54 protein-coding genes and 1 other RNA gene (2 of these 55 running past the window's edge) are annotated in these 57,671 nt (G+C 52.6%); 26 read left to right on the forward strand and 29 right to left on the reverse strand.

The features are described from left to right. Positions 1-540 carry the 5' portion of a siderophore-interacting protein gene (locus B1H58_RS10730; protein ID WP_085070150.1) on the reverse strand. Its footprint begins 249 nt before the window's first position, so 540 of the gene's 789 nt are visible here — the first part of the coding sequence; it begins with the start codon at positions 538-540; its stop codon lies off the left edge, out of view. 210 nt (positions 541-750) lie between these two features. Between B1H58_RS10730 and B1H58_RS10735 the strand changes: the two genes are divergently transcribed. Both B1H58_RS10735 and B1H58_RS10740 read left to right on the forward strand, forming a co-directional pair. Beyond that, complete coding sequence (locus B1H58_RS10735; protein ID WP_085070152.1) at positions 751-1,191, forward strand: DUF2231 domain-containing protein; 441 nt, start codon at positions 751-753, stop codon at positions 1,189-1,191. Beyond that, positions 1,188-2,498, forward strand: coding sequence for a PQQ-dependent sugar dehydrogenase (locus tag B1H58_RS10740; protein WP_085070154.1), 1,311 nt, complete (start codon positions 1,188-1,190; stop codon positions 2,496-2,498). The genes B1H58_RS10735 and B1H58_RS10740 overlap by 4 nt, the downstream gene beginning before the upstream one ends. Positions 2,499-2,538: 40 nt before the next feature. Here the strand turns inward: B1H58_RS10740 and B1H58_RS10745 are convergent, their stop codons facing one another. Further along, positions 2,539-3,606, reverse strand: a complete 1,068-nt coding sequence (locus tag B1H58_RS10745) for an alkene reductase (protein ID WP_085070157.1) — start codon at positions 3,604-3,606, stop codon at positions 2,539-2,541. Positions 3,607-4,213: 607 nt separating this feature from the next. On the opposite strand from B1H58_RS10745, the gene B1H58_RS10750 reads away from it, so the two are divergent. Next, positions 4,214-6,358: an ornithine decarboxylase gene (locus B1H58_RS10750; protein ID WP_085070159.1), complete on the forward strand. Its 2,145-nt coding sequence runs from the start codon at positions 4,214-4,216 to the stop codon at positions 6,356-6,358. Positions 6,359-6,604: 246 nt separating this feature from the next. Next, a complete protein-coding gene (locus B1H58_RS10755) occupies positions 6,605-7,342 on the forward strand; it encodes a LuxR family transcriptional regulator (protein WP_085070161.1) in 738 nt (245 codons plus the stop codon). Here the strand turns inward: B1H58_RS10755 and B1H58_RS10760 are convergent. Next, entirely contained in the window at positions 7,323-7,973 is a 651-nt protein-coding gene (locus B1H58_RS10760; protein ID WP_085070163.1) for an acyl-homoserine-lactone synthase, read from the reverse strand. The two genes, B1H58_RS10755 and B1H58_RS10760, sit on opposite strands and share 20 nt — an antisense overlap. 358 nt (positions 7,974-8,331) lie before the next feature. After that, positions 8,332-8,952, reverse strand: coding sequence for a TetR/AcrR family transcriptional regulator (locus B1H58_RS10765; RefSeq protein ID WP_085070165.1), 621 nt, complete (start codon positions 8,950-8,952; stop codon positions 8,332-8,334). A 316-nt stretch (positions 8,953-9,268) separates the two neighbouring features. Here B1H58_RS10765 and B1H58_RS10770 point away from each other — a divergent pair, with 316 nt between their 5' ends. Next, on the forward strand, positions 9,269-10,489 hold the full coding sequence (locus B1H58_RS10770; RefSeq protein WP_085070167.1) for a Tm-1-like ATP-binding domain-containing protein: 1,221 nt from the start codon (positions 9,269-9,271) through the stop codon (positions 10,487-10,489). Between the two features lie 2 nt (positions 10,490-10,491). Next, positions 10,492-11,322, forward strand: a complete 831-nt coding sequence (locus B1H58_RS10775) for a phosphoenolpyruvate hydrolase family protein (protein ID WP_085070169.1) — start codon at positions 10,492-10,494, stop codon at positions 11,320-11,322. A 98-nt stretch (positions 11,323-11,420) separates the two neighbouring features. On the opposite strand, the gene B1H58_RS10780 is transcribed toward B1H58_RS10775, so the two are convergent. From B1H58_RS10780 to mutY, 5 genes are all read right to left on the reverse strand, one after another. Then, positions 11,421-13,094 (reverse strand): ShlB/FhaC/HecB family hemolysin secretion/activation protein, encoded by a 1,674-nt coding sequence (locus B1H58_RS10780; protein ID WP_085070171.1) that lies wholly within the window; start codon positions 13,092-13,094, stop codon positions 11,421-11,423. Positions 13,095-13,183: 89 nt separating this feature from the next. Beyond that, positions 13,184-14,770, reverse strand: a complete 1,587-nt coding sequence (locus B1H58_RS10785; RefSeq protein WP_085070173.1) for a filamentous hemagglutinin N-terminal domain-containing protein — start codon at positions 14,768-14,770, stop codon at positions 13,184-13,186. Between the two features lie 372 nt (positions 14,771-15,142). Continuing rightward, positions 15,143-16,222 (reverse strand): membrane-bound lytic murein transglycosylase MltC, encoded by a 1,080-nt coding sequence (gene mltC / locus B1H58_RS10790; protein WP_085070175.1) that lies wholly within the window; start codon positions 16,220-16,222, stop codon positions 15,143-15,145. Between the two features lie 49 nt (positions 16,223-16,271). Beyond that, a complete protein-coding gene (locus tag B1H58_RS10795) occupies positions 16,272-16,544 on the reverse strand; it encodes an oxidative damage protection protein (protein ID WP_085070177.1) in 273 nt (90 codons plus the stop codon). Beyond that, complete coding sequence (mutY, locus tag B1H58_RS10800) at positions 16,544-17,632, reverse strand: A/G-specific adenine glycosylase (RefSeq protein WP_085070179.1); 1,089 nt, start codon at positions 17,630-17,632, stop codon at positions 16,544-16,546. The genes B1H58_RS10795 and mutY overlap by 1 nt, the downstream gene beginning before the upstream one ends. A gap of 154 nt (positions 17,633-17,786) precedes the next feature. Here mutY and trmB point away from each other — a divergent pair, with 154 nt between their 5' ends. The 3 genes from trmB (at position 17,787) to B1H58_RS10815 (ending at position 19,695) form a co-directional block, all read left to right on the forward strand. Beyond that, positions 17,787-18,506 carry a tRNA (guanosine(46)-N7)-methyltransferase TrmB gene (trmB, locus tag B1H58_RS10805; protein ID WP_085070181.1) on the forward strand — a complete coding sequence of 240 codons (720 nt, stop codon included), beginning with the start codon at positions 17,787-17,789 and terminating at the stop codon, positions 18,504-18,506. Beyond that, positions 18,506-18,832 (forward strand): YggL family protein, encoded by a 327-nt coding sequence (locus B1H58_RS10810; RefSeq protein WP_085070183.1) that lies wholly within the window; start codon positions 18,506-18,508, stop codon positions 18,830-18,832. Before trmB ends, B1H58_RS10810 begins: the two co-directional genes overlap by 1 nt. A gap of 149 nt (positions 18,833-18,981) precedes the next feature. Beyond that, the gene (locus B1H58_RS10815) at positions 18,982-19,695 is read left to right on the forward strand and encodes a YggN family protein (protein WP_085070185.1); all 714 of its coding nucleotides are present in this window, start codon (positions 18,982-18,984) and stop codon (positions 19,693-19,695) included. A gap of 71 nt (positions 19,696-19,766) precedes the next feature. Here B1H58_RS10815 and B1H58_RS10820 read toward each other — a convergent pair whose 3' ends face one another. The 6 genes from B1H58_RS10820 to B1H58_RS10845 all read right to left on the reverse strand — a co-directional run bounded on the left by B1H58_RS10820 (position 19,767) and on the right by B1H58_RS10845 (position 24,326). Continuing rightward, positions 19,767-20,471 carry a hypothetical protein gene (locus tag B1H58_RS10820; protein ID WP_085070187.1) on the reverse strand — a complete coding sequence of 235 codons (705 nt, stop codon included), beginning with the start codon at positions 20,469-20,471 and terminating at the stop codon, positions 19,767-19,769. Between the two features lie 108 nt (positions 20,472-20,579). Next, complete coding sequence (locus B1H58_RS21020) at positions 20,580-20,873, reverse strand: DUF5675 family protein (protein ID WP_237172358.1); 294 nt, start codon at positions 20,871-20,873, stop codon at positions 20,580-20,582. A gap of 423 nt (positions 20,874-21,296) precedes the next feature. Continuing rightward, entirely contained in the window at positions 21,297-22,433 is a 1,137-nt protein-coding gene (gene hemW, locus B1H58_RS10830) for a radical SAM family heme chaperone HemW (RefSeq protein ID WP_085070189.1), read from the reverse strand. Further along, positions 22,426-23,019, reverse strand: a complete 594-nt coding sequence (locus B1H58_RS10835) for an XTP/dITP diphosphatase (RefSeq protein ID WP_085070191.1) — start codon at positions 23,017-23,019, stop codon at positions 22,426-22,428. The genes hemW and B1H58_RS10835 overlap by 8 nt, the downstream gene beginning before the upstream one ends. Before the next feature lie 35 nt (positions 23,020-23,054). Then, entirely contained in the window at positions 23,055-23,606 is a 552-nt protein-coding gene (locus B1H58_RS10840; RefSeq protein WP_085070192.1) for a YggT family protein, read from the reverse strand. Positions 23,607-23,618: 12 nt separating this feature from the next. Continuing rightward, on the reverse strand, positions 23,619-24,326 hold the full coding sequence (locus tag B1H58_RS10845) for a YggS family pyridoxal phosphate-dependent enzyme (protein ID WP_085070194.1): 708 nt from the start codon (positions 24,324-24,326) through the stop codon (positions 23,619-23,621). 15 nt (positions 24,327-24,341) lie between these two features. Between B1H58_RS10845 and B1H58_RS10850 the strand changes: the two genes are divergently transcribed. Continuing rightward, positions 24,342-25,370 carry a type IV pilus twitching motility protein PilT gene (locus tag B1H58_RS10850; protein ID WP_085070196.1) on the forward strand — a complete coding sequence of 343 codons (1,029 nt, stop codon included), beginning with the start codon at positions 24,342-24,344 and terminating at the stop codon, positions 25,368-25,370. On the opposite strand, the gene ruvX is transcribed toward B1H58_RS10850, so the two are convergent. From ruvX to metK, 8 genes are all read right to left on the reverse strand, one after another. Then, a complete protein-coding gene (gene ruvX, locus B1H58_RS10855) occupies positions 25,333-25,755 on the reverse strand; it encodes a Holliday junction resolvase RuvX (RefSeq protein WP_208615315.1) in 423 nt (140 codons plus the stop codon). The two genes, B1H58_RS10850 and ruvX, sit on opposite strands and share 38 nt — an antisense overlap. Beyond that, the gene (locus B1H58_RS10860) at positions 25,755-26,318 is read right to left on the reverse strand and encodes a YqgE/AlgH family protein (RefSeq protein ID WP_085070206.1); all 564 of its coding nucleotides are present in this window, start codon (positions 26,316-26,318) and stop codon (positions 25,755-25,757) included. Before B1H58_RS10860 ends, ruvX begins: the two co-directional genes overlap by 1 nt. Positions 26,319-26,398: 80 nt before the next feature. Next, positions 26,399-27,343 carry a glutathione synthase gene (gene gshB, locus B1H58_RS10865; protein ID WP_085070207.1) on the reverse strand — a complete coding sequence of 315 codons (945 nt, stop codon included), beginning with the start codon at positions 27,341-27,343 and terminating at the stop codon, positions 26,399-26,401. Positions 27,344-27,437: 94 nt separating this feature from the next. Next, on the reverse strand, positions 27,438-28,169 hold the full coding sequence (rsmE, locus tag B1H58_RS10870; protein WP_085070208.1) for a 16S rRNA (uracil(1498)-N(3))-methyltransferase: 732 nt from the start codon (positions 28,167-28,169) through the stop codon (positions 27,438-27,440). A 105-nt stretch (positions 28,170-28,274) separates the two neighbouring features. After that, positions 28,275-28,988 carry a deoxyribonuclease I gene (endA, locus tag B1H58_RS10875; RefSeq protein WP_085070209.1) on the reverse strand — a complete coding sequence of 238 codons (714 nt, stop codon included), beginning with the start codon at positions 28,986-28,988 and terminating at the stop codon, positions 28,275-28,277. A 106-nt stretch (positions 28,989-29,094) separates the two neighbouring features. Further along, positions 29,095-29,613, reverse strand: a complete 519-nt coding sequence (locus B1H58_RS10880) for a SprT family zinc-dependent metalloprotease (RefSeq protein ID WP_085070210.1) — start codon at positions 29,611-29,613, stop codon at positions 29,095-29,097. A gap of 121 nt (positions 29,614-29,734) precedes the next feature. Further along, on the reverse strand, positions 29,735-31,132 hold the full coding sequence (locus B1H58_RS10885) for a sugar porter family MFS transporter (protein WP_085070211.1): 1,398 nt from the start codon (positions 31,130-31,132) through the stop codon (positions 29,735-29,737). Between the two features lie 427 nt (positions 31,133-31,559). Continuing rightward, on the reverse strand, positions 31,560-32,711 hold the full coding sequence (metK, locus tag B1H58_RS10890) for a methionine adenosyltransferase (RefSeq protein WP_085070212.1): 1,152 nt from the start codon (positions 32,709-32,711) through the stop codon (positions 31,560-31,562). Positions 32,712-33,499: 788 nt separating this feature from the next. Between metK and speA the strand changes: the two genes are divergently transcribed. Continuing rightward, positions 33,500-35,476, forward strand: coding sequence for a biosynthetic arginine decarboxylase (gene speA / locus B1H58_RS10895; RefSeq protein ID WP_085070213.1), 1,977 nt, complete (start codon positions 33,500-33,502; stop codon positions 35,474-35,476). 174 nt (positions 35,477-35,650) lie between these two features. Then, complete coding sequence (gene speB, locus B1H58_RS10900; RefSeq protein WP_085070214.1) at positions 35,651-36,586, forward strand: agmatinase; 936 nt, start codon at positions 35,651-35,653, stop codon at positions 36,584-36,586. A 131-nt stretch (positions 36,587-36,717) separates the two neighbouring features. On the opposite strand, the gene loiP is transcribed toward speB, so the two are convergent. Further along, positions 36,718-37,476 carry a metalloprotease LoiP gene (gene loiP / locus B1H58_RS10905; RefSeq protein ID WP_085070216.1) on the reverse strand — a complete coding sequence of 253 codons (759 nt, stop codon included), beginning with the start codon at positions 37,474-37,476 and terminating at the stop codon, positions 36,718-36,720. 290 nt (positions 37,477-37,766) lie between these two features. Here loiP and tkt point away from each other — a divergent pair, with 290 nt between their 5' ends. Further along, on the forward strand, positions 37,767-39,758 hold the full coding sequence (gene tkt / locus B1H58_RS10910; RefSeq protein ID WP_085070217.1) for a transketolase: 1,992 nt from the start codon (positions 37,767-37,769) through the stop codon (positions 39,756-39,758). Positions 39,759-39,962: 204 nt separating this feature from the next. Here tkt and B1H58_RS10915 read toward each other — a convergent pair whose 3' ends face one another. Next, positions 39,963-40,529 carry a bactofilin family protein gene (locus tag B1H58_RS10915; protein ID WP_167373286.1) on the reverse strand — a complete coding sequence of 189 codons (567 nt, stop codon included), beginning with the start codon at positions 40,527-40,529 and terminating at the stop codon, positions 39,963-39,965. 642 nt (positions 40,530-41,171) lie between these two features. Here B1H58_RS10915 and epd point away from each other — a divergent pair. From epd to B1H58_RS10945, 6 genes are all read left to right on the forward strand, one after another. After that, positions 41,172-42,191 (forward strand): erythrose-4-phosphate dehydrogenase, encoded by a 1,020-nt coding sequence (epd, locus tag B1H58_RS10920; protein WP_085070221.1) that lies wholly within the window; start codon positions 41,172-41,174, stop codon positions 42,189-42,191. Between the two features lie 50 nt (positions 42,192-42,241). After that, positions 42,242-43,405 (forward strand): phosphoglycerate kinase, encoded by a 1,164-nt coding sequence (pgk, locus tag B1H58_RS10925; protein WP_085070223.1) that lies wholly within the window; start codon positions 42,242-42,244, stop codon positions 43,403-43,405. Positions 43,406-43,503: 98 nt separating this feature from the next. Continuing rightward, positions 43,504-44,583, forward strand: coding sequence for a class II fructose-bisphosphate aldolase (gene fbaA, locus B1H58_RS10930; protein WP_085070225.1), 1,080 nt, complete (start codon positions 43,504-43,506; stop codon positions 44,581-44,583). A 183-nt stretch (positions 44,584-44,766) separates the two neighbouring features. Then, positions 44,767-45,660 (forward strand): small-conductance mechanosensitive channel MscS, encoded by an 894-nt coding sequence (gene mscS, locus B1H58_RS10935; RefSeq protein WP_085070227.1) that lies wholly within the window; start codon positions 44,767-44,769, stop codon positions 45,658-45,660. A gap of 168 nt (positions 45,661-45,828) precedes the next feature. After that, positions 45,829-46,452: an arginine exporter ArgO gene (gene argO, locus B1H58_RS10940; RefSeq protein WP_085070229.1), complete on the forward strand. Its 624-nt coding sequence runs from the start codon at positions 45,829-45,831 to the stop codon at positions 46,450-46,452. 175 nt (positions 46,453-46,627) lie between these two features. After that, positions 46,628-47,350: an oxidative stress defense protein gene (locus B1H58_RS10945; RefSeq protein WP_085070231.1), complete on the forward strand. Its 723-nt coding sequence runs from the start codon at positions 46,628-46,630 to the stop codon at positions 47,348-47,350. Between the two features lie 235 nt (positions 47,351-47,585). Here the strand turns inward: B1H58_RS10945 and B1H58_RS10950 are convergent, their stop codons facing one another. Beyond that, a complete protein-coding gene (locus B1H58_RS10950) occupies positions 47,586-48,500 on the reverse strand; it encodes a LysR family transcriptional regulator ArgP (RefSeq protein ID WP_085070233.1) in 915 nt (304 codons plus the stop codon). Between the two features lie 189 nt (positions 48,501-48,689). Between B1H58_RS10950 and rpiA the strand changes: the two genes are divergently transcribed. Next, positions 48,690-49,349: a ribose-5-phosphate isomerase RpiA gene (gene rpiA / locus B1H58_RS10955; protein WP_085070235.1), complete on the forward strand. Its 660-nt coding sequence runs from the start codon at positions 48,690-48,692 to the stop codon at positions 49,347-49,349. Positions 49,350-49,631: 282 nt separating this feature from the next. Further along, a complete protein-coding gene (gene serA, locus B1H58_RS10960; protein ID WP_085070237.1) occupies positions 49,632-50,870 on the forward strand; it encodes a phosphoglycerate dehydrogenase in 1,239 nt (412 codons plus the stop codon). A 49-nt stretch (positions 50,871-50,919) separates the two neighbouring features. Here the strand turns inward: serA and B1H58_RS10965 are convergent, their stop codons facing one another. The 3 genes from B1H58_RS10965 to zapA form a co-directional block, all read right to left on the reverse strand. Continuing rightward, positions 50,920-51,510, reverse strand: a complete 591-nt coding sequence (locus B1H58_RS10965; RefSeq protein WP_085070239.1) for a 5-formyltetrahydrofolate cyclo-ligase — start codon at positions 51,508-51,510, stop codon at positions 50,920-50,922. Between the two features lie 97 nt (positions 51,511-51,607). Beyond that, a non-coding RNA gene (ssrS, locus tag B1H58_RS10970) (6S RNA) lies at positions 51,608-51,791 on the reverse strand. A 40-nt stretch (positions 51,792-51,831) separates the two neighbouring features. Continuing rightward, entirely contained in the window at positions 51,832-52,161 is a 330-nt protein-coding gene (gene zapA, locus B1H58_RS10975; protein WP_085070241.1) for a cell division protein ZapA, read from the reverse strand. Between the two features lie 168 nt (positions 52,162-52,329). On the opposite strand from zapA, the gene B1H58_RS10980 reads away from it, so the two are divergent. The 5 genes from B1H58_RS10980 to gcvT form a co-directional block, all read left to right on the forward strand. After that, positions 52,330-52,911: a YecA/YgfB family protein gene (locus tag B1H58_RS10980; RefSeq protein WP_085070243.1), complete on the forward strand. Its 582-nt coding sequence runs from the start codon at positions 52,330-52,332 to the stop codon at positions 52,909-52,911. A gap of 47 nt (positions 52,912-52,958) precedes the next feature. Next, complete coding sequence (gene pepP / locus B1H58_RS10985; protein WP_085070245.1) at positions 52,959-54,281, forward strand: Xaa-Pro aminopeptidase; 1,323 nt, start codon at positions 52,959-52,961, stop codon at positions 54,279-54,281. Continuing rightward, positions 54,278-55,456 (forward strand): 2-octaprenyl-6-methoxyphenyl hydroxylase, encoded by a 1,179-nt coding sequence (gene ubiH / locus B1H58_RS10990; protein ID WP_085070247.1) that lies wholly within the window; start codon positions 54,278-54,280, stop codon positions 55,454-55,456. The genes pepP and ubiH overlap by 4 nt, the downstream gene beginning before the upstream one ends. Positions 55,457-55,469: 13 nt before the next feature. Then, complete coding sequence (gene ubiI, locus B1H58_RS10995; RefSeq protein WP_085070249.1) at positions 55,470-56,669, forward strand: FAD-dependent 2-octaprenylphenol hydroxylase; 1,200 nt, start codon at positions 55,470-55,472, stop codon at positions 56,667-56,669. A gap of 512 nt (positions 56,670-57,181) precedes the next feature. After that, on the forward strand, positions 57,182-57,671 hold the 5' portion of the coding sequence (gene gcvT / locus B1H58_RS11000) for a glycine cleavage system aminomethyltransferase GcvT (RefSeq protein ID WP_085070251.1). Its footprint extends 605 nt past the window's final position; only the first 490 of its 1,095 coding nucleotides appear in the window; the start codon lies at positions 57,182-57,184; its stop codon lies beyond the right edge, outside the window.

Here is a 57,671-nt window from a genome sequence, read left to right on the forward strand (position 1 = left end):
AATCATGACGTGGATCTCCGCATCTGGCTGTGCTGCCTGAATCTCCGTCAGGCGTCGATTTAACGCGGGCAGGCTGGATTCATCACACAGATAGAGCTGAAACACATAGTCCAGCGGCATACAGAAAGAACCACGCGGGCCGCCAATCACCAGCGGATCGCCGGGCTGCGCTTTTTCCGCCCAGCCGCTGGCGAGACCGCCAGGATGGATAAAGAAATCGATGGTCAGCGTATTGGCTGCTGCATCCCAGGTCAGCGGCGTATAGTCGCGCGACTGCGGACGTTTGCCTTCCGGCCATACCACGCCCTGATCGCTGATTTCCGGCAGCAGCAGCTCGCCGTTTTCTGCATCAGGGAAAAAGAGTTTGATGTGATCATCGAAGCTGTGGGAATTAAAGCCCTGCAGGTCGTCGCCGGTGAAGCAAATACGGTAGAAACTGCCAATCTGTGTTTTGTGCAGTACACGCAGCTGCCGCAGTTTTAGCTCATTTTTTCTGCGTGTGGGAAGGGGCCATTCCTGGGTAAAGATCTCTGCGCTCATCGCGGTCGCCTTATAGTGAAGTAAGAGCAGAAACATATCTAAGATATATCTTTATCACAAGCGCCTTTTGTGCGCCTTTTGGTAAAGATTGACTATTTTTTTGCCTGATTGTTAACCGAAACGGGTAATTTTTACTACGCTTTTGCAGTACTGCGTTACGGCTGTAAATGTTTTGCTGCCGTTTTTTCTTGTTACTTCAGGAGCCTGCCAATGAACCCCTATGCGACCAGACGTCACTCTGCGTTTGCAGTGGCGCTGTATGAATTTCTTAATCCTGTTCCGCTGGGCTTTTTCGCCGCCGCCTGGATTTTTGACATTATCTATTTCAATAGTTACAACCCAATGTGGACCAAAAGCGCCAGCTGGCTAATTGTGTTTGGGCTGATTATCGCCATTATTCCCCGGCTGATTAATCTGGTGCAGGTATGGGTAGGCGCTTCATGGCCGCAAACCTCGCCGGTAAAAATTCATTTTTGGGCCAATCTTCTGGCGATCGTGCTGGCGATTTTTAATGCCTTTGTTCACAGCCGCGATGCTTACGCCGTGGTGCCGGCAGGCGTGATCCTCTCTACGCTGGTGGTGGCGCTGCTCTGCCTCGCCAATATCCAACTGGCCCTGCGCCTGCGTAGTGCAGAAGGAGCGACCCGATGAAAAAATTACTCTTGCTCGCCGTCTCTTCCGCGCTGCTGTTAAGCGGCTGTGATGAACAGGCTACCATCGATCCCAGCCAGCAAATGGGTCCCGATCCGGTATTGCCGAAGGCGCAGGATTTTCTGATACCGCCAATGCAGGTGCCAAAAGGGGTTGCCTGGAAGCAGGGCGAAGCGCCTGAGGTCGCCAGCGGTCTGCAAATTACCAAAGTGGCGGATGGTCTGATGCACCCACGCCAGGTTTACGTACTGCCTAATAATGATGTGCTGGTGGTTGAAGCCAACAGTCCCGGCTCGAAGCCAGTAAGTATGCCGAAACAGCTGGTAATGGGAGTGGTGCAGCAATCGTCCGGAAAAGGCGGGAAGGGCGGCAACCGCATCACGCTGCTGCGCAATTCCAGCGGCGACGGCGTGACCTGGGAAAAACATGTTTTTCTTGAGGGGCTGCATTCGCCGTTTGGCGTACAGCTGGTGGGCGATACGCTCTATGTGGCTAATGCCGACAATATTATGCGCTATCGCTATGAAGAGGGTGCGACACGCATTACCGATCCCGGCACCGAGGTGACCGATCTGCCTGGTGGGCCGCTTAATCATCACTGGACCAAGTCGCTGTTAGCCAGTCCGGATGGCAGCAAGCTGTATGTGGGCGTCGGCTCCAACAGTAATGTTGGCGAGAATGGGATCGGCGCAGAGTATCGTCGGGCGGCGGTGCTGGAAGTGGATACCGCTACCGGCGGCAGCCGTATCTATGCCAGCGGCCTGCGTAACCCCACCGGGCTACAGTGGGAACCACAAACCGGCAAACTGTGGGCGATCGTTAACGAGCGTGACGAGATCGGTGCCGATCTGGTGCCTGACTATCTGACTTCAGTACAGGAAGGCGGCTTTTATGGCTGGCCTTACAGCTATTTTGGTCAGCATATCGATCACCGCATTATGCCGCAGCGCCCCGATCTGGTGAAAAAAGCGATTAAGCCGGACTATGCCTTAAGCTCGCACGTGGCGCCGCTGGGTCTGATGTTTTATACCGGCACTACTCTGCCGGAAAAATATCATGGCGGCGCCTTTATCAGCGAGCACGGCAGCTGGGATCGGACACCGCTGAACGGCTATCGCGTATCGTTTGTCGCTTTCCAGAATGGCCGTCCGGTTGGCAAGCCGGAGCCGGTGGTCACCGGTTTTCTGACGGACGATCATAAGGAAGTACGCGGCCTGCCGGTGGGCCTGGCAATGGATAAGCAGGGCGGCGTGCTGATTGCGGATGATGCCGGGAATACTGTCTGGCGGGTTAGCGCGGCACGGTAATGAGCGGTTCCCGGAGCGCCGCTGGCACTCCGGGAAAAGATTAATCCGCGAGGAAAGGATAATCGGTGTAGCCGCGCTCGTATGGCGGCTCCATCCGATAGAGGTTGTCACTATCCAGCGCGTTTAACGGTGCCTGATGCGCAAAGCGCGCCACCAAATCCGGATTCGCGATAAACAGTTTGCCAAAGCTCACGGCATCAGCGCCCCCTTCAGCAATCAGCTTTTCCGCCTCTTCACGCGTAATTCCCTCGTTCGCAATAAATGCGCCGCTAAACTTCTCGCGCACCAGCGGTCCAATAGGCTCCGCCTGCGTTAACGCTTCACGGGCAAAAATAAAGGCCAGCTTGCGGGCATCAAGCTGTTCTGCGACATAGCTAAACAGCGCGCGCGGACTGGAATCTGACATGGAATAGGCATTAGACATCAGGTTTAAATGCACGCCAACGCGATCGGCGGGCCAGACCTGCAGAACCGCATCGACCACTTCCAGCAGGAAACGGGTGCGGTTTTCAATCGGGCCGCCATACTGGTCAGTACGCTGGTTGGAGCCATCATGCAGGAACTGATCGATCAGGTAGCCGTTGGCAGCGTGAATATCGATACCGTCAAAGCCCGCCCGTTTGGCGTTTTCTGCAGCCCGGCGAAAATCTTCCACAATACCGGCGATCTCACTGGTTTCCAGCGCGCGCGGCGTAACGTAAGGACGCTGCGGACGAACCAGCGTAACGTGGCCCTCAGGTGCAATGGCCGAAGGCGCTACCGGCAATTCGCCGTTAAGGTGAATCGGATCGGAAACCCGGCCTACATGCCATAGCTGGATGATAATCTTGCCGCCAGCCTGATGCACCGCATCGGTGATTTGACGCCAGCCAGCAACCTGCTCCTCGCTCCAGATGCCCGGCGTATGAGGGTAGCCCACGCCCTGCGGTGAAATTGACGTGGCTTCAGTCACGATTAGTCCTGCGCTGGCGCGCTGCACGTAGTGTTTTAGCATGATTTCATTCGGCGTACGTGCTTCAACCGCACGCATCCGCGTCAACGGTGCCATCACGATACGATTTTTTAATTCCAGCGCGCCGATTTTTACCGGCTGGTACAAGCTTGCCATAGTTACCTCATCCATTCAGTGAGCGTCAGATTTCAGTGAAATCATCATGCGGAGTGGGAGACAGAGCGTCAATGGATAGCGGTGCAGCGGGGGAGGGGGCAGCATATTCTGTTAAAATCAGATGCGAGTTAATATGAATAAAAAATCACTATTATTGTGATAAAAAACACTACCTTATAAATTAGTATTTTAAATTCAGGTTATTAACTAATTTTGATGTGATTGTCTATTCAGATTTCAGGGTTGTTTCCTCCAATAAAAAATGACATCATGACGCCACTTTTTTATCGTCCATCGTTATTGCGGGAGTAGCGCTATGTTCGGATCGTTGCAGGCCCAGCGCCGCTGCGCCCGTGGTTATCGATCGCGGCGTGGACGCGCTTCCTTTTCCCCTTCGGCAAACTCTCTGTTCACCATGCGGTGAGGTTAATCTACGCTCCCTGTTGGACATGAGTAAAAACAGACGCGCTCTGATTTTACTGATGTCTATCGGTTGCAGCTGGAACCCTTTTAGCTTTGCATCCTCTCGACATCTTTCGCCGGGAAGCTGATTCCCATTGCTGTGCCTTGCGCACCCGCTCATCCTTGACGCCTGAGGATTTGTGTTATGACACCATTAAAAATAGCTGCCAGCGCCGCGCTGGTACCATCACTTCCTGTTGGACGAGAGATCGTTGCGCTCGATAAGACAGACTTTACTGATGTAGCGGCGGTCGTCGTTTCTGTTGCGGACGCGCGCAGCGGCATGTTGGGGTTATTACGCCATACCGGCTTTACGTTTCCGGTATTTGTGGCAGCGATGCAGGCCAGCGAAACGGCGGATCTGCCACAGGTAACAGGCGTGCTGGACGGCAGCGCTGAGTCACTGACACAGCTGAAGCAGGCTGCGGATAACTATGAAGCGACGCTGCTGCCGCCGTTCTTCGATACCCTGACAAAATATGTCGCCATGAATAATAGTACTTTCGCCTGTCCGGGCCATCAGGGCGGTGCCTTTTTCCGTAAACATCCGGCGGGGCGTCAGTTTTATGAGTTTTATGGCGAAAATCTGTTTCGCTCGGATATGTGCAATGCGGATGTCAGACTGGGCGATCTGTTGATTCACGAAGGTTCGGCGAAAGATGCCCAAAAATTTGCCGCCAAAGTTTTTAACGCGGATAAGACCTACTTTGTGCTGAACGGCACCTCCAGCGCCAACAAAGTGGTTACCAATGCGCTGCTAACGCGTGGCGATCTGGTGTTGTTCGATCGTAATAACCATAAGTCTAATCATCATGGCGCGCTGATTCAGGCGGGCGCGACGCCGGTTTATCTGGAAGCGGCACGTAATCCTTTTGGTTTTATTGGCGGTATCGACGCGCGCTGTTTTGATGAGGCATATTTGCGTGAACAGCTGCGCCACGTTGCACCGCAGCGCGCCGAAGAGGCAAGGCCGTTTCGCCTGGCGATCATTCAGCTGGGTACCTATGACGGTACGGTGTACAACGCCCGTCAGGTGATCGATCGCATCGGCCACCTCTGTGATTACATTCTGTTTGATTCCGCCTGGGTGGGCTATGAGCAGTTTATTCCGGTGATGGAAGCCTGTTCGCCGCTGTTGCTTGAGCTTAATGAAAACGATCCGGGAATATTTGTTACCCAGTCGGTTCATAAGCAGCAGGCGGGGTTTTCACAAACGTCGCAGATTCATAAAAAGGATAACCATATTCGCGGACAGCGGCGCTTTTGCAGTCATAAGCGGCTGAATAATGCGTTTATGCTGCACGCCTCAACCAGCCCTTTTTATCCCTTATTCGCCGCGCTGGATGTGAACGCCAAAATGCATCAGGGCGCAGCAGGACGGCGGCTGTGGCATGAGTGCGTTACGCTGGGGATTGAAACGCGCAAGGCGATTCTGTCCCATTGCAGCCTGATCCGTCCCTTTATCCCGGAAAGTGTCGATGGCCAACCGTGGCAGGCAGCACCTGGTGAGCAAATCGCCCTTGATGCCCGTTATTTCAGCTTCGCGCCGGACGAAAAATGGCATGGATTTGCCGGCTATGCGCCGGGTCAGTATCTGATCGATCCCTGCAAGCTGTTGCTGACCACGCCCGGTATCGATGCTGCCAGCGGTGAATACAGCAGCTTTGGCATTCCGGCTACGATTCTGGCTAACTACCTGCGTGAAAACGGCATCGTGCCGGAGAAATCCGATCTGAATTCCATCCTTTTTCTGCTGACGCCTGCGGAAAGCGCGGAAAAAATGGCTCAGCTGGTGGCAATGCTGGTGCGTTTTGAACAGCACATCCGCGAAGATTCGCTGATGAGTGAGGTTTTGCCGGTGCTGTACAGTAAACATGCTGACCGCTATCGCGGCTATCGTCTGCGTCGCTTATGCCAGGAAATGCACGATTTGTATGTGAGCTATGGTGTAAAAGATTTACAGAAAGCGATGTTTCGTCAGGCCAGCTTGCCGCAGGTCAAAATGAATGCGCAGGATGCTAATCAGGCCTTTATTCGTGGGAATGTTGAACTGGTGCCTGTCGCACAGGCGGAAGGTTTAATTGCTGCAGAAGGCGCATTGCCTTATCCACCTGGCGTACTGTGCGTAGTGCCTGGCGAAGTGTGGGGCGGGGCGGCGTTGCGTTACTTTTTAGCGCTGGAAGCGGGCATAAACCTGCTGCCTGGTTTTTCACCGGAACTGCAAGGCGTGTATACCGAAACGGACAGTGAGGGAGTAAAAAGGTTATATGGATATATCATTACAGAATGAGGGTTTATCTTGACGCTGGATAGTTAACTATATGATAATTTTTAGATAAATTTTCCCTGGTGTTGGCCAAATGGCAACCTGATCTCATATGGTCAGGTTTTTTTTTGCGTGTAATTTATTATTCTTTGTCTTTTACTTTCATACACTTTACGATGTATGTACCATGGTTGTAAGTTACACTTTAGTATAGGGGTCCTGCATTAGCGGGCAAATTAAGGAAGATACAACGTTATTTTGAGGTTATGGATGTCACTATTTTTTTCAGAAAATCAGGCGATCATCGACACCGTACAGCACTATTTCGATAGCGAATTAAACCAGCTTGGCGATTTAAAATATGCTTATATGGTTTTAAATAAAAAGAATCCAGCTGACATGGTGATTATTTCCAACTACCCGAAAGAATGGGTGGAAATTTATAAAGAAAATAATTATCAGCAAATTGATCCTGTGGTTATTGCATCCTTTACGCGTATTTCGCCTTTTTCATGGGACGAGAATATCACTATCAATAGCGAGCTAAACTTTTCCAAGATTTTCAATCTATCTAAAAATTATAAAATCGTTAACGGTCATACATTTGTTTTACATGATTATTACAATAATCTTGCCTTACTTTCTATTTTAATGAATGAAAATCATGTTCATGAAACCGAAGAGATTGTTGCGCAGCATCAGGAACAGTTACAGATGTTATTGATCAAAGCGCATGACAAGGTCATCTCGCTCTATAAAGAGATGGATGATAACGCTGCCAGTAAAAAACAGGTGAGTAAAGATATCTTCTCACCGCGTGAAAATGAAATTCTTTACTGGGCCAGCGTTGGGAAAACTTACCAGGAAATAGCGCTTATCCTGGATATCAAAGTAAGCACCGTAAAATTCCACATTGGCAATGTTGTCAAAAAGCTGGGCGTGATGAACGCAAAACATGCCATCAGGATGGGTATTGAACTACAGCTAATTAAACCTGCCGCAGGTTAGGCTGAAAAGCCAGCGGCCATTTAGCTAACTCTTTGTCATCAAAAAGTTTATCCTGATTAGACTTCTCAATAAGTATATCGCGGTTTTTATCGTCAATCGGTAAAAACACGATATAAATTTTTTCTTTTTTCTCGGATAGCGTTTGCTCAACTACTGAAATTTCCCAGCCGGAACGTTTCAATATACGCAGCATTGCATGACTGACCAGGGTATATATGCCTTCATAACCATAGTGACGCGCATAATTTACCATCGCCAAAAAAAGCATGCTACTGACGGGATATTGATAAAGATCGGAAGAGCGGGCGCGCTCTTTATCAACAAAGAAACGGCTGGATTCTATATAGTTTCCTGCAGGCAACTCAACATTATTAAACCAGGGTGCAAAGGTATGACTGATCATATTAGGGTAGCGGGTTTCGATAAATCTTACGCTGCATAATACGTTATCGTTATGAATACCGAACACATATGTTGTATGTTCGTTATCATACTCATCAAACTCCATACCATTGACGCAGTTAACTGCCCAGTCCAGGCGATCTTTGAAGGTTTCCTTCCTCAGGATAAATAGCTCGCTCGACCTTTGCTCTGATAACTTTGGGTAGTTAATGTCAAGAAAATTTATCATGCTGACTCCATTTCGATGATGTTGTTTTGCATCTGAATTACAAAACCTAATCCGGAGCGTAAACTATTCCGGTAGAATCCTGCCCTGATTTTCGCTTTTTCCGGCGCGCTTGTACAGCGTACAAAGAATGTGTTGTGCAGAGAGGATAGAAGAAAGGCGTACCTCGCTTAAACATAAGGCAAGGATTTTGTCTGTACCAGACAAAATTTTAGAGCGTAAGCTAATAGCGCTTTAGCCAGCAATGCGAAGAGCTACGCCATATTGACTGGCTAAGAAATAAACCATAGCGATTTACCTGGCAGGCAAATGGCCTAAACCGACGCGCTTTGATAAGGTCGACAGGGAAAGCCGCAACGGTCTATTTATCTGCGCCCGACTCCAGCCGCGCATCTTCCCGGGCCTGACGTACAATAGCCTTAGCGATCCAACGCGCCACGCCCTGCAGAGAGTCATCATCACAGCCCCAGATATCTTTCATTACCAGAAAGATCTCAGAACCATATACCAGCGATAACGCATACATCACTTTCTGCAACAGCTCCGGGGAGAGTTCAGTTTTTAGGGGCTCAACCACATGCTGCAGCGTTTGCTTACGATTACCGCGTACCAGCTTTTCTTTTACCAGCGGCAAATCCGTTGAGCGAGACTGCGCCCACTGCGTCAGGGATAAGTGCAGCGCTGCACGGAGCGTACCTTCATGTTGCAACATGCGCGGAAAAGCGAAAGCCAGTAGCTCATCAATACGATCGCTGACATCGGTTTTTGTCGGCTGGAAATTTTTCATCGGGCTCAGCGTTTCAGTGACTATGGCTGAAACCAGCGCGCTTTGTGTAGGGAAGTAACGGTATGCTGTGGCGCGTGATAGCTGGGCTGCCTGAGCCACTTCGGTAATAGAAGGAAAGCTACCGCTATCAAACATTTTCATTGCCGTTTCAATTAATAGCCTGCGCGTACGGGCGCGCGTGGACGTCATCGGCATATCTGCCTGGGTGTCCCTTTCAACCACTTTAACCTCTTGTTTTCTCTGTTTGGACTCAGAGTCCGCGGATTCGCCAAGCTCTGTTGGCACTATAACAGAACTCATAATATTAACATCCAACATTCGTTCTGTTTAATCATCAGTTTTTTCTCATTATTGTTGAGACGTGCATTTCATTCGCTTGATTTAACATTCAGGACGATGATACTGTTGTCTCGAACGGACGGTCTTCCATCCGCTTATAAATAGCATTTTGGTTTTTATTTCAGTTTTATCAAGCTTTTAATGGCTTTTGTGACAGGAATGGTTAACAGAAATGAAAGAAGAAACCGGTTACATCTACATTGCTGCTACAGCGGATACTAAAGGAAGGGAACTGTTTTACGTTCGTGATTTGATTAGAAAAACTGGCCTGCAGGCGCTGACGGTTGACGTGTCAACTCAAGTACTTAACGCCAGTTCCGCTGCAGATGTGAAGCCAGAAGAGGTGGCGGCTTTTCATCCTCAGGGTACGAAGGCCGTTTTTTGCGGCGACCGTGGCCGCGCGATCGAGGCGATGGCGCTCGCTTTTCAGAACTACCTTAAAACCCGTAAAGACGTTGCCGGTCTTCTCGGTTTGGGCGGCTCAGGCGGCACCGCGCTGATTACGCCAGCGATGCAGGATTTAACGGTCGGCGTGCCGAAAGTGATGGTCTCGACCATGGCCTCCGGCGATATCGCGGGCTATATCGGTGCCAGCGACATCAGCATGCTGTATTCCGTAACCGACGTAGCGGGCCTTAACCGGATTTCACGTCAGGTTCTTGGCAACGCCGCACATCAAATCGCAGGCGCCGTGCTGTTCCAGCCGGAAGCCTGTGCAGATGATAAACCGGCGCTTGGCTTAACCATGTTTGGCGTAACAACGCCCTGTATCCAGGCAGTAAGCCAGCAGCTGGAAGAAGAGTTCGATTGTCTGGTTTTTCATGCCACCGGCAGCGGCGGCATGGCGATGGAAAAACTGGCGGATAGCGGCATGCTGGCTGGCGTGCTGGATCTGACCACTACTGAAGTTTGCGACCTGTTAGCCGGTGGCGTACTGGCCTGCGCTGAAACGCGCTTTGATGCTATTGCCCGCTCACAGGTGCCTTATGTTGTTTCCTGCGGCGCGCTGGATATGGTCAATTTCGGTCATTCGTCGAGCGTGCCGGAAAAATATGCGGACCGGCTGTTTTATCATCATAACGCCCAGGTCACGCTAATGCGCACCACACCAGGGGAAAACCGCGCGATGGCGAAGTGGATTGCCGCCAAGCTTAATCGCTGCGAAGGGGAAGTACGGTTTTTAATTCCGGAAGGGGGATTTTCCGCTCTTGACGCGCCGGGCATGCCGTTCTGGTCACCTGAAGCAAACGAGGCGTTTATCTCTACGCTGGAAGCAGAACTGATACCAACCGAAAAAAGAAAAATAATACGATTACCTTATAACATTAATGATGCAATGTTTGCTGACGCTGCAGTAGAAGCGTTTCGTACCATCAACACCAGGGAGTTCTAATCATGCCTGCGTTAAACCGACAGGAATTGCTGGAAAATTTTCGTGCAATGATTGCCCGAGGCGAACCGATCATTGGCGGCGGAGCGGGCACCGGCCTCTCCGCCAAATGTGAAGAAGCGGGCGGCATCGACCTGATCGTTATTTACAACTCAGGGCGTTATCGTATGGCGGGCAGAGGCTCTTTAGCAGGGCTGTTGGCCTACGGCAACGCGAATGAAATCGTGGTCGATATGGCAAAAGAGGTGTTGCCGGTGGTGAAAAAAACACCGGTACTGGCGGGCGTAAACGGCACCGACCCTTTCTGCCATTTTGATAAGTTTCTGGACGATTTGAAGGCGCTGGGTTTTTCCGGCGTACAAAACTTCCCAACGGTAGGCCTGATCGACGGTAATTTCCGCGCCAATCTGGAAGAGACCGGTATGGGCTACGGGCTGGAAGTTGAGATGATCCGTCTGGCGCATCAGAAAGATATGCTCACCACGCCCTATGTGTTTAGCGAGCAGGACGCGGTTGCGATGACCGAGGCGGGCGCAGATATTATCGTGCCGCATATGGGATTAACCACTGGCGGAAATATCGGCGCAGAAACCGCGCTAAAGCTGGAGGATTGCGTTCCGCTGATCACGGCCTGGGCCGAGGCGGCAAAAGCGGTGCGGGAAGATATTATTGTGCTGTGTCACGGTGGACCGATTTCTGGCCCGGAAGATGCGCAATATATTATGGATAACTGCCCGCTGTGCGACGGTTTTTATGGTGCCAGTTCAATGGAGCGGTTACCAACAGAAGTGGCTTTAACTAATACAACTAAGCAGTTTAAAAATATTCAGCGTTAATTTTTAGCGCCAACATCAGGGTCTTATTATTGTCGCCGCGATGCCTAAACTGACATCGCGGCCGTTGTTTTTGCCAGCTGCATTAATGCATTCCGGCCTTAATATTCCCACTGCACATTAAAGCCGAGCGTCAGATTATCCGTCTGATAACCCGCAGGTTTCCAGAGCGGAGTACCGGCAAACAGGTGATAACCGACCCCCCGATATTGACCGCGCAGACCCAGGACGTTGCCCGCTAATTGTTTTCCTTCTTCCGCATTGTCGGCGCGGCTGATGATGCGCCCATAATCGATACCTGCATAAAGCTGTTGATTCCACTGCGGAAAATGAAGGTTAATGCTATTGCTCAGAAACCAGCCGCTGTTGCCGGTCAGGCTGTTTTCACCATCAAAACCGCGCACGCTCCAGCGGTTGCCAATGCTGAAGCGGTCCTGCGTCACCAGTTTGTCAGGCGATACCTGTAACAGAAAGCGCGGCTGATAGCTCATTTGTATTTCGGTCAGCTGAAAGGGGAGCCAGGCCTGTAAATCAAACATCATCAGTCGGCTGGCACGTTGATAATGGTTATAGAGCATCTCTGAGGTAGGGCGGTTTCCGAACCAGGGAACGTTGCGCTGCAGACTGAGCGTGGCGTCAAGCACGCCGTTTTGCAGATAGCGGCGATGGGCAAGCGCCATACGCACATTGGTTATCTCTTTTTGCTGTAGTTCCAGTTCCGTATCGCTGAGAAAATAGCGGTACTGACGTTTACTGATCTGCGTACTTAAGGTGGTTTTCTGGGTTGCATCGCGATGCAGTAAACGGCTGAGCTGTACGCTAAGGTTCCGGCTTTTACCGCTATAATAATAGCCCGACAGTTCCCCCGTCAGTGGCTGGCTGTAACGGTTTTCGCTGGCGTAGAAATCGAGCAGCCAGTAACCGTATGGCACTGAATACCAGACGGCATAGTTGCTGCTACCGCGTTCTTTTTTATATTCCAGCGTCCGTCCCAGGGAAAAATAAAACAGATCGTTAAGCGCTGTGGGGTTATCAAGATAAAATGCCGTGCCGGCCTGATAACGCCCGGTATAGCGACTGCCGGCGTCATCCAGCCAGAATGCGGTACGCCAGCTGCGGCTTTGTTGTCGTTTAATATGGATATCGGTACTGCCGGGGCGTTCGCCGGGTGCCAGCTGAATGGCGACGTCGGTATGGGGAATGCGCTGCATATTCTCCAGCCCCTGCTCGACAGCGCGCAGATCCAGCAGATCGCCTGAACGCAGAGGAAAGGCGGCGTTAAGATAAAGATTATCACTGCTGCCTTCGCTGAGCGCAAGCTGACCCACGCGCCCGGCAACAATGCGTAGCCTGAGCGTGCCGTTTCCCGCTTGCTGATCGGGGACGCTGATTCTGGAGGTGATATAGCCCGCTTTCATAATGCGGTTTTCCAACAGCCTGACTAAATGACGCACGTTTGGTACGTTAAGGCAGTGCCCGATTCCACGATCCGCAATGCGCTGCAAAGGGAGCCAGACGGGTAAATCGCTTTTGTTCTCAAGTTGGACCGCTTTTATTGGCAGGCAGTCTGAGCTATCGATAAATTCACCCATATTATTATCAGTAACAGTGACGCTTCCCTGTACCGCCTTGCCGGTGGTAGCAAGGCTTTTCTGGCGCGCCTTTTGCAGTTCCTGCTGATGCAGGCTCTGCTGTTCAATAATAACGCTGTTGGAGCCGGAAAAAGAGGTGATGGGCAGGATAAATAACGCCAGTAATAGCAGCCGGTAAATCATGTCGCTTCCCTGAGAAAATAAAACCGCGCCATCAGAGACGGCACGGTAATTAATGATTTAATGTTGATAATTTATGTCAGGTTTGTACTTCAACTGCCATAGAACACATTAAACAGGCCATTTTTACCATTATCATAAGGGTTGGTGTCTTTTACAATTTCACCTGCGGATTTTACTTCGTCGATAACCTTAAAGTTGCCGTCGAGTTCGCCAGAGTTATGGAAATCGGGCGAATAAATCCGGGATTCATAGTATGGAGAGTTAAAAGATTTTAACTTGCCACTGTTGTTTAAAACGGGGGCGCTTAATACCATGGTGCGCCCGGTAGTAATAAGGCCCTTATTAGTCAGCGAAGTGGTTGCTTCTGCATTTATCTTATTGAAAGCATTCAGCTCGCCTGAGTTTGTAATATTATCGGCTGTAATGGTGATATCGTGGTTAGCCGCTATCGTACCATTATTAATGAACTTTTTACTGGCATTGATTATGATGTTACCTCGGTTGCTACCAGACCAAAGGATGGAGGAGGGCGCTGGCTGGCTATATATTTTACCGTTGTTTTCAAAATCACCGGTATCGATATTCAGCTTACTGTAGCCCCGAATTTGACCACTATTGTCTGTTTTTTCAGTCTTAATTTTAACCGTGTCGGCCTCTATCTGATTCGCATTGGCCAGTTCTTGCGCTTCAAGATTAAGTGATGAGGATGCGTTGATAGAGTAGCCCTGGTTTAAAATTTTACCACCGCTTGCTAAGGTGGATTCCCCAGCCGAGTTGATCTGGCCATACCCGGTATTGTGAATATCACCCTGCGCACTGATATTCAGGCTATTGTTTGCGATAATGTAACCGGCATTACGTACCCCGACGCCTTTATCATTGGCAACGACAGTAATTTTATTGGCATACATGCCGCCTAATGCACCGACATCGACCAGCACGTCATTTTGAGCCTGAGTCTCTTTTAGTTTATTCTGGGCGATTATCCCAGTGTCAGTTATTTCAACCAGCTCGTTACGTCCGGCAGCGATTGACAGATTCTTTGCGTGTACGTAGCCATTAACCGCGACATAGCGGCCAATCAGGTCGGTATATTCGCTGAGGTTATCCATCATGCCGAACCAGCCGGAATTATTAACGGTAATGGTTCCTTTTTCCACCTTGAAGCCTTTCAGTTCTTCGCCATCAAATACCGGTTTGCCGGTAGTTAATGTACTGCGGCTGGTATTAATAAATTCACAGCCGTTACAGGTAATGCCGTTGGGGTTGGCGACAATAACGTGAGCTTTATTACCGGCAACCTCCAGACTGCCTTCCAGCTTGCTGGCATGGGAAGAGGTGACTTCATTCAGAATCACGCGTGCTGGTCCACTCTTGTCCAGATTATGGTTGCCAACAATATTACCGGCAACGGAAGTCTTTGAACCGGTTTTGCTGTTATTAAGCACCAGGCCATTTTCATTAACATCAAAGCGTGAATACTTATTATGTGAAATGCCGCTGGCGGATGGGGCGTTAATATTCACCGTCTGTGAGCCATTGGCATTGGTGGAGACATTAAGGTTACTGCCAGGAATGTTTTGCGCAGTTACTGCCGCTTCTGCCGTTACAATGCTGCCGGTAACAAGCATAACTGACAGGCAAAGGCGATTGAACTTAAATTTATTTGTTTTCATAATAATCCCTTATATATTACCCTTAGTGAATTTTAGCAAATAAGATTTTTAATATTCTGCGTGCTGTAACGTATGTCACTAACACGGAGACATAAAATAAAGTATTCGCCATATCAGGGAATACACAGTTTTTTAATTAAATATAAACTTTAAGGAAATTAGTCTGATTAACGGCAATCTCCGTATTACTCCAGCGGCGACTGAGATGGGTTACGGCAGAGGGCCGGGTTAAATCGACTGGCGCATCAGTGGCGTATACCTATTGCCTGGCAGGCGGAAAAAAGAGATCGCGGTGTGACCGTATCAGGCCACGTGGACGGTATTGATTAAATAAAAAGCCAGCCTGTATTCAGGCTGGCTTTTTTATACGGATTAAAAGCGGTTGTAGCTGCGCTGCGCGTGGCTGACTTTATACAGATAGCGGCGTGACTCAGCGGACGGGTGGCGGGTCGTCAGGGTTTGATAGACTTCGTCCGGCGAGAGCGCGTTGATCTGAGAAAAGGCCCGATCTTTGTCGCTGGAGAAGACGCGCAGAACGCTGCCTGCGCCGCCGTTATAGGCGGTAATTACCGCATAGCGGCGTGATACCGGATTAGCAATACCCGCCAGATAATTGCTTTGCAAAATCGACAGATAGGCGGTGCCGGTATCAATATTGTTTTCCGGATCGAACAGATAACTACGGCTTGGCTTGCCCCATTTACCTTTCATTCTGAACACGTCAACACCGGCTGAATGCTGAACCACCTGCATCAGACCCAGCGCGTCGGCATGGCTGACCGCATACGGGTTAAAGCTGGACTCGATTTGCATAATCGCCAGGATCAGAGACGCATCCACGTTATATTTTTCCGCCGCCTTACGTACCATCGGCAGATATTTGTGCGCACGCTTGTCGAGGTGGTTAGGCACCATTGGAATAGTGACCGACCAGATCACATGCAGGCCGGAAACGCGGCGCTGGAGCCTGTTCTGGATCAGATAATCCGCGAAGCTGGCGGCGCGCCCCTGCCAGCGAATAGGCTGACCGGTATTATCCAGCACCTGACCATACAGCAGCGGCTCTTTGCTGAGCTGCACATCGTTGGCATCAGAATAGAGATCAACATTGCCGGGATCTTCACCAATCAGCAAGGTGGTGATAATCGCCTGACGCAGGCTGACTGTCGGATCGGTACCCGAAATGGTCTCAATGGTAATCGAGCCCTTTTCAAAGTTGATATGGCTACGTGTGTAATAGTTATCGCTGTACTTAACGTAGTCTTTTGGCCCGGCTATCAGAACTTCGTTGATGCCCCAGATGTTCTCAATGTTATGAGCAAACTGGCCCATCAATATATCGAAGCCGTTGGTGTCTTTTACCCATTCCTCATGGAAAGTCTGTTTTTTACTTCCTGAGCAGGAAACCAGCAGCGGTGCTATCACTAGCAAGGCAATAAATTTTTTTTTCATCGTATCTGCGCTGAACCCAAAACAGGGGCCTCAAATGAGGCCCAAAATGTTATTTCTCTGGTGGGGTATAACCTTCGATATGTACATCTTTGCCTTCGAACAGGAAATTCACCATCTCCTTCTCCAGCACTTTACGATCTTCCGGGTTCATCATGTTGAGTTTCTTTTCGTTGATCAACATGGTCTGCTTACTCATCCACTTTGACCAGGCCTCTTTCGAGATGTCATTGTAGATGCGTTTTCCCAGTTCGCCTGGGTAGAGCTGAAAATCTTGTCCTTCAGCTTCGCGTTGCAGAAACGTACAGAAAATAGTGCGGCTCATTACTCTTCCTCTTCAGAAACGCGCATATGCAGCGATATTTGCTGGGGATGCCGCAATTCTTGCAGCAGGCGCTCGACCGGTGCGGCTAAACCCACGGCCGGTGGTTGCGCTAAGTTATACCAGAGACCCGCGCCTTCATCCATCGCCGCGCCCGCAGAAGGCAGTTCCAGCCACATTGGCACAATATCCAGGTGGAAATGACTAAAAGTATGGCGAAAGGCGGTTAACTGCTGCAGCGCCGCGCTACCGATGCCGCGCGCGGTGAGCCAGGCGCGTAATTCCTCTTCGTTAGCGAATTGCGGAAAGCAAAACAGGCCGCCCCACAGGCCAACAGGCGGGCGCTGCTCCAGCCAGACTCCCTCGCCGCGCTGCATCAGCAGCATATAACCGGTGCGTTCCGGCAGCGTCTGCCGGGGCTTTTTGCCAGGATAGCTGGCCCAGCTTCCCTCGGCATAAGCCATACAGCCGTTATTCAGCGGGCAAATTTCACATTTGGGTTTTGAGCGCGTGCACACCAGCGCGCCGAGATCCATCATCGCCTGATTAAATTGACTGACGCCAGCCGCAGGCGTGACCTCTTCCGCAATCTGCCACAGGCGTTTTTCCACCTCTTTTTTGCCGGGCCAGCCGCCAACCGTATAGCAGCGTGCCAGCACGCGCTTTACGTTGCCGTCCAGAATCGGATAGTGCTGGCCCAGCGCCAGCGAGACCACTGCGCCTGCGGTAGAGCGGCCTACGCCGGGCAGGGCGGCAACCTCATCAAAAGTTTCAGGGAAAATACCCTGATGACGCTCGGCAATGGTCTGCGCCGCCTTATGTAAGTTGCGCGCACGGGCGTAATAACCAAGGCCGGTCCAGAGGTGAAGCACCTCATCCAGCGGCGCTGACGCCAGATCGTTGACCGTAGGAAAACGCGCCATAAAGCGTTCAAAGTAGGGGATCACGGTGGCGACCTGGGTTTGTTGCAGCATGACTTCGGAGAGCCAAACCTTGTAAGGCGTTTTGGCCTGTTGCCACGGCAGGGTTTTACGTCCGAAGCGCTGATACCAGTCCAGCACCTGCTGCGCGAACTGTTGCGCTTGCATCATGAGAAGGAAAATTTCCGTTATTGCTCTACACTCAGGCAGGCATTCCAGCATAGACATTGCGCGGAGTAAACCGGAACTTTGCAAGTGCTTGCTTCTGTCCGGTAACTTTGCATAATGCCCGTTTTCCTGAATATGCAGACAGGCAGGCAACGACATGATTAATGACGTCATCACACCGGAATTTGATGAAAACGGGCGCCCTTTGCGTCGTATCCGCAGCTTTGTACGCCGTCAGGGCCGACTGACAAAGGGTCAACAGCAGGCGCTTGATACCCTATGGCCAGTTATGGGCGTAGAGTATCAGGCGGAGCCGGTGGATCTGGTGGCGTTATTTGGCCGGGAAGCGCCGGTGGTGCTGGAGATTGGCTTTGGCATGGGCGCATCGCTAGTGGCGATGGCCAGTGCAAACCCGGAACAAAATTTCCTTGGTATTGAGGTTCATGCGCCTGGCGTAGGCGCCTGTCTGGGATCGGCGCAGGAAGCAGAGCTTAAAAATCTGCGCGTAATGTGCCACGATGCGGTTGAAGTGCTGGAAAAGATGATCCCGGATAACTCATTGCGTATGGTGCAGCTGTTTTTCCCCGATCCCTGGCATAAAGCGCGCCATAACAAGCGCCGCATTGTGCAGGTTCCGTTTGCCGAGCTGGTATTACGTAAACTGAAGCTGGGTGGCGTATTTCATATGGCTACCGACTGGCAGGAATATGCTGAGCACATGCTGGAAGTGATGAGCAGCGTAGAGGGATATCAGAACCAGTCCGCCACCAGTGACTATGTGCCGCGTCCGGAAACGCGACCATTGACGAAATTTGAGCAGCGCGGGCAGCGACTGGGCCACGGCGTATGGGATTTAATGTTTGAGAGGGTTAAATAATGGCAATACAGCGTAGCCGCCGTTTACGTAAAAAGCTGCATATCGACGAGTTTCAGGAACTGGGCTTTTCTGTTGCCTGGACGTTTCCGCAGGGTACTACGGTAGAAGAGATCGATACGACCGTTGATGCCTTTATTCATGAAATCATTGAGCCTAACGGACTGGCGTTTGACGGCAGCGGTTATCTGCAATGGGAAGGCCTGGTATGTCTGCAGAAAATCGGTAAATGTACCGATGAGCATCGTGAACAGGTTCGTCAGTGGCTGGAAGCACGCAATATGGAAGGTGTAAAAGTCACTGAACTGTTTGATGTCTGGTGGGACTAAAAGCTTAGTCAACGCGCAGACTGGCAATTCAGGCGCGTTAATTGAACGCCTGAAGCGGGCTGGCCGTGCTGAAAATGCGCCAGGCCAATGACAGCATCTGTTTCACAGGCGTACAGGAAATGAGTCCTATAACGAACCCAGGAGTCTTTATGATGCGTAAAGCGCTGACGGGCGTACTTTTGCTGGCTGCGGTGCAGGCGCACGCGGCTTATGAATGCCCGGTGAAACCGCAGGATGATGTGGTTATCACGCCGCAATCGGTACAGGTAGTGGGTGCCAGCGGTAATCTGGTGATCTCTCCGGTGGGCGATCTGCAATACAACGGCAAGCTGATTCAGCCAGATACGGCGACACGTCAGAAAGCAGTGGATTATCAGGCGGCGCTGCGTCGTGATTTGCCGTGGGTGGATCAGGGCGCATCGCAGCGGCTGGAGAAAGGCCGCGTGGCACTGGATAAGGTCGTCGTGGAGAAACTGGGAGCCAGCAGCAACGTACGCAAGCGGCTTACCACGCTGGATGAGCAGCTGAAGCAGCAGATGAACCGTATTATTGAGCATCGCAGCGACGGCTTAACCTTCCACCATCAGGCTATCGATCAGGTTCGTGCTGACGGGGAGCGTCTGGTGCAAAGCAGCTTAGGCGGCGTCGTGCAGGACAGCCTGAACGAGATGGGCACAAAACAGGCCAGCCAGAGCGATAATCCGTTGCAGGCGATTATGGGCAATCTGGGTGGCTTGCAGCAGGCGATACAGGCAGAGTGGAGTAACCAGGAGCAGGATTTCCAGAACTTCGGTCGTGAAGTCTGCAATCGCGTAACCGCCCTGGAAAACCAACGGAAAGCGGTGTTAGCCGGAATTAAATAGTAAAATGCCCTGACGGCCTGAGAGGGCAGGCAGGGCGCTTATCGTCGTTCACATCCGCTGAATAAATAATGTTAATTCAGTGGTACAACATCGCTAAATTTAATATAGCCTTTTTTATCGCTTAGCCGATCCTGCCTGGTGGGATCGTATAGGGCGACATACATCCATTCTTTATTAATGGTTTTTATTTTTACAACACTTTCATCACGAGTAAATGTATAGCTGGTTTTAGCCCTCTCTTTGGGTTCATGCTTGAGTTTCCCGCTTTTTGTATTCGAATTAAGAACATATGAGGTTAAGTAAGGGAAGCTGCCACCATAAACGCAGCCTGTATCGTCATTTGTTTTTGTATTAAGGTTCAGGGCAGTCGGCGTAAAAGAAACAAACTCGGCGATATAGTTATCTGCATCGCATTCAATATAATGTTTAATATCTTTGATAACCAAATAACCTTTTTGGTTGACATACCACTCTTTATACTTAAAGAAATTATCAGGTATATTTGTAAAATGGCTTTTTATGAAGTTTATTTTTTTATTCTCACTGCCATCCATTAAAATATCAATGACTTTCATTTTCTGCGGTGAAGTTTCAGATGGGAAATACCTGAAGCCTAACTGCGGCGTGTTTACGGTAGCATCATCATTCCATTCGGCTTTCCAGTAAGCCTGAAAAGTGCCATCTATTAGTAACTGCTCAGCGAATGAGTAATGAGTTAAAGTTAAAAAAGAAAATGAAAGGAAAAACAATGATTTTAAAAGAGTTTTGTTAATCATTTATTACCGTCCACATAACAAGAAGTGATCATAACAGTAAAGTTAGCGATGCCTTCTTTTTCTATAATTTCCTTTATCCTTTTATACATGATAACACTGTTTGTGACCTTATTGGCTAACCTTTCTGTTCCAGGCAACAGGCAGCCTTCGGTATCCTGGGGTAATTCCCTGGGTGAATGCATTAAATAGCTTAGGCGGGTTATGTTTTACAAACTTTCCGCTTGTATGCCATACAAGTCGGTAACTTCCTTCCGGGATCCTTTTTTTTAAGCGTGGGGTGACGGTATCAGGTCCGGGACATTCCAGAAAATAGTCTTTAATATTTGTGCCAGAGATACTGAATTCGCTAATGGTAGATAACGTGGTTTGCCATTTTCGCTGAACAAATATTGTGTACGCCATAGCTATAACCTCCTTGTTATGTAAAGTACGTATCCCTTTAAGTCGTCAGCCGGAATTTTATAAATACAATGCCCAGAATGCTGTCAGGATGGGTTAAACGCCATAGCATTTTGTGAAGTAAGTTATTAACCAGAAGGAAAAAATTACAGGGAGAAATAAATAATGAGTTATCAACAGATTACACTGAAATATAACCCGCTGAAATTATGAATGTTGTTTATCTGAACGAGGAGATCAGGGCCGTTTTAATTAGATTCACCGTTTTAAAATTAACAGGAAAGGGAATATTGCCGGGCTTTCCAATGATGAGAAAATGATTCCCGTCTGATAGCAGTAGTCAGGTGACAGAGGAAATAAAAAGCTCAATGTGTCTGCTAAATAGATAAGCCGGTCACAATGAGCTTTGCGTTTTAATTAAAAAGATTATTCCGCCAGAAACAGTTCCAGCAGCGAATTAAGGAACAGTTTGCCTTTCTCCGTCACCTGCCAATATTCAGGCGTTTCCGTCAGGTAGCCTTTCTCCAGTGCGCTATCCAGCTGCGGTCGAATAATGGCTTCATCCAGGCCGGTATAACGCATAAATTCGCCGCGCGGCGCGGGCTCCAGCAGGCGGAAACGATTCATAAAGAACTCAAAAGGCTTATCTTCATCCGCCACCTCATACTGCTTATCCAGGTACTCTCCTGACATAAAGCCGCGTGGATGGCGCGTTTTTATGGTACGCACGATCCGGCCATCCGGTTGCGTTAGCTTGCTGTGCGCGCCGCAGCCAATCCCCAGATAATCACCGAACCGCCAATAGTTCAGGTTATGCTCGCAACGATAGCCAGGTTTAGCGTAGGCCGACGTTTCATACTGCTCATAGCCCGCCGCCGACAGCAACTGATGACCCTGCTCAAAAATATCCCACAGCGCGTCATCATTAGGCAGCACTGGCGGACGCGAGGCAAACAGCGTATTCGGTTCAATCGTCAGCTGATACCAGGAAAGGTGCGGCGGATTAAGCGCGATCGCCTGACGCAGATCGTCCAGCGCCTCGGTCAGCGATTGATCGGGCAGGCCGTGCATCAAATCGAGGTTAAAACTACGCAGCCCAAGACCGGCGGCCAGGTGAGCCGCGCGCTTTGCTTCTTCCGGGCCGTGAATGCGACCAAGACGCTGTAGCTTAAGCGGACTAAAGCTCTGTACGCCGATGGAAATACGGTTTACACCAGCCGCCTGATAAGCGCTGAAACGATCGGCTTCCACCGTACCGGGATTCGCTTCCATGGTGATTTCTGCCCCGGCAGCCAGCGGCAGACGCGCCCGTACGCCGTCCAGCAGCAGCTGCATGGCGTGGCTGCTTAACAGACTGGGCGTACCGCCGCCGATAAAGATTGTGGCCACTTCGCGTCCGTGGGTTAACGGCAGGTCGCGATCCAGATCGGCCAGCAGGTGATTAACATATTCCTCATGCGGCACCTCGCCTTTTAAGGCGTGCGAGTTGAAATCGCAGTAGGGACATTTCTGCACGCACCAGGGAATATGAATATAGAGGCTGAGCGGTGGAAGATTAGCCATTACGCATCGCTTCCAGCAGCAGAGTCAGCGCCTGGCCGCGATGAGAAACCGCGAGCTTTTCCGCTTTGCTCAGCTCAGCTGCGGTTTTACCCAGCTCAGGGAGATAGAAAATCGGATCGTAGCCAAAACCACCAACTCCCGTCGGCGTGCGGATAATTTCACCGCGCCAACTGCCGTGGCATACCAGCGGTGTCGGATCGGTTGCATGACGCAGATAAACCAGCACGCAGTGAAACTGCGCCTGGCGCTGGCCTTCCGGGATATCCTGCAGCGCATCCAGCAGCTTCTCCAGATTTTGCCGATCGCTGGCCGCCTCGCCGGCGTAGCGCGCCGAATAGATCCCAGGCGCGCCACCGAGCGTATCTACCGCCAGACCTGAATCATCGGCAATGGCTGGCAGGCCGGTTACCTGGGCGGCATGGCGCGCTTTCAGAATGGCGTTTTCAATAAAGGTTAAGCCGGTTTCCTCTGCGGACTCTACGCCCAGATCGGTTTGCGCCACAATATTCAGGCCAAAATCAGCCAGTAGATCGGCCAGTTCACGCACTTTGCCCGGGTTACCGGTGGCGAGGACAACTTTTTGCATATCAGTTCCAGAAACGTTTACGGCGATAACAATAATTACAGCTGCGCCCAGCCAGGGATGAAATCCATGCCCAGGAAGTTCAGCATATAGAGGATCAGAATGACCACCATGGCGGAGAAGTCGATACCGCCCATTGCCGGCAGAAAGCGACGCACAGGTGCCATCAGCGGTTCGGTCAGCTGAATCAGTACATAATCCACCGGATTACGACCCTGACTTATCCAGCTCATCAACGAACGGACGATAATCACCCAGAATACCAGGACGCCAGCCGCTTTCACCAGCGAGACCAGACCGAAATAGAAGAACACCGGATCGAACAGGAAAACGCTGCTCTGAAGCGCGAAAACCAGGGTAAACATCAGCACGCTAAGCACATAGGCCAGCAGCAGCGATGCGGTATCCAACGGACCGACAGAAGGAATAACGCGGCGCAGCGGCTTGATTACCGGCTGGGTAATTTTGACCACAAACTGGGAGAACGGGTTATAAAAATCGCATCTTGCCCACTGCATCCAGATGCGCAGCAACAACACTTTCACGTACAGATTAATCAGCGTCGTTACCAGGAAAGTCAACGTCAGCATGAGGTTCCTCAATTATTGTTGTGGGGGAGTGGTGCCGTAATCACGCGCGCCGAAAATAGCGGTGCCGATACGAACCATGGTACTGCCTGCCGCAATCGCGGCCTCCATATCGTCGCTCATTCCCAGAGAAAGTGTATCGACGGATGGATAATGCTGTTTCAGCGAGGCCAGCGCATCTGCCATCTTCTGACAGACCGCCAGCTGGCGCTGGTAATCTTTCTCCGGCGCCGGAATCGCCATCAGCCCGCGCAACCGCAAATGCGGCAGCGCTGCAACTGCCTGTGCCAGTTCCGGCAGCGCCTCAAGCATAATGCCCGATTTACTGTTTTCGTCACTGATATTTACCTGAATTAACACATTCAGCGGCGGCAGATGTGGCGGACGTTGATCGTTCAGGCGCGTAGCAATACGTAAGCGATCCACCGTATGACACCAGGCAAAATTCTCCGCTACCAGACGGCTCTTATTGGATTGCAGCGGACCGATAAAGTGCCATTCAGGGTGACTGTGGGCTAATGCCTGAATTTTATCCACGCCTTCCTGAACGTAATTCTCACCAAAGGCAAGCTGTCCTGCCTGCAGGGCTTCTGCGACAGCGCTCGCAGGTTTGGTTTTACTGACGGCAAGCAGCGTAATTTCTTGTGGATCGCGGCCGCAACGCGACGCCGCCGCGGCGATACGCTGGCGAACTTCCTGTAAGTTGTGCTGAATAGAAGTCATAGTCAGGAGAAAATCATGGATGTGGAAGAAATCGTGGCCCTTAGTGTAAAGCATAATGCTGCCGATCTGCATCTTTGTAGTGGACATTTGCCGCGCTGGCGTCTGGATGGCGTGCTGCAACCCATCCCCGATCAGCCGCCAACCTGTACCGCAATGCTGGAGGCGCTGCGTGAGCGCTGGCTGGATGCTGATCAGCAGGCCAGCCTGACGCAGAACGGAGACATTGATTTTGCGATAAGCACACGCAGCGGGCAGCGCCTGCGCGCAAATCTGTTTCAGCAACGGCAGGGTATATCGCTGGCGCTGCGTGTGATTAGCAACTGCTGTCCAACGCTGGATGCACTGCGGCTGCCTGCCAGCGTTCCGGCGCTGCTGGAGCAGCAGGATGGCCTGATCCTGATTACCGGCGCCACCGGTAGCGGCAAGTCAACCACGCTGGCCTCAATGGTAGATGCCTTAAATCAGCAGGCGGCTCGCCACATTATTACGCTGGAAGATCCCATTGAGTTTATTCACCTCAGCCGCCGGTCGCTGATTCAGCAGCGGCAAATCGGTCAGCATTGCAGCAGTTTTCAGCAGGGATTACGGGCGGCGCTGCGCGAAGATCCCGATGTGATACTGCTGGGAGAGCTACGCGATCTGGAGACAATTCGCTTGGCGCTGACGGCGGCAGAAACCGGGCATCTGGTGCTGGCGACGCTGCATACGCGCAATGCGGCGCAGGCGGTGGATCGCCTGATAGATGTTTTTCCGTCTGAGCAGAAAAACCTGGTGCGCAGCCAGCTGGCGTCCAGCCTGAAGGCGGTGGTCGCCCAACGACTGGTGGCGGCGAAAGAGGGAGGGCGCGTTGGGCTGTATGAAGTGTTAATCAATACGCCCGCGATCGCGAACCTGATCCGTGAGGGGAAAACCCATCAGATTGCAGGCCTGCTGCAAACCGGGATGCAGTCAGGTATGCAGACCTTCGAACAGAGCCTGCTACAGCGGCAGCAACAGGGGCTGACTGTCAGGCCGGATAGTTCTCAAACCAGCTTTCCAGGATGATCACCGCCGAAAGCGAATCGACGCTGCCTTTCGTGAGCGCTTTATAGCCGCCACGAGCAAACAGATCGGCGCGTGCCTCAACGGTACTGAGCCGCTCATCATGTAAAACAACCTGCACGCCAAAACGGCCATGAAGCCGGTTAGCAAACTTACGCGCCCTGGCGGTCAGCGGTTGTTCGGTGCCGTCCATATTAAGCGGCAGGCCGACCACTACCTGCTGCGGCTGCCATTCCTGTAACAGTCGTTCAATCTGTTCCCAGTTGGGCACGCCATCCTGCGCTTTCAGGGCGGTTAAAGGGCGCGCGGTGCCGGTAAGAGGCTGGCCTACCGCGACGCCGATGCTTTTGGTGCCAAAATCAAACGCCAGAAGTGTCATGTTGCTCATCAGGCGTGACCTGCCTCGCTGGTGATGTTGTGTATATCTATGCCGATGCTTTTTGCTGCTTCACGCCAGCGTTCAGCAATAGGTGTCTGGAACAGAATATTGCTGTTAGCAGGGGTGGTAAGCCAGGCATTTTCCAGCAGTTCGCCTTCCAGCTGATCTTTCTCCCAGGCGCAGTAGCCTAACGCCACCAGCACCTGCTCCGGCTGTTCCGGCGTCCCAAGAGATTCCAGAACATCGCGCGAGGTGGTTATGACGGTATTATCGGAGATACGGATACTGGAGGCGAATGTGTGCTGGGCAGAATGCAAAATAAAGCCGCGATCTTCGGCCAGCGGGCCGCCGGAGAACACCGGCTTATCCAGTTTAACCTGCGGGTCGCGCGGTGAGGGCGCAATTTTTAACTTAGTGAGGATACCTTCAACCGTCAGGTTCTCCATCGGCTTATTGATAATCAATCCCATGGCGCCGTCCTGATTATGCTCACAGATATACACCACCGAACGTTTAAACAGCGGATCCTGGAGGGCGGGCATCGCAATCAAAAAATGGTGCTGTAAATTCATTCTCACTCGTCTGAATACGGGTTAACGGCGAACAGCAGGCCATTAACGGGTTGAAGACGGGGCTATTGCCCCGTTCAAATTTATGCCAGGCGCTTCTCGATGGCATCCATCAACATACCGGTGATGGAGACCGGGAAGGCGGCTTCGATTTCACGAATGCAGGTTGGACTGGTTACGTTAATCTCGGTCAGCTTGTCACCGATAATATCCAGCCCAACAAAGATCAGGCCTTTTTGCTTCAGCGTGGGTCCAACGCGACGCGCGATTTCCCAGTCGCTTTCGCTCAGCGGACGCGCTTCACCGCGCCCACCGGCGGCCAGATTGCCACGCGTTTCACCCGACTGAGGAATACGCGCCAGGCAATAAGGAACGGGTTCGCCATCCACCACCAGCACGCGCTTATCACCTTCTTTGATCGCTGGCAGATAATTTTGCGCCATGCAGAAGAAGCTGCCGTGGTTAGTCAGCGTCTCCAGGATCACCGCAAGGTTAGGATCGTCCTGTTTCACACGGAAAATGGAGGAGCCACCCATGCCGTCCAGCGGCTTCAGAATAATGTCGCCATGCTGGTGCCAGAACTCTCGGATCCGCTTCGCATCGCGTGTAACCAGCGTATCGGGCGTTAACCCGGCAAACCAGGCGGTAAATAGCTTTTCATTACAGTCGCGCAGGCTCTGCGGTTTGTTAACGATCAGCACGCCCTGTTCTTCCGCACGCTCCAGCATATAGGTGGCGTAGATAAATTCTGTGTCGAAAGGCGGATCTTTACGCATCAAAATCACGTTCAGCTCAGCCAGCGCAATATCCTGCTCGCTGCCAAACTCGAACCACTTATCGTAGTTCTGCTCAACGCTTAGCTGACGGGTACGCGCGCGCGCTTCACCGCCGCGTAACCAGAGATCGTTCATCTCCATATAGTGAATTTCGTAACCGCGGCGCTGTGCTTCCAGCAGCATTGCAAAGCTGGAGTCTTTTTTAATATTGATCGTCGTAATGGGATCCATGACGATGCCAAGCTTAATCATTCTTCTCTCCTCGATCGGGCGGTCGGTATGCCGCTTGCCGCAGGTTGGCATAAATTCTTTTTACAGGCTTAACGCAATGGGCCGCTTATTCAGCTTAACCCAGATCGCCAAACCTGACCTGGAGTGCCGTAATTGCAGTGAGCGCGGTAGTCTCGGTGCGCAGCACGCGTGGTCCAAGCAAAATATCGGTAAAACCATGCTGGCCGGTCATCGCGATCTCCTCAGCGGTTAATCCGCCTTCCGGGCCAATCAGCAGGCGAACCCGCTCTACCGGCTGCGGCAGCGTATTAATGCTGTGTTGCGCTCGCGGATGCAGATTCAGCTTCAGTGCGTCATCCTGCTCGGCGCACCAGGCCTCCAGCGACATCGCTTCACGGACTTCAGGCACCACATTGCGTCCGCACTGCTCGCAGGCGGCCACGGCAATTTTTTGCCATTGCTGAATCTTTTTGGCCTGCCGCTCGGCGTCCAGCTTTACGCCGCAGCGCTCAGAAAACAAGGGGGTAATAACATTAACGCCCAGTTCAATCGACTTCTGAATGGTAAATTCCATTTTTTCACCACGCGACATCACCTGTCCCAGGTGCAAATGAAGAGGCGACTCGCGGCTATCCATGCGGCTTTGCGTAACTTTGACCGTTACGCTGCGCTTATCGGCGCGCAAAATTTCAGCGTCAAAAACCAGATTACTGCCATCAAACAGTTCCAGCGCCTGGCCGCTGCCCATACGCAGCACGCGGCCAACATGATTGGCAGCATCTTCGCTTAGCGCGATTTCATGACCCACCATCAGGGATTCGGGATGATAAATGCGGGGTTTTCGCATGATATTCCTGATCATAACAGACCGCGCAGGCGCACGGCATAAAGTACCTTCGCATGACAGACGCACAGCCTGCCATGCGGTTATGTAAAGTTTAGGGCAGCGCTTTTAACGCTGACAAGCGCGCTCAACGTAAGGGTTGTGGTTTCCCTGAATTTTTGCGATGCGTTTATCACGTTCGCATTCCCAGGGCGTTACCGGATACTGCTTATCCCACACCTGCATCAGCTGGGTTTGCTGACGGGAAAGGCGCAGCTGGTAACGATCGCGCATATAAAAATACGTTCGGGCGATAACGCCACGCGCCCGGGCCGGTGGCTCTGCCAGCTTATTTTTAAAATCTATTTTCATTTCGCACTGGCCATACTGACGTTCGCTGCCGTTCCACTGGCTGTACATGAAGTTGCCGCGGTCGCCATTCACTTCGCCAATTGCCGGCTGCAGGTTATGTAAATCAGATTCTATCTGACGATAGCCTTCATCCTTGCTGCAATTTTTACGACCGCCGTCCTGCCAGCACTGGCGCTGGTGGCCGAATTGCCAGGCGGGAACCACATGTTCCCATTCGATGCGGCTGGCACGGTTGGCGTTTTTACGCACCTGATAGCCGCACGAGGCCAGATCGGGCACGCCTTTTTTCCCTTCCCAGTTAATCTTACAGCCACAGTAGAAAGAGCCTGGCGCATCGGCATTGATTTGCACAGCGACTTTCTTCGCCTGCTGAAAGTTATTCTGATGATAAGTATTTCCGCTCAGGCTGTGCGCGGCTAAAGGCGCAAGCAGAACAGAAAAGGCAGCGGTAAACAAAAATTTGCGAGACATATTCCATTTTTCAGCTGATGAAAAAGAGCGCGCAGCGTACCAGATTGCGCCGTCTGTCGGAATGCTAAAGGGCCGATCGGAGGGAAATGCGCATTAATCAGGCGGCTCAGTCGCCTGATGCCTGGTGATTGCCAGGCTGAAGCAGATCGCCGCACTGAACGCAGCGGTATTCTGTTTCACCGCGCATAACCCGGTTATGGCGGCGCACCGTGAGATGATGTTGCTGACAGCGACAGTACCAGGGAAAGGTTTTACCGCGCACGGAGGCAACTTCAAACTGATGCGTGCGGCGCGCCGGAACGTCCAGAATGGTTTCCATCATCCATTTCCACTCTTTGCCATGTGGCGCGACGCGGCCAAAGTGGCGCCATACCAGCAAGTGCGCCAGCTCATGCGGTACCACCTCTTCAATAAACGCCTGCTGATTTTCCAGCAGCAGCACGGGATTCAGGCGGATCTCCCAGCTTTGCAGCCAGGCGGTGCCGGCTGCCGTACCGCGCTGCTGATACACCAGAGTGGGCTCCGGGTAATTGCGCGCCAGGCGCTGATTGGCCTGCTGCAGTTTCTCACGCAGCGCACGCATAACGGCCTGCTGCAGGGCAATAGGAAGGCGAATGGGTTTCATAGCGGCAAAGAATACGGCGCGTAAAGCAAGAAAACAATGGGGCGCGGTTAGCGATTGGCAGAGGCAGAGGATAAAAAAAACGGGGCGGCAAAGGCGGCCCCGGCTGTTGCAGATAGCAGGATTACTCTTGCGAACCAATATCGCGTAGTTTTTTACCCGACATCAGGTTGCGTTCGATATGCTCCAGAGAGATGTTTTTCGTTTCCGGGATCAGCATTACTGTCAGGATGATAAACAGAATATTCAGGCCCGAGTATACCCAGAAGGTATTGGCGTTGCCCAGCGTATTCAGCATCGTCAGGAAGGTTGCACCCACGATCATATTCGCAATCCAGTTGGTGGTCGTGGAAACGGTAATCCCGAAATCGCGCCCTTTCAGCGGCTGGATTTCAGAGCAGAGTACCCAAATCAGCGGACCTGCGCTCATGGCAAAGCCGATAATAAACATCAGCAGCATGGCAACGGCAAAATATTGCGCGCCCGGCGATTCGATACCAATATGCAGCATGGTACCAAGGATACCCATACCAACCGCCATCACCAGGAAGCCCAGCGTCAGCGTGGGTTTACGACCCCAGCGATCCACCAGACCGATAGCGATAAAGGTTGCCAGCACGTTGATCAGGCCAACAATTACCGTACCCCACATCTGCTCGGTAGTGTTGCTGAAGCCCGCAATTTCAAAGATTTTCGGCGCGTAATACATGATGACATTCATGCCGGTGAACTGCTGCATAACCTGCAACAGCACGCCCAGATATACCGCGCGACGGAAATTGCTGTTTTCGCGGAACAGGCTCCAGCCGGTCTGCTTGATCTTCAGGCTTTCGCGGATCTCATCCAGCTCACGCTTTGCCTGCTCGCTGGTGTCACGCAGGCGATCCAGCACGCGCTGCGCATCGCGGAAGTGGCCTTTTGCCGCCAGCCAGCGTGGGCTGTTCGGCAGGAAACAGACGCCAACAAGCAACAGAATGGCAGGAATGGTAATAATGCCCAGCATCCAGCGCCAGTTACCGGTATAGCTAAAGGCGGTATCAGAAAGATAAGCGCCCAAAATACCGATAGTGATCATCAGCTGATACAGAGAAATCATGCTGCCGCGAATTTTTTCCGGCGCGATTTCTGACAGGTAAAGCGGCGCGGTATAGGAGGCAACGCCCACGGCCAGGCCAAGCACCACGCGTGCGGCGATCAGCATCTCCGGGTTCGGCGCCATGGCCGACCAGAGAGAACCGATAACAAACAGGATCGCACCGGCCATCAGGCTTTTTTTACGGCCAAGGCGGGAAGACATCCAGCCGCTACCGATCGCGCCGATCGCTGCGCCAAACATCATTGAGCTAACGATCCACTCCTGTTGATGGCTGGTGACATTAAAATCTTTAGCGATAAAGGGTAGGGCACCGGCGATAACGCCAATATCCAGGCCAAACAGCAGGCCAGCAAGTGCAGCAAGAAAGCAGACGAATAAGGTCATCATCTTATTCGAGGTTCTGCTTTTGTGGGTATTACCAGGCATATTGCCTCCGAATAGTATCCATCGTTGTAGTTATCAATGTTAGGAAACCTGAGCCGGGCGAAAAGTGAGACGGATCACAGAGGTGTAATCGGTTACACACGCCGGAACCCTGAAAACCAGCATTTATCACCAGGCTCTGGTTACATAACCAGTAAGGTATAGCACCTGTTAAGTTTCTGACAGTCCGGTGTTAATGGGCCATCAGACGACGCTGAAAATAACGCATTTCCTGACAAAATACATCCGCGATTAAATCCTAAATGACCGAAATATAAGGCCTTTCAATTTGTAAGCGTTATCATGCCAGCGGTGTAGACAGGCAACAAAAAGTGTAGCTGGTGAAAAAAAACATGAGGAATAAAAAAGGGAGCAATGAATGCTCCCATTTTATACAGACGTTGCCGACGAAAACGGCAGCGTGAAAGGATTACAGACCAGCCGCGTCGCGCAGCTGTTGTGCTTTATCGGTTTTTTCCCACGGGAAATGCTCGCGACCAAAGTGGCCGTAAGCTGCCGTTTCGCGATAGATCGGCTGCAGCAGATCCAGCATCTGAATCAGGCCATACGGACGCAGGTCGAAGAATTCACGTACCAGCAGCGTCAGCTGCTCGGTAGAGACTTTCTCGGTGCCGAAGGTTTCAACCATGATAGAAGTTGGTTCAGCTACGCCGATAGCGTAGGAAACCTGGATTTCACAGCGATCGGCCAGGCCGGCAGCAACAATATTTTTTGCTACATAGCGCGCCGCATAAGCCGCTGAACGGTCAACTTTAGAGGGATCTTTACCAGAGAACGCGCCGCCGCCGTGACGTGCCATGCCGCCGTAGGTATCAACGATGATCTTACGACCCGTCAGGCCGCAGTCGCCCATTGGGCCGCCGATAACGAAGCGTCCGGTTGGGTTGATAAAGAATTTGGTGGTGGAGCTCAGCCATTCGGTCGGCAGGACCGGCTTGATGATCTCTTCCATCACCGCTTCCTGCAGGTCGGCCTGGGAAATATCTTCTGCATGCTGCGTGGAGAGCACAACGGCATCGATACCGACAATTTTGCCGCCATCGTACTGGAAAGTTACCTGGCTTTTCGCATCCGGACGCAGCCACGGCAGGCTGCCGTTTTTACGCACTTCAGACTGACGCTGTACCAGACGGTGAGCATAGGTCACCGGCGCAGGCATCAGGACATCGGTTTCATTGGTGGCATAGCCAAACATCAGGCCCTGGTCACCCGCGCCCTGTTCCAGCGGATCGATGCGGTCAACGCCCTGATTGATATCGGGCGACTGTTTGCCGATAGCGCTCAGAACGGCGCAAGAGTTAGCATCAAAGCCCATATCGGAGTGAACATAGCCAATATCACGCACGGTTTGACGAGTGATCTCTTCGATATCAACCCAGGCGCTGGTGGTGATTTCGCCACCCACCAGGACCATACCGGTTTTCACATAAGTTTCGCAAGCCACGCGAGCTTTCGGATCCTGAGCGAGGATCGCATCAAGAACGGCGTCCGAAATTTGGTCGGCGATTTTATCAGGATGTCCCTCGGATACGGACTCTGAGGTAAAAAGGTGTTTAGCCATTTAATTCTTTACCTTACTAAAACGGTTTAATTAACAACTGCCCGGCGCAGGGAAAAGGCTTAGCCTGTTCCAGCGCCCCTTCAGGCAAAGCCGCGTGCAGCACAGAAGTTAACCAGTTTAGACGGATTAACATCTGGACGTCTATTTTAGGTTACTCTGTAAGCGAATTGCCAGCCCTTTTTTGTCGGGTGGTGCTTTCTGATTATCGGCAGGTGGCCCGATTTCCTGACAGCAACCACAGCTTACATAATTTGTTTTTGCAATTTGCCCGCGTGAGCGGTATAAAACGCGGCTGCTGTTTTCAGCGAAGATACAGGACGCTTAGCGCGTCTGGCCCGTCAGATGAGATATCTGATTTTCACCCTCAGGCCTATTTTCCACATGCCCGACATGTGTGGAGGTGATACGAGTAATGAACCAGGTTTTCACCCTTTCTTCCGGTTCACTCCGCTGCACTGATGTGCATTCGTCTCTTTCCGTTTGCTCCTCCGCCAGCCTTTTCCGTCAAGGTTTTCTCTGTTTCGGTCATCATCACGACACGAGCGCAGGCTAACTTGCTACAGTTTGACTGGATGCCTTCAGTTTTAGCTGAAGGTGAGCTGATGCTTTTTTATCCCGCAACACGGAGTTCAGCGACGTGTTTTACACTGAATCTATGACGCAGTGGGTTGAGGCGACCGTTCAGCATTTTATGCTGGCGATCTCGCCGGAAGGTGGCTTGTTCTGGCAGCGCCAAACTGCGATAGTTGTTAATTATTCTGCAACACTAATTAATGTTGAGGTTCGCAATGTCTGACGACATAAAGAATATCAAGGGTTCGTCAGCAGGCGAACAGGGTGAACTGCGTTCAATGCAGGAGGTGGCGATGAGCGATCAAGATGCGAGCAGAATGCTGCGCACCTATAACATTGCCTGGTGGGGCAACAACTATTATGACGTCAACGAGCTGGGACATATTAGCGTCTGTCCCGATCCGGATATGCCGGAAGTGCGCGTAGACCTGGCCCGCCTGGTAAAAGAGCGTGAAGCTGACGGCCAGCGCCTGCCAGCGCTGTTCTGCTTTCCGCAGATCCTGCAACATCGTCTGCGCTCGATTAACGCCGCCTTTAAACGCGCGCGTGAGTCTTACGGCTATCAGGGCGACTACTTCCTGGTCTATCCGATCAAGGTTAACCAGCATAAGCGCGTGATCGAATCGCTGATCCACTCTGGCGAGCCGCTGGGTCTGGAAGCGGGTTCGAAAGCGGAACTGATGGCGGTTCTGGCTCACGCCGGTATGACGCGCACGGTTATCGTTTGTAATGGCTATAAAGATCGTGAATATATCCGTCTGGCGCTGATTGGCGAAAAAATGGGCCATAAAGTTTACCTGGTTATCGAAAAAATGACCGAGGTGAAGCTGGTGCTGGAAGAAGCGGAACGCCTGAATCTGGTGCCGCGTTTGGGTATTCGCGCCCGTCTGGCCTCGCAGGGGTCTGGTAAATGGCAGTCCAGCGGCGGTGAAAAATCGAAGTTTGGTCTTTCCGCTTCGCAGGTGCTGCAGCTGGTGGATATTATGCGCAACGCCGGGCGTCTCGACAGCCTGCAGCTGCTGCATTTCCATCTCGGTTCGCAGATGGCCAATATCCGCGATATCGCCACCGGCGTGCGTGAGTCCGCGCGTTTCTACGTGGAGCTGGCGAAGCTGGGCGTTAAGATCCAGTGTTTTGACGTCGGCGGCGGTCTGGGCGTTGACTATGAAGGTACGCGCTCGCAGTCAGACTGTTCCGTTAACTATGGCCTGAACGAGTACGCCAACAACGTGATCTGGGCCATTGGCGACGCCTGTGAAGAGCATGGCTTGCCGCACCCCACGGTGATTACCGAGTCGGGCCGTGCGGTAACCGCGCATCATACCGTGCTGGTTTCCAACATCATCGGCGTTGAGCGCAGCGAGTTCAGCAAGCCATCAGCGCCAGAAGTGGATGCGCCACGTCCGCTGCTGAGCATGTGGGAAACCTGGCAGGAGATGCACGAGCCGAATACGCGTCGTTCGTTGCGTGAATGGCTGCACGACAGCCAGATGGATCTGCATGATATCCATACCGGTTATTCGCAGGGCACCTACGATCTGTCGCAGCGCGCCTGGGCAGAACAGCTTTATCTGAGCATCTGCCACTATATTCAGCAGCATCTCGACCCCAGCAACCGCGCTCACCGTCCGATTATCGATGAGCTGCAGGAACGTATGGCGGATAAGATTTACGTTAACTTCTCGCTGTTCCAGTCGATGCCGGATGCGTGGGGCATCGATCAGTTGTTCCCGGTGCTGCCGCTGGAAGGGCTGAATAAGAAGCCGGAGCGTCGCGCGGTACTGCTCGACATCACCTGTGATTCTGATGGCACCATCGATCACTACGTGGATGGCGATGGCATCGCTACCACCATGCCGATGCCGCAGTACGACGTGGATAACCCGCCGATGCTGGGCTTCTTTATGGTGGGCGCTTACCAGGAGATCCTGGGCAATATGCATAACCTGTTTGGCGATACTGAAGCGGTTAACGTTTACGCTTTCGCCGACGGCAGCGTGGAAGTTGAGCTGTCGGATGAAGGGGATACCGTTGCGGATATGCTGGAATATGTCCAGCTGAACCCGCAGGAGCTGCTGGATCTGTTCCGTAATCAGGTTAAACAGACCGAGCTTGACGATGAGCTGCGCGCGCAGTTCCTCGAAGAGTTTGAAGCGGGCCTCTACGGCTATACTTATTTAGAAGACGAATAAGCAGCGATGCGGCGGCAAGGGTCAAAAATGACATTGCCGCCAGCGTTTCGCGCGGCGATAATCGCCGTCAGTTATCTCATCAATCCCTTCCTCGTCGGGTTTAACGACGCGGAGGGGATTTTTTTCATCTGAACAACCATGTCGGCCGTGCCGTCATGAATAAAAGGAGTTGTTATGAATAACACCAACACCTTAGGTCATCAGTACGATAATTCCCTGGTTTCCAACGCCTTCGGCTTTCTGCGTTTGCCGTTGAATTTCCAGCCGTACGACAGCGATGCTGAATGGGTGATCACCGGCGTTCCTTTTGATGCCGCGACCTCTGGTCGTCCCGGCAGCCGCCTGGGCCCGGGCGCGATTCGCCAGATCTCGACTAACCTGGCATGGGAAGGCTGCCGCTGGCCGTGGGATTTCGATCTGCGCGAGCGTCTGAAGGTGATTGACTGCGGCGATCTGGTTTACGCTTTCGGTGATTCACAGGATCTGACCGACAAGCTGCAGGCGCATGCGGAAAAACTGCTGGCAAGCGGTAAGCGTATGCTCACTTTTGGCGGCGATCATTACATTACTCTGCCATTGCTGCGCGCCCATGCGAAGCATTTCGGCAAGATGGCGCTGGTTCATTTTGATGCGCATACCGACACCTACTCCAACGGCCCGAAATTTGACCACGGCACCATGTTCCACCATGCGCCGAACGAAGGACTGATCGATCCGCAGCGCTCGGTACAGATCGGTATTCGCACCGAGTTTGATAAAAATCTCGGTTATCAGGTGCTGGATGCGGCGCAGATTAACGATCGCGGCGTTGATGACATTCTGGCGCAGGTGAAGCAGATCGTCGGCGACATGCCGGTTTATCTGACTTTTGATATCGACTGCCTCGATCCAGCGCATGCGCCTGGCACCGGCACGCCGGTTATTGGCGGCCTGACCACCGATAAAGCGCTGAAGCTGATTCGCGGTCTGCAGGGCCTGAATATTGTGGGGATGGATCTGGTAGAAGTAGCGCCAGGCTACGATCAGTCCGATCTGACTTCGCTGGCAGCGGCAACCATTGCGCTGGATATGCTGCACGTGCAGGCGGCGAATAAAGCCAATAAAGGTTAAACCTCTGACCGCCGCGACATTGTCAGGCGGCGGTCAGCGCTTTATTGCTTATCACGCACAAAGGAGGCGAAACGCCTCCTTTTTTATGCCGCTGGCTAAAAAGAGATGGCGTAGCATCCCTGCGGGTTGACTTATTTAAGGCCGTCGGCAGCCATTCGTTCACGGATATGCTGCGCGCGCGCCTCAGAAGCGGGATGGTCGTCAAACATCGAGCTCTGATGAGTGCCTTCCAGCTTTGCCAGCTTTTCAAAACTGGTAACCAGTCCGTTCGGATTGATGCCGCGTTTTTTCAGCAGGTCGTAAGAGTAATCATCCGCCTGAGATTCCTGGGTTTGCGAGAACTGCGCGCTAACCAGTTTCTGACCCAGTTCGCCGAGCTGTGATTGTGACAGTGAGGCAGCAATACCGCCCATTGAGGCTGCCGCAGTGCGCGCCGCCGTGGTGGCGTAAGCGACCTGCATCGCTTTACGCGTATGGCCCAGCGCAACGTGGCCCATCTCATGACCCAACACCGCTTCAACTTCGTTATCGGTCATCATATCCATCAGACCGCTATAAACGCGGATACAACCGTTGGCCATCGCCCAGGCGTTGACATCTTTGGTGAGATAAACCTTATAGTTGGCAGGCGTACCGTTAATGTTATTGCCCAGCGCGGCGGCGATCTTATCCAGACGTTTCTGGTAGGTACTGCCTGGCTGAGCAATTTGCGCTTCGCTGTCCATCTGCTGGCATGACTGGTCGCTGAGCGTCTTAACCTGATCATTGCTGAGGGTAACGGCCTGGAAAGCCTGGGCGCCAGACTGCATCAGCGCGGAGCTGTCAATATTCTGACAGCCGGAAAGTAAAGTGGCGACCGACAGGGCCATCAAAGAAGCACGGATTTTCATTCCATTCATATCCCATAACAGTAACAAGGTAGTAAATATAATAAGTCCTGAATAAAACTATGCGTGGCGCTTTTTCCAGGAAGGCACCCTTATAGCGGTTTCAATATATAAAGCCCAGCAGACAACGCCGAAAGCGCGAAATGTCCCTGATATTTCGCATCTCACGCCATGTACTTCCACCCCGCTTTTCATGTACATTGTTTGGCGACTTTCCCTTGGCTTTGCCTGATAACTCATTAATTACAATAGGTTAAGGACGGCGAAGCAATAAATCCGACCTGGAGTAACACATGTCTTCTCGTAAAGAGCTTGCCAACGCCGTTCGCGCCTTGAGCATGGATGCAGTACAACAAGCGAAATCTGGTCATCCGGGCGCCCCGATGGGCATGGCTGATATCGCCGAAGTGCTGTGGCGCGATTATCTGAACCATAATCCGACCAACCCTCTGTGGGCCGATCGCGATCGTTTCGTGCTCTCTAACGGCCACGGCTCGATGCTGATCTACAGCCTGCTGCACCTCACCGGTTACGATCTGCCGATCGAAGAGCTGAAAAACTTCCGTCAGCTGCACTCTAAAACGCCGGGCCATCCGGAATATGGTTATACCGCAGGTGTGGAAACCACGACCGGCCCGCTGGGGCAGGGGATTGCCAATGCGGTGGGTATGGCGATCGCTGAACGTACCATGGCGGCGCAGTTTAACCGTCCTAATCATGACATCGTCGATCACCATACTTATGTCTTTATGGGTGACGGCTGCATGATGGAAGGGATCTCCCATGAGGTTTGCTCGCTGGCCGGTACGCTGAAGCTGGGCAAGCTGGTGGCGTTTTACGATGACAACGGCATCTCTATCGATGGTCATATTGAAGGCTGGTTCAGCGACGATACCGCTGCCCGCTTCGAAGCCTACGGCTGGCACGTGGTGCGCGGCGTAGATGGCCACGATGCTGATGCGATTAAGAAAGCGATTGAAGAAGCGAAAGCGGTAAGCGATAAACCGTCGCTGCTGATGTGTAAAACCGTTATCGGCTTCGGCTCACCGAATAAAGCCGGTACGCATGATTCACACGGCGCGCCGCTGGGCGATGACGAGATCGTGCTGACCCGCAAACAGCTGGGCTGGGAACATGCGCCTTTTGTTATCCCTCAGGACATTTATGCGCAGTGGGATGCGAAAGAAGCGGGTCGGGTAAAAGAAGCCGCATGGCAGCAGAAATTTGATGCCTATGCGCAGGCTTATCCGGAGCTGGCCGCTGAGTTTACGCGTCGCATGAACAACGAGCTGCCGGCCAACTGGCAGGAAGAGTCGCAGAAATTTATTGAGCAGCTGCAGGCCAACCCGGCGAAGATCGCCAGCCGTAAAGCATCGCAGAATGCGATCGAAGCGTTCGGTAAGCTGCTGCCGGAATATCTGGGCGGCTCGGCGGACCTGGCGCCAAGCAACCTGACCATGTGGTCCGGCTCAAAAGGCATCAATGATGATGCGGCCGGTAACTATATCCACTACGGCGTGCGTGAATTCGGTATGACCGCTATCGCTAACGGTATTGCGCTGCACGGTGGTTTCCTGCCTTACACCGCTACCTTCCTGATGTTTGTGGAATATGCCCGTAATGCGGCGCGTATGGCTGCGCTGATGAAAATTCGTCAGGTGATGGTCTATACCCATGACTCTATCGGTCTGGGCGAAGATGGCCCGACTCACCAGCCGGTTGAGCAGATTGCCAGCCTGCGCGTCACGCCGAATATGAGCACCTGGCGTCCGTGCGATCAGGTTGAATCTGCCGTGGCATGGAAATATGCCATTGAACGTCAGGATGGCCCGACAGCGCTGATTTTCTCCCGTCAGAATCTGGCACAGCAGTCGCGTAGCCCTGAGCAGCTGGCAAACATCGCGCGCGGCGCCTACGTGCTGAAAGATTGCGAAGGCCAGCCGCAGCTGATCCTGATCGCAACCGGTTCAGAAGTTGAACTGGCGGTTGCCGCCTGGGATAAGCTGACTTCTGAAGGTTATCAGGTGCGCGTGGTTTCTATGCCCTCTACCGATGCGTTCGATAAGCAGGATGAGGCTTACCGTGAATCGGTACTGCCGAAAGCGGTTAGCGCGCGCGTGGCTATCGAAGCGGGTATTGCTGACTACTGGTACAAATATACCGGCCTGAACGGCGCGGTTATCGGCATGACCACCTTCGGTGAATCTGCCCCGGCAGAGAAGCTGTTCGAGCTGTTTGGCTTTACCGTTGAGAACGTGGTAGCAAAAGCGAAAGCGATTCTGTAAGAAAAAGGTTCGTCCGTTATGCGGACGAACCTGATATTTAATGGCGCGCGGTTTAATAATCAACGCGCCATTAATTTATCAACTAATTACTTTTGTTAATAAACAGCAGGATTACTGCGGCTAACCTTCCGGGCTTAACAATTTAACTGGCTGGCGTAAAATATATTCAATTAATAGATGTTATTTTATTTATGATCCTGGCGATTAATAAGTTTCAGGTTTTATCTGGAATGATATTTTATCCGGCATGTTATCCAGCACCTGTTGAATAGTCGTAAACTGTTCATCGCTATCCTCATTATTAACTACTGGCTTGCTTTCCGGCGGCGCTTTTTTTACCGCCAGCGGTTTCGATGTACCGTAAAAACGTCCGCTTTTATTGATAGAGAGATCGTCGCTTTCAATGGTGCCGTCAATTAAGCCGCAGGCGTTGATCTCTACAACCGCGCTGGCGCAAACGCCCGTGACTTTGCCGTCTACAACAACCCTGGCGGCATAAATTTCTCCTTCCACGCAGCCTTTACTGAGCACATAGACGGTTCGCTCCGCTGTGATGGTGCCGTCGATAGTACCGTTGATTTTCATATCGCCAGACGCTTTTATCTCACCGTTAATATGGCAATTAGACGGAATAATAGTCGCGTCCTTGTCTACCACCATCGCGGTCGAAACCGTTTCGCTATTATCCTGTATTGGCTGCGGCGGAATATAACATTCCTGTTGTTCCGTAGCGGAATTACTGGCGGATATGTTCTCTTTGCGTTTAAACATAGTCAGTCCTTTGTGAGATCTTATATAGCGAAGTAAAGATAAAATAATGAAAGAGGTTATTAACGCCAACATTATTTTTAACAGGAGGATGAGTAGCGCCCGGAGACTTTCCCATTCAAGACAATAAATCAGCAAAGCCGTAGCCCAGGTAAACCAGACACCCCACAGCAGCTTATGGTTCATAACGTCCTTTTACCGAACAAAAATACGTGCGGTGCAGCCGTAACGACTGAACCTTTCATCAGGTAATACAGAGCTGTCAGATAATGCCTGCATTCAATACAGGAAATCAGGCCCACCGCAAAGTGCAGGCGATGCATGACCACAGGCCTCCGCTTGCAGGCGGTTTTGTATGTAAAGCAGGCGTTGATATTGCCTCACCATACTATGAGCGCTAACAAAAGCGGGGACACCCACGGCAACTTTTATTCAAATTTGTGATCTGTGTCAGAAGTTTGTGCCAAGGGTTGATCGCTATCATTTTAATTATTCCTGGTAACGAATATTCTGGCTGAAGCGTTTCAGTTTCGACAATTCCTCCCACTCTGGATGGATTGCGCTGGCGGATTTTTCCCTGTACAAATCGTAACGGCTGGCTCAGGCTATCGGCACGTATTTATCAGGTTCTGACGCAGGAGATGTATGACCCTTCGCGTAGCGATTAATGGCTTTGGCCGTATTGGACGCAGCGTACTACGTGCGCTGTACGAAACCGGCCGTCGGGCAGAAATTAGCGTGGTCGCTATTAATGAACTGGCGGAATCTGCCGGTATGGCGCATCTGTTGAAATATGATACCAGCCATGGTCGTTTTGCCTGGGAAGTGCGTCAGGAACGCGATCTGTTGTGGGTGGGTGAAGATACGATTCGTCTGCTGCATCAGGCGCAAATCACCGATCTGCCGTGGCGCGAACTCAATGTAGACGTGGTGCTGGATTGTACCGGCATCTGGGGTAGCCGGGCCGATGGCGAAGCCCATCTGCAGGCGGGGGCGAAGAAAGTGCTCTTTTCCCATCCCGGCGGCAACGATCTTGATGCCACGGTAGTCTTCGGCGTAAATGAGCAGGCGCTTAAACAAAGCGATCGCATTGTCTCCAACGCCTCATGCACGACTAACTGTATTATTCCGATTATTAAGCTACTGGATGATGCTTTTGGCATCGAATCCGGCACCGTGACCACTATCCATTCCGCGATGCACGATCAGCAGGTGATCGATGCTTATCACAGCGATCTTCGCCGTACACGCGCCGCCAGTCAGTCGATCATTCCCGTTGATACGCGGCTTGCTGCGGGCATTGGGCGCATCCTGCCGCAGTTCCACGATCGCTTTGAAGCGATCGCCGTGCGGGTGCCTACGATTAACGTGACCGCGATGGATCTCAGCGTTAGCGTCCGTGCTGCGGTCAGCGCGCGCGAGGTGAACGCCGTGCTGCAAAATGCCTCAGCGGGGGCTTTTAGTGGTATAGTTGACTATACGGAAATGCCGTTAGTCTCGATCGATTTTAATCACGATCCGCACAGTGCCATAGTGGACGGCACGCAAACGCGGGTCAGCGGTCACCACCTGGTTAAGACATTAGTCTGGTGTGACAATGAATGGGGCTTTGCTAACCGGATGCTCGACACGACGTTAGCAATGGCCGCAAGTGGTTTCAGGTAAGACGCGGATGCGTCTGACAAAACTTATGAGAATCAACGAGAGGGTTCACCATGTCTGTAATTAAGATGACCGATCTGGATCTTGCTGGTAAACGCGTTCTGATCCGTGCCGATCTCAACGTGCCGGTTAAAGAAGGGAAAGTGACGTCAGATGCGCGTATTCGCGCTTCGCTGCCGACCATCGAAGCTGCTCTGAAACAGGGTGCGAAAGTGATGGTGACTTCCCACCTGGGACGTCCGACCGAAGGCGAATACAACGAAGAGTTCTCGCTGCTGCCGGTAGTTAACTACCTGAAAGAGAAACTGAACGGCACCAACGTTACCCTGGCTAAAGATTACCTCGACGGCGTAGAAGTTGGCGCAGGTGAGCTGGTGGTGTTGGAAAACGTGCGTTTCAACAAAGGCGAGAAGAAAGACGACGAAACCCTCTCGAAAAAATATGCCGCGCTGTGCGACGTATTCGTTATGGACGCATTTGGTACCGCTCACCGCGCGCAGGCTTCTACGCATGGCGTAGGTAAATTCGCGCCGATCGCCTGTGCCGGCCCGCTGCTCTCTGCCGAGCTGGAAGCGCTGGGTAAAGTGATGAACAACCCGGCTCGTCCGCTGGTAGCGGTAGTGGGGGGTTCTAAAGTTTCTACCAAGTTCGACGTGCTGAACTCACTGGTTAAAATCGCTGACACCGTTATTGTCGGTGGTGGTATCGCCAACACCTTCGTGGCTATCGATAACAAAGTCGGTAAATCTCTGTATGAGCCGGATTTCGTTGAAGCCGCGAAAGGCCTGCGCGATCAGTACGCTATTCCGGTGCCTACCGACTCACGTGTGGGTACGGAATTCTCTGAAACTGCGCCTGCTACGGTGAAAAAAGTTAACGAAATCGCCGACAACGAAGAGATTATGGACTTCGGCGATGAAACGGCACAGTCCCTGGCGAAAGTGCTGAAAGAGGCGAAAACCATTCTGTGGAACGGCCCGGTAGGCGTGTTCGAATTCCCGAACTTCCGTAAAGGCACCGAAATCATCGCTAACGCCATCGCTGATAGCGAAGCGTTCTCTGTTGCTGGCGGCGGTGATACGCTGGCGGCAATCGATCTGTTTGGCATCGAAGATAAAATTTCTTATATCTCTACCGGCGGCGGCGCGTTCCTTGAGTTTGTAGAAGGTAAAAAACTGCCAGCGGTCGCTATGCTCGAAGAGCGTGCTAAACAGTAACTTTTAGGGCAGGGCTTTGCGTCCTGCCAGAACGTATTGCCCAGCTTACTTAAATGGGCGTGAATCCGTAACACGGCCGACGAAACAGGACAAAACAGATGTCTAAAATTTTTGATTTCGTAAAACCAGGCGTTGTCACCGGTGATGACGTACAGAAAGTTTTTCAGGTAGCAAAAGAGAACAAATTCGCGCTGCCAGCCGTTAACTGTGTGGGTACCGACTCTATCAACGCCGTGCTGGAAGCTGCTGCTAAAGTTCAGGCTCCGGTTATCGTTCAGTTCTCTAACGGCGGTGCCGCATTTATCGCCGGTAAAGGCTTTAAATCTGACGAGCCGCAGGCGGCTGCTATCGCCGGTGCTATCGCCGGTGCGCATCATGTGCATTTGATGGCGGAAAAATATGGCGTGCCGGTCATCCTGCACACTGACCACTGCGCGAAGAAACTGCTGCCATGGATCGACGGTCTGCTGGACGCGGGCGAAAAACATTTTGCTCAGACCGGTAAGCCACTGTTCTCTTCTCACATGATCGACCTGTCTGAAGAGACGCTGGAAGAAAACATCGAGATTTGCAGCAAATATCTGGCGCGTATGGCGAAAATGGATATGACGCTGGAGATCGAACTGGGCGTGACCGGTGGTGAAGAAGATGGCGTGGATAACTCCCATCTCGACAGCTCTGCGCTGTACACCCAGCCGGAAGACGTTGATTACGCTTATACCAAGCTGAGCGAAGTAAGCCATCGTTTCACCATCGCCGCCTCTTTCGGTAACGTACATGGCGTTTATAAGCCGGGTAACGTGGTTCTGACGCCGAAAATCCTGAAAAATTCTCAGGAATATGTGTGCCAGAAGCATAACCTGCCGCACAATGCGCTGAACTTCGTGTTCCACGGTGGTTCTGGTTCTTCTGCTGAAGAGATCAAAGAGTCTATCGACTACGGCGTAATCAAAATGAATATCGACACCGACACCCAATGGGCGACCTGGGACGGTATTCTGCAGTACTACAAAAAGAACGAAGGCTATCTGCAGGCGCAGCTGGGTAACCCGGAAGGCGACGATAAGCCGAACAAAAAATTCTACGATCCGCGCGTTTGGCTGCGTGCTGCACAGGCTTCCATGGTTGTGCGTTTAGAGCAGGCGTTTAAAGAGCTGAACAACATCAATACGCTGTAATCGCGAACTGATGATAAAAGGCCCCGAGGGGCCTTTTTTTATGGCATTTTGCGTGAAAACTGTAACCTTAATCGTCACTTATTTGGCGAAGCGGATGGTTATTGTTACCCTTGGTGCAGGGCTGCTCAGCTCTCACTAACGGTTTTCACAATCTCTTTTGGGGAAAGATAACAGGGTGAATAGATGGAAGATTTAAATGTGGTAAACGGCATCAGCAGTGCAGGCGGCTGGCTGGTACATAATCAGGCGTTGCTGATCGGTTATGCGGTTAATATTGTCGCCGCTTTCGCCATCCTTATTGTGGGGATGATTATCGCGCGCATCATTTCGAATGGAATAAACCGTCTGCTGCTCGCGCGTCATATCGATGCCACCGTGGCAGATTTTCTGTCGGCGCTGGTGCGTTACGGCGTTATCGCCTTTACGCTGATTGCTGCGCTGGGGCGCGTCGGGGTACAGACGGCGTCGGTGATTGCCGTACTGGGTGCGGCGGGTTTGGCGGTGGGCCTCGCGTTACAAGGCTCACTCTCTAACCTTGCCGCTGGCGTACTGCTGGTTACCTTCCGTCCGTTCCGTACCGGTGAGTTTGTCGATCTGGGCGGCGTAATGGGCACGGTATTGAACGTGCAGATCTTCTCCACTACGTTACGCAGCGCTGACGGTAAAATGGTGGTTATCCCTAACGGGAAAATTATCTCTGGCAACATTGTTAACTTCTCGCGCGAGCCGGTGCGCCGTAATGAATTTATTATCGGCGTGGCCTACGACGCAGATGTTGATCAGGTGATCTCCCTGCTGCGTGAGGTTGTGGATGCCGACCCGCGCGTATTGCAGGATAAAGGCGTACAGATTGGCCTGAACGAACTGGCGGCTTCTTCGCTGAATTTTGTGGTGCGTTGCTGGAGCAATAGCAGCGATCTACAGGATGTTTACTGGGATCTGATGAAAAACTTCAAGCGCACGCTGGATGCGCACGGCATTGGTATTCCTTATCCGCAGATGGATGTTCATCTGCATCAGGTAAAGTCTGCTGAAGCGGAAAAAGCCAGCGCAGAAACCGTCAACGTTAATCAATAATGGCAAGCAGCTGGCCAGCAATGGCAAACGCACTGTAAGCCAGCGGGCGAGGTAACACCTCGCCCGCGCTGTTATTAGCCCCGCTGATATCCCATTAATTCTTTCCATTTCTCCCGCCCGCCCTGACGCTATACACTGCCCGCCATTATCCGCTTTGGGGAAAAATTCATGTTATCCGTTTACTTTCAAGGGGTTGCTTTGGGTGTGGCGCTTATATTGCCGCTGGGACCGCAAAACGCGTTTGTGCTTAATCAGGGTATACGTCAGCAATATCATCTTATGACCGCCGCACTCTGTACGCTAAGCGATATCATTCTGATTTCCGCCGGCGTTTTCGGCGGCAGCGCGCTGCTTAATCAGTCGCCGTTGCTGCTGAATCTGGTGACCTGGGGCGGCGTCGCTTTTCTGTTGTGGTATGGCTGGGGCGCGCTGCGTGCAGCGATTAGCGCTGATATTTCCCTTGCCAGTACACAACTAAAGCAGCAAAGCCGCTGGCGAATTATCGCTACGCTGGTAGCAGTGACCTGGTTAAACCCGCACGTTTATCTGGATACCTTTGTTGTGCTGGGCAGCCTTGGCGGGCAACTGCCGCCAGAGGCGCGTCGCTGGTTCGCGCTCGGCACCGCCAGCGCCTCTTTTCTCTGGTTCTTTAGCCTGGCGTTGCTGGCGGCCTGGCTGTCGCCACGGCTGAGTACGGTGGGCGCACAGCGCATCATTAATCTGTTTGTCGGCGTAGTGATGTGGTTCATTGCCTTCAAACTGGCATTACAGGCGTTAACGGGCTTTTACTGAGGCGCTGGCAGAATTAAACGCGGCGCGCGGCAAAAAAGGAAACTTTTGCCACAATAAAAACTCAGAGGAACACGCATGTCGCCCGCGGCTGGCTTGTGGCAGGCTTGCGTGGCCGTGATGGCAACTGCCAGTACGGCGCCCCGTAAATTTGTTTTGTCTTCAAGGAGGACCTTTCGTGAAACTGAAAGCACTGGCTCTGGCCGCAATAATGGGATTAAGTACCGGGCCGTTAATCGCCCAGGCGAATGAGCTACCCAACGGGCCGCATGTTGTTACATCAGGACAGGCCAGCGTAGATGCCCGTCCTGATATCGCCACGCTGGCGATAGAAGTTAACGTCTCCTCCAAGGATGCTGCGGAAGCGAAAAAACAGGCGGACGCTCGCGTGGCGCAATATTTCGATCTGCTAAGTAAAAATGGTATCGAGAAAAAAGATATCGATGCGGCGAACCTGCGTACCCAGCCAGAATATGACTACACCAAAGAGGGTAAATCGGTGCTGAAAGGCTACCGTGCAGTACGTCAGGTGCAGGTCACGCTGCGTCAGCTGGATAAGCTGAACGATTTACTGGATGGCGCGCTGAAGTCAGGGCTGAATGAAATTCGCTCGGTAGAGTTGGGCGTAGCGAATCCGGATGATTACAAAGCGAAGGCGCGACAGGCGGCGATTGAAAACGCCACGCAGCAGGCGGCGGCGCTGGCAAAAGGCTTTAACGCTAAGCTGGGCCAGGTTTATAGCGTGCGCTACCATGTTGCCAACTATCAGCCGATGCCAATTGCGCGTATGTACAAAGCCGCTGAAGCTGCGCCAATGACCTCTGCTCAGCAAACGTATGAGCAGCAGAGCATTCATTTTGACGATCAGGTTGATGTGGTGTTCGAGCTACAGCGTAACTAGTTGAACCCGGCAGAAATGCCGTCTGAATAGCCTAAAGTACTTCTCACGCCTTAGGTTGCGGAAGCAGGGCGCTTGCGCGGGAAGTGCAGGCCGATGGTAAAGACGCAAAAAACGTCATCCCTGACAGCTCGGCCCGCGCCGTCCATGGCGCGGGACGCTTTACTCCTCTGCCTGCACACCCCGAGCCTTAGGTTTTGGGAGTTAATGTGCAGGCAAGCATGCCTTTCATCGCGCCTTAACCGCTAAGCGCTTTATCTTCTTCCTGACGCAATACGCGATGGCCATGCGCCAGCAACGCATCGGTGACCTTACGCATCAGGCGGCTTTCCGGCGCGAAGCGGTGCCAGTAAAGCATCCGGCGCTGATAAAGGCCGGGCGTAAGATCGATTAGCTCACCGCTTGCCAGCTCTCTTTCGATTTGCAGATGTGGGATCATACAGCAGGTCGAGCCCTGACGTGCCAGCTGCACAAATGCCTCAGACGAATTAACGATATGGCAGGGCACGCTGCCGGGCGATAAATCAAAATTCTGCTGTAAAAAGGCCTGGTGCATATCATCCAGATGATCAAAGGCCACCGCTGGCGCTTTCAGCAACGCCGAGCGCGTTACGCCATTAGGAAAGTAGCGTGCGGCGAACTCAGGCGAGCCGACAAACAGGTAATCCAGCGCGCCAAGCCGATCCACTAAACAGCTGGGCAGCGGCTGCGGCTGAATACTCACGGCCCCGACAACCTCACCACGGCGTAAGCGTTCCTGCGTGCGGGTTTCATCTTCCACCTGTAAATTCAGGCGTACCGGCGAATCGGTTAAAACATCTTTTAGCGCGGGCAGCAGCCAGGTCGCCAGACTGTCCGCGTTCACCGCCAGCGACAGCAGTAACGGCGTTGTACCGCCGTTTTCATCACCCAGCCACTCATCTTCCAGCAGCTCTACCTGATGCAGCAAAGCCAGCAGTTTTTGTCCCTGTTCGGTTGGACGGGGCGGAATAGTGCGCACCAGCAAGGGTTGACCGAACATGTTTTCCAGCTGCTTTATACGTTGTGACACCGCCGACTGGGTGATACACAATTTTTGCGCCGCGCGCTCAAAGCCGCGCTCGCGAATCACAGCGTCCAGAGCCTGAAGCGTTCGATAATCGGGTCTTTTCATTGTTATTCTGTTCTCCTTCAGGAATGGCGGGACACTATGCCATAAAATTAATACTTTGCGGCTGCGGATAACGGCGACAGTTTGTGGACTGCTTTGCAAAGCGACAAAACACCGCTTGTCCAACAGGCATTTTAGCCAGAGCTTGTTTTATACTACGCGCACACTATTAGCACAGGTTTTAAACATACCATGACGCAGGATGAACTGAAAAAAGCAGTTGGCTGGGCCGCGCTGGATTATGTCACGCCAGGGACCATTGTCGGCGTGGGCACTGGCTCGACCGCCGCCCACTTTATTGATGCACTCGGCTCGATCAAACACCAAATCGAGGGGGCGGTTTCCAGCTCTGAGGCTTCTACGCTGAAGTTAAAAGGTCTGGGTATTCCGGTATTCGATCTTAACGAGGTCGACGCTCTGGCGGTATACGTTGACGGCGCTGATGAAATCAACCCGCAGATGCAGATGATCAAGGGCGGCGGCGCGGCGCTGACGCGTGAGAAAATCATCGCGGCGGTCGCGGATAAGTTTATCTGCATCGCTGATGCGTCAAAGCAGGTTGATGTGCTGGGCGCTTTCCCGCTGCCGGTGGAGGTGATCCCTATGGCGCGTTCTTATGTGGCGCGTGAACTGGTGAAGCTGGGCGGCCTGCCGGAATATCGTCAGCAGGTGGTAACCGATAATGGCAACATTATTCTCGACGTACATAATCTCAGCATTGTTAACCCGACCGAGCTGGAACGCGCCATTAATGCGTTGCCTGGCGTAGTGACGGTAGGGCTTTTTGCCGCACGCGGCGCCGATGTGGCACTGATCGGCGGCCCTGATGGGGTAAAAACCATTACCAAATGATCTGACCGGCGCGTCTGCCGCGCCGGTTATTTCTTACTGAAAAACATCTTTTCTACGGATAGCCTAATTTGGTGACTTATGTCACATAACGGGTGCCTGCAACGCTATCGTTCTGCCAGTGACGCGCTTCCCATCATAATCTGTTGAATCCGCCCTAATCCACATTTACCCATGCTAAGCGACAGGCAATCGTTTGTATTGCCGTGCGCGTAAATTTTGATATTTTGGCAGAAGGCTGGCTTATTACAGCCTCTTCTGAAGTCTGCAAAATAGGGTCGGGAAATGGCAAAAGTATCGCTGGAGAAAGACAAAATTAAGTTTCTGCTGGTGGAAGGCGTTCACCAAAGCGCGCTGGATAATTTGCGTGCGGCAGGTTACACCAATATTGAATATCACAAAGGCGCGCTGGATAGTGAAGCGCTGAAAGCCTCCATTCGCGATGCGCACTTTATCGGTATTCGTTCCCGTACTCAGCTGACTGAAGAGATTTTTGCCGCAGCTGAAAAGCTGGTGGCCGTAGGCTGCTTCTGTATCGGCACCAATCAGGTGGATTTAGACGCGGCGGCAAAACGCGGTGTGCCGGTGTTCAATGCGCCGTTCTCGAATACGCGTTCAGTGGCGGAGCTGGTTATCGGGGAGATGCTGCTGCTGATGCGCGGTATCCCAGAGGCGAATGCCAAAGCCCATCGCGGCATCTGGAATAAACAGGCCGCCGGTTCGTATGAGGCACGCGGTAAGAAACTGGGTATTATTGGCTACGGTCATATCGGCATGCAGCTGGGCGTGCTGGCGGAAAGCCTGGGCATGCATGTCTTTTTCTATGATATCGAGAACAAGCTGCCGCTGGGCAATGCCACGCAGGTCACGCATCTTTCCGACTTGTTGAATATGAGCGATGTTGTCAGCCTGCACGTGCCGGAAACCTCCTCTACCCAAAATATGATGGGAGCAGAGGAGCTGGCCTTGATGAAGCCCGGCTCGCTGCTGATTAACGCCTCGCGCGGAACGGTGGTGGATATTCCCGCGCTCTGCCAGGTGCTGGCGAATAAACATCTGTCCGGTGCGGCTATCGATGTCTTTCCTGAAGAGCCAGCGACCAACAGCGATCCGTTTAACTCCCCGTTGTGCGAATTCGACAACGTGATCCTGACGCCGCATATCGGCGGCTCAACGCAGGAAGCGCAGGAGAATATCGGCATTGAAGTCGCTGGCAAGCTGGCGAAATATTCTGATAACGGCTCTACGCTCTCTGCCGTTAACTTCCCGGAAGTTTCACTGCCTACGCATGGCGCACATGTGAGCCGTCTGCTGCATATCCATGAAAACCGTCCTGGAGTGCTGACCGCCATTAACCAGATTTTCGCTGAGCAGGGGATCAATATCTCTGCACAGTACCTGCAAACCACGCCGATGATGGGCTATGTGGTTATCGATATTGATGCAGAACTGGATGTGGCGCATAAGGCGCTGACGCTGATGAAAGCGATTCCGGGCACGATGCGCGCGCGCCTGCTTTACTGATTACCCGCGTTTATCTCTGCCGACGCCGCCTTGATTTTCAGGCGGCGTTTTACGTTTCCCACTGCCACAGACGGGAAGGGGTTAAAATCGCCGGTAACGGGATATCCCAGGCTTCGGCAGGCAGCGTATCCACCTGCTGACAGTCGTGCGCCAGACCGATGGGAAGAAAACGATGGTTGCGCCAGTGCTGCAGGGTGCGATCGTAAAACCCGCCACCCATTCCCAGACGCTGTCCCTGTTTATCAAACGCCACCAGCGGTACAAACATCACGTCCAGCCGGTCGAGCGGAATAATATGCCGTACGTCCAGCGGTGGCTCCGGAATGCGTAGCCGATTGGGGATCAGTATTGTTTCCGGCGTATAGTGAATAAACAGCAGGTTTCCCGGCGAGAAAGGGTGCAACACCGGCAGATAAACCTGCTTGTGCTGCTGCCAGAGTCGGGCAATCAGCGGACAGGTATTGAGCTCGCCATCAACCGACAGAAACAGCGCGATATGCTGCGCCCGATCCACCGACGCTACGTTTAATGCATGTTCAGCAACGCTATTTGCCGCGTGCGTTTGCTGCTCTGCGCTGAGTCCACGCCGTAAATGGCGTACATGCGTACGTATAGCTTGTCGTTCAAGAGATAAAGACATAGGGGTGCCTGCGCCAGCGGGGAATGCTGCGAATATAGCACAGAGAAGACAAAGAATTTACAGGCGAACGCAAGGCGTTACTGCTGAGGTAAAGAAAGGAATCTCCGAGATGCCGCCGTAGGCTGTAACCCTTGAACCCTTGGTTCAAGGTGAATGTGTCGTCGTAACCATTAGGCTTCCCGGACGGACCGGGCATGCACACAGGCTGCGGAGCGCCACACTCTGTGGTTTTGAAATATCGGCTCAGGGGACTGGCCCACTTGCAAACATCTCAGAGAAATTGTACTTCACCGCCACTGTATCACAGCAGGCCGTAAAGTGTTATTCGAACTTCGCACCCTGGCGTTCAGTTATGCGACCTTGTTCAAGCAACGCTTGTTCAATGGTCTGTTGCAGCATTCGAATGCGTTGTTCCATGTTAGCAGCATAGTCCCGGGTTTTCCCCTTTTCCTGCGCCAGCTCATGGCAAATGTTCAACGCAGCGATGAACACCAGCTGCTCTGTATTTGTGACTCTAGTGCGAACTTTCAGATCTTGCAACCGCTGATTAAGATCTTCCGCCGCCGCGTTCAGCGCATCTTGCTGTTCAGGCGGACAATTCACGCGTAACGAACGTCCAAAAATCTGAATATCTACCGGTTGTGCAGACATGCCACCTTCCTGACTGATTACTGCGCCCGCATCGTTCTGAACCTGCTCCGGCTCAGAAGGGGCGCCACTATATCTACCCTTGCGTGAAGAAACAAGCCCTTTCTGGAAACCTCAAGGCACCTGGTGGTAGCATAACACGAACTTACTCCGCCAACGATGATAATGCATATGTCTACAGATAACACACAGCCGGGCTATCAGGCGCTGGCATCCCTCCTGACCCAACAGGGGGTGGGAATGACGCCGGCTGAAATGCACGGCTTGATCAGCGGCATTGTCTGCGGTGGCAATAAAGATCACAGCTGGAAAGCGCTGGTGCACGATCTTGCCAACGAAGGATTAGCCTTCTCACAATCGCTCTCGCAGCCGCTGCAGGCGCTGCATGCACATATTCAGGATACGCTGGAAGAAGAGGGCTTTCTGTTTCAGCTGATGCTGCCCGATGAAGACGAAAGCAGCGTCTTTGAGCGCGCGGATGGGTTAGCCGGCTGGGTTAACCATTTTCTGTTAGGGCTGGGCGTAACGCAGCCTAAACTGGATAAAGTCAAAGGCGAAGCGGGCGAAGCCATCGACGATCTGCGCACCATTGCGCAGCTTGGCTATGATGAAGAGGACGACCAGGAAGAGCTGGAGCAGTCAATGGAAGAGGTTATTGAGTATGTGCGTGTAGCCGCCTTGCTGTGCTATGAAACCTTTAATCCGCCGATGCCGCCGGGCGCGCCGGAAGAGAAAAAGGTTACGCTGCACTGACTGTTTGCTATCGCCGCGCGGCGGCCTAACTCAGGGAGAAGATACGGATGATTACGCTGGATACTTTTTTGCAGCGCCGTCAGGCGCTGTTGTCGCGTATGGCTGTAGGCAGCGCGGCGTTAATTTTTGCGGCGCCGGAAGTGACGCGCAGCGCGGATAGCGAATATCCTTTCCGCCAGCATAGCGATTTCTGGTATTTCACCGGCTTCAACGAGCCCGAAGCGCTGCTGCTGTTGATTAAAAGCAGTGAAACCCACAACCACAGCGTGCTGTTTAACCGCGTACGCGATAAGCAGGCGGAAATCTGGTTCGGTCGCCGTTTGGGGCAGGATGCTGCGCCGGAAAAGCTGGGCGTGGATCGCGCGCTGCCCTGGGATACGCTGGACGAACAGCTTCATCAGCTGCTGAACGGGCTGGAAGTGGTTTACCATGCGCAGGGCGAATATGAGTTTGCCGATCGTATCCTGTTCAGCGCGTTAGAAAAGCTGCGTCGCGGTTTCCGGCAAAATCTGCAGGCACCGAATACGCTAACTGACTGGCGGCCCTGGGTGCATGAGATGCGCCTGTTTAAAGCACCGGAAGAGCTGGACATATTACGCCGCGCCGGAAAAATCAGTGCGATGGCGCATACGCGTGCCATGCAGGCCTGTCGGCCCGGTATGTTTGAATATCAACTGGCGGGTGAAATTCATCATGAGTTTACCCGTCACGGCGCACGACATCCTTCTTACAACACCATTGTTGGCGGCGGCGAAAATGCCTGCATTCTGCACTACACCGAAAACGAGAGCGCGCTACGCGATGGCGACCTGGTGCTGATCGATGCCGGCTGTGAGCTGCACGGTTATGCAGGCGATATTACCCGCACCTTCCCGGTTAACGGCAGATTCACTGCGCCGCAGCGGGCGATCTATAACATTGTGCTGGCTTCGCTGTACAAAGCGCTGTCGCTGTTTCGTCCCGGCACCAGCATTCGTGAGGTGAACCAGGAGGTGGTGCGGGTCATGGTTACCGGGCTGGTGGAGCTGGGCGTGATGAAAGGTGATGTGGAATTGCTGATCGCTGAAAACACCCATCGACAGTTCTTTATGCACGGTCTGAGCCACTGGCTGGGGCTGGATGTACATGATGTCGGTGATTACGGCACGCCGGATCGCGGACGTATTCTGGAGCCGGGTATGGTGCTTACCGTTGAGCCGGGGCTTTATATCGCGCCGGATGCGGATGTACCGGCTGAATATCGCGGCATCGGCATTCGTATTGAAGATGACATCGTGATTACCGAACAGGGAAATGAAAATCTTACCGATAGCGTGGTGAAAGATGTTGATGCTATCGAAGCGCTGATGGCGGCAGCGCAGCAGGCATGAGCGTGATCATTGCCGGTGGCGGCATGACCGGCGCAACGCTGGCGCTGGCGCTTTCGCATCTGACGCAGGGAAAGATGCCGGTTACGCTAATTGAAGCAATTGCACCGGGAGAACGCGCCCATCCGGGCTATGACGGACGCGCGATTGCGCTGGCGGCAGGAACCTGTCAGCAGCTGGCGGCCATTAATCTCTGGCCCGCGCTTGCCGGATGCGCAACGCCAATCACCCATGTTCACGTTAGCGATCGCGGTCACGCCGGGTTTGTAAACATCGATGCCGCTGACTATGGCGTTAACGCTTTGGGCAATGTGGTTGAGCTGCATGAAGTGGGAAACCGGTTATATCAGCGGTTACGCAAGGCTCCCGGCGTGACGCTGCGTTGCCCGGAGCAGGTAAGCCGCGTTGAACAGCATCAGGATCATATCAATGTTACCCTGACCAGCGGAGAGCAGCTGCAGGGGCGTTTACTGGTCGCGGCGGATGGTTCCAGTTCACGCGTTGCTGCCGCCTGCGGCGTTCAGTGGCAGCGGAGTGACTATCAACAAATTGCCGTTATCGCCAACGTGACGACGCAAATTGCTCATCAGGGACGCGCCTTTGAGCGTTTTACTGAACATGGCCCGCTGGCCTTGCTGCCGATGTCGCATGGCCGCAGTTCGCTAGTCTGGTGCCACCCGCCAGCAGCGCAATCCCGTATCGATAGCTGGAGCGACACCGAGTTTTTAGCTGAACTTCAGCAGGCGTTTGGCTGGCGGCTGGGACGTTTTACCCATGCAGGACAGCGCTCCAGCTACCCGCTGGCGCTGCAAAGCGCCAGCCAGACGGTGGCGCATCGACTGGCGCTGGTGGGCAATGCGGCACAGACGTTACATCCGATTGCCGGACAGGGATTTAACCTTGGCATACGTGACGTAATGTCGCTGGCTGAAACGCTGGCGGCAGCGCAACGCCAGCAGGAAGACCCGGGCAGCTTTGCTGTACTACAGCGTTATCGTCAACGGCGAGAGGCGGATCGCGCCGCCACTATCGGCATTACCGATGGGCTGGTGCGGCTGTTTGCTAATCGCTATCTGCCGCTGGTGGCAGGACGTAATCTTGGCCTGATGACAATGGACAATTTACCCTGGCTGCGCAACCGCCTGGCGGAGCGTACGCTTGGCTGGGTAACGCGCTGAAAAGAGGATTTCAATGCAAACTTATGATGTGGTGATCGCCGGTGGCGGAATGGTGGGGCTGGCGGTAGCCTGCGGATTACAGGGCTGCGGCCTGCGTATCGCGGTGCTGGAAAAATCTGCGCCGGAACCCTTTAACCCCAGCGAGCCGCACGGCTTACGCGTTTCTGCGATCAACGCCGCCAGCGAACGGCTGCTGCAGCATCTTGATGTCTGGTCCGCGATTCTGGCGCAGCGCGCAAGCGCATATCATGGCATGGAGGTATGGGATCGCGATAGCTTTGGCCGCATTGAATTTGATGAGCCGCAGGGCGTCAGCCATCTTGGCTACATTATCGAAAACCAGGCTATCCATCAGGCTTTATGGCAGCGTGCGCAACAGTTGAGTGATATCACGCTGCTGGCTCCGGCCCAGCTGCAGCAGGTCGCCTTTGGCGATAACGAAGCTTTTATTACGTTGCAGGATGGCAGCATGATGAGCGCGCGCCTGCTGGTTGGGGCTGACGGCGCGCACTCATGGCTGCGTGAAAAGGCCGATATTCCCTTGACCTTCTGGGATTATCAGCATCATGCGCTGGTTGCGAATATTCGTACCGAGCAGCCGCATCAGGCGGTGGCGCGTCAGGTTTTCCATGGCGAAGGCATACTGGCTTTCCTGCCGCTGAGCGATGCGCATCTCTGTTCGATCGTCTGGTCATTGCCGCCGCAGGAAGTGACCCGACTGCGCGAAATGCCTGCCGCGTTGTTTAATCAGCAGCTGTCGGTCGCTTTCGATATGCGTCTTGGCCTGTGTGAGCTGGAGAGCGAACGGCAGACATTTCCTTTGACGGCGCGTTATGCCCGCCAGTTTGCGGCCCATCGGCTGGCACTGGTTGGCGATGCGGCCCATACCATCCATCCGCTTGCCGGGCAGGGCGTTAACCTGGGCTTTATGGATGCTGCGGAGCTCACCGGAGAAATCCGCCGCCTGCAGCAGCAGGGCAAAGATATCGGTCAGCATCTCTATCTGCGTCGCTATGAGCGTAGCCGCAAACACAGCGCGGCACTCATGTTGGCTAACATGCAGGGATTTCGTGAGCTGTTTGCCGGCAACAATCCTGCGAAAAAGCTATTGCGCGATGTTGGCCTGCGGCTGGCAGATCGTCTGCCCGGCGTTAAGCCCCGGTTGCTGAAACAGGCGATGAGCTTACACGACCTGCCGGAATGGTTGCGCTAAGCGTAGCCTGAGCAGGGTGTTTATGCGTCAAACCTACAGCGCGGGTTTGTAGCCCGCTATCTCAGGGCCGTTCGGCCCTTTTTTTGTGCGCCGTTAATCGCCTGTTATCGTTTTTTCCCGCTTTTTTCTCCGCTTTGCACCAGCCTGAAGCAGCTGCACGCTTTTGGCTCGTTCGTTTGAATTATTCTAATTTAACCCCGCTGTTCGCATTATATTTTCTAATGCAGAAGGCTGTTTGCCAGTGGCCGTTTTTAACGTTATTTATTCGCTGACTGGTTTTTAAACTGCTTTGTTGCGCTTCTGTTGCTGGTTATGTGCCTTGCCACGCATTTTTTCAGTGAAAAGTTCTGCACAATCCCTGAAGCCTTCAACGTTGCCGGAATGAATTCGCCCTTGTTTAGCTTATGGTTAAACGGCTCATTCAGTGATAACGTCGAATGAAAGAGAACGTTTGCGTCGGACGTTTTAGCCTCTTTTAGCGTCTGATCACCCCGTTAACGCACAGGAATGTTATGAAGCAGACTCCTTTGTATCAACAGCATCAAGCGTGCGGTGCCCGCATGGTCGATTTCCACGGCTGGATGATGCCGCTGCACTATGGCTCGCAGATGGATGAACATCATGCGGTGCGGACAGATGCCGGTATGTTTGATGTCTCCCATATGACCATCGTCGATCTCCAGGGTGAACGCACCCGGGAATTTCTGCGCATACTGCTGGCGAATGATGTCGCGCGTCTGACGCAGCCAGGAAAGGCACTTTACAGCGCCATGCTCAATGCCTCCGGTGGCGTGATTGATGATTTGATTGTTTACTTTATGAGCGATAACTGGTTCCGGCTGGTGGTGAACTCCGCTACGCGCGAAAAAGATCTGGCGTGGATAGGCGAGCATGCGCAGCCCTACGATGTGTCGTTACAGGTACGTGACGATCTGGCGTTGATTGCCGTACAGGGGCCGAATGCACAGCAGAAAGCGCAAACGCTGTTTAGTGAGGCGCAGC

This window comes from Pantoea alhagi, from assembly GCF_002101395.1.
Taxonomy (GTDB): domain Bacteria; phylum Pseudomonadota; class Gammaproteobacteria; order Enterobacterales; family Enterobacteriaceae; genus Mixta; species Mixta alhagi.

Coding starts and splice junctions, on each gene's coding strand:
- B1H58_RS10735 (WP_085070152.1), top strand. CDS start 751: ATGAACCCCTATGCGACCAGACGTCACTCTGCGTTTGCAGTGGCGCTG.
- B1H58_RS10740 (WP_085070154.1), top strand. CDS start 1,188: ATGAAAAAATTACTCTTGCTCGCCGTCTCTTCCGCGCTGCTGTTAAGC.
- B1H58_RS10745 (WP_085070157.1), bottom strand. CDS start 3,606: ATGGCAAGCTTGTACCAGCCGGTAAAAATCGGCGCGCTGGAATTAAAA.
- B1H58_RS10750 (WP_085070159.1), top strand. CDS start 4,214: ATGACACCATTAAAAATAGCTGCCAGCGCCGCGCTGGTACCATCACTT.
- B1H58_RS10755 (WP_085070161.1), top strand. CDS start 6,605: ATGTCACTATTTTTTTCAGAAAATCAGGCGATCATCGACACCGTACAG.
- B1H58_RS10760 (WP_085070163.1), bottom strand. CDS start 7,973: ATGATAAATTTTCTTGACATTAACTACCCAAAGTTATCAGAGCAAAGG.
- B1H58_RS10765 (WP_085070165.1), bottom strand. CDS start 8,952: ATGCCGATGACGTCCACGCGCGCCCGTACGCGCAGGCTATTAATTGAA.
- B1H58_RS10770 (WP_085070167.1), top strand. CDS start 9,269: ATGAAAGAAGAAACCGGTTACATCTACATTGCTGCTACAGCGGATACT.
- B1H58_RS10775 (WP_085070169.1), top strand. CDS start 10,492: ATGCCTGCGTTAAACCGACAGGAATTGCTGGAAAATTTTCGTGCAATG.
- B1H58_RS10780 (WP_085070171.1), bottom strand. CDS start 13,094: ATGATTTACCGGCTGCTATTACTGGCGTTATTTATCCTGCCCATCACC.
- B1H58_RS10785 (WP_085070173.1), bottom strand. CDS start 14,770: ATGAAAACAAATAAATTTAAGTTCAATCGCCTTTGCCTGTCAGTTATG.
- mltC (WP_085070175.1), bottom strand. CDS start 16,222: ATGAAAAAAAAATTTATTGCCTTGCTAGTGATAGCACCGCTGCTGGTT.
- B1H58_RS10795 (WP_085070177.1), bottom strand. CDS start 16,544: ATGAGCCGCACTATTTTCTGTACGTTTCTGCAACGCGAAGCTGAAGGA.
- mutY (WP_085070179.1), bottom strand. CDS start 17,632: ATGATGCAAGCGCAACAGTTCGCGCAGCAGGTGCTGGACTGGTATCAG.
- trmB (WP_085070181.1), top strand. CDS start 17,787: ATGATTAATGACGTCATCACACCGGAATTTGATGAAAACGGGCGCCCT.
- B1H58_RS10810 (WP_085070183.1), top strand. CDS start 18,506: ATGGCAATACAGCGTAGCCGCCGTTTACGTAAAAAGCTGCATATCGAC.
- B1H58_RS10815 (WP_085070185.1), top strand. CDS start 18,982: ATGATGCGTAAAGCGCTGACGGGCGTACTTTTGCTGGCTGCGGTGCAG.
- B1H58_RS10820 (WP_085070187.1), bottom strand. CDS start 20,471: ATGATTAACAAAACTCTTTTAAAATCATTGTTTTTCCTTTCATTTTCT.
- B1H58_RS21020 (WP_237172358.1), bottom strand. CDS start 20,873: ATGGCGTACACAATATTTGTTCAGCGAAAATGGCAAACCACGTTATCT.
- hemW (WP_085070189.1), bottom strand. CDS start 22,433: ATGGCTAATCTTCCACCGCTCAGCCTCTATATTCATATTCCCTGGTGC.
- B1H58_RS10835 (WP_085070191.1), bottom strand. CDS start 23,019: ATGCAAAAAGTTGTCCTCGCCACCGGTAACCCGGGCAAAGTGCGTGAA.
- B1H58_RS10840 (WP_085070192.1), bottom strand. CDS start 23,606: ATGCTGACGTTGACTTTCCTGGTAACGACGCTGATTAATCTGTACGTG.
- B1H58_RS10845 (WP_085070194.1), bottom strand. CDS start 24,326: ATGACTTCTATTCAGCACAACTTACAGGAAGTTCGCCAGCGTATCGCC.
- B1H58_RS10850 (WP_085070196.1), top strand. CDS start 24,342: ATGGATGTGGAAGAAATCGTGGCCCTTAGTGTAAAGCATAATGCTGCC.
- ruvX (WP_208615315.1), bottom strand. CDS start 25,755: ATGAGCAACATGACACTTCTGGCGTTTGATTTTGGCACCAAAAGCATC.
- B1H58_RS10860 (WP_085070206.1), bottom strand. CDS start 26,318: ATGAATTTACAGCACCATTTTTTGATTGCGATGCCCGCCCTCCAGGAT.
- gshB (WP_085070207.1), bottom strand. CDS start 27,343: ATGATTAAGCTTGGCATCGTCATGGATCCCATTACGACGATCAATATT.
- rsmE (WP_085070208.1), bottom strand. CDS start 28,169: ATGCGAAAACCCCGCATTTATCATCCCGAATCCCTGATGGTGGGTCAT.
- endA (WP_085070209.1), bottom strand. CDS start 28,988: ATGTCTCGCAAATTTTTGTTTACCGCTGCCTTTTCTGTTCTGCTTGCG.
- B1H58_RS10880 (WP_085070210.1), bottom strand. CDS start 29,613: ATGAAACCCATTCGCCTTCCTATTGCCCTGCAGCAGGCCGTTATGCGT.
- B1H58_RS10885 (WP_085070211.1), bottom strand. CDS start 31,132: ATGCCTGGTAATACCCACAAAAGCAGAACCTCGAATAAGATGATGACC.
- metK (WP_085070212.1), bottom strand. CDS start 32,711: ATGGCTAAACACCTTTTTACCTCAGAGTCCGTATCCGAGGGACATCCT.
- speA (WP_085070213.1), top strand. CDS start 33,500: ATGTCTGACGACATAAAGAATATCAAGGGTTCGTCAGCAGGCGAACAG.
- speB (WP_085070214.1), top strand. CDS start 35,651: ATGAATAACACCAACACCTTAGGTCATCAGTACGATAATTCCCTGGTT.
- loiP (WP_085070216.1), bottom strand. CDS start 37,476: ATGAAAATCCGTGCTTCTTTGATGGCCCTGTCGGTCGCCACTTTACTT.
- tkt (WP_085070217.1), top strand. CDS start 37,767: ATGTCTTCTCGTAAAGAGCTTGCCAACGCCGTTCGCGCCTTGAGCATG.
- B1H58_RS10915 (WP_167373286.1), bottom strand. CDS start 40,529: ATGTTTAAACGCAAAGAGAACATATCCGCCAGTAATTCCGCTACGGAA.
- epd (WP_085070221.1), top strand. CDS start 41,172: ATGACCCTTCGCGTAGCGATTAATGGCTTTGGCCGTATTGGACGCAGC.
- pgk (WP_085070223.1), top strand. CDS start 42,242: ATGTCTGTAATTAAGATGACCGATCTGGATCTTGCTGGTAAACGCGTT.
- fbaA (WP_085070225.1), top strand. CDS start 43,504: ATGTCTAAAATTTTTGATTTCGTAAAACCAGGCGTTGTCACCGGTGAT.
- mscS (WP_085070227.1), top strand. CDS start 44,767: ATGGAAGATTTAAATGTGGTAAACGGCATCAGCAGTGCAGGCGGCTGG.
- argO (WP_085070229.1), top strand. CDS start 45,829: ATGTTATCCGTTTACTTTCAAGGGGTTGCTTTGGGTGTGGCGCTTATA.
- B1H58_RS10950 (WP_085070233.1), bottom strand. CDS start 48,500: ATGAAAAGACCCGATTATCGAACGCTTCAGGCTCTGGACGCTGTGATT.
- rpiA (WP_085070235.1), top strand. CDS start 48,690: ATGACGCAGGATGAACTGAAAAAAGCAGTTGGCTGGGCCGCGCTGGAT.
- serA (WP_085070237.1), top strand. CDS start 49,632: ATGGCAAAAGTATCGCTGGAGAAAGACAAAATTAAGTTTCTGCTGGTG.
- B1H58_RS10965 (WP_085070239.1), bottom strand. CDS start 51,510: ATGTCTTTATCTCTTGAACGACAAGCTATACGTACGCATGTACGCCAT.
- zapA (WP_085070241.1), bottom strand. CDS start 52,161: ATGTCTGCACAACCGGTAGATATTCAGATTTTTGGACGTTCGTTACGC.
- B1H58_RS10980 (WP_085070243.1), top strand. CDS start 52,330: ATGTCTACAGATAACACACAGCCGGGCTATCAGGCGCTGGCATCCCTC.
- pepP (WP_085070245.1), top strand. CDS start 52,959: ATGATTACGCTGGATACTTTTTTGCAGCGCCGTCAGGCGCTGTTGTCG.
- ubiH (WP_085070247.1), top strand. CDS start 54,278: ATGAGCGTGATCATTGCCGGTGGCGGCATGACCGGCGCAACGCTGGCG.
- ubiI (WP_085070249.1), top strand. CDS start 55,470: ATGCAAACTTATGATGTGGTGATCGCCGGTGGCGGAATGGTGGGGCTG.